This is a genomic window from Pseudomonas sp. BF-B-26 (genome assembly GCF_019956495.1).
Classification (GTDB): Bacteria; Pseudomonadota; Gammaproteobacteria; order Pseudomonadales; family Pseudomonadaceae; genus Aquipseudomonas.
The window spans coordinates 1-41,907 of record NZ_JAHBDP010000098.1 but is presented as its reverse complement, the minus strand read 5'-3'; the positions used below and the strand labels follow the sequence as shown (position 1 = coordinate 41,907).

Sequence of the window (41,907 nt, the reverse complement as noted above, 5' to 3'; positions counted from 1 at the left end):
GGCTTGCTCGCGAAGGCGTTTGATCATTCAACATCAATATCGACTGGCCCGCCGCCTTCGCGAGCAAGCCCGCTCCCACAGGCTCTAGCTCAACTGAAGAATGTCTTAAGTGAACAGCATTAGCTCCCACAGGGGATTTTTGTTGTCTTTTAGATAGCGCAAAGCCCGGCCAAATGCCGGGCTTTTTCTTGTCTGGAAATCGTGCAGATAAAAAAGAGCCTCAAAGCTCTTTGATGGGGAGGAAGAAGAGCCCTCGAGGCTCAAGATGCGCATGAAACAAGTGGTGAGCTTGGTAGGGGTTCATTTCACTCACCACTTACGCAACGGCTTGAGTCAACAAGCGGCTGCGTAGAATCATCGTAGAAAGTTGGGGGTTGGCGCTCAAGTACCGCTAGTCGAATCCCCTGGCCACCCGGCCCGGCGCAAGGCGTTGAGCAGCGTCCCGGCGTCCAGTCCCGGCACTGCATGGCCATTGCCTTCGGCGGTGTCGGAGGCCAGCAAGGCATTGATGATCGCTTCCTCCACCGCTTCGGTGGCGGCCAGGAACAACTCGCTGATGTGGTCGTTGTTGACCATGCTCAGGTTGTCGGTGGTCGGCGCACGCTTGCTCTCGTAAGCAGCCGGCGGCACGTGCTGGTTGCCGGTGGCGAAGGCGATGAAGATGTCTCCGCTGTGGTCTTCATTGCCGCCGCCGGTGCGGGCCAGGCCGAGGCTGGCGCGCTGCGCGAGGCGCGTGCACTGGTGCGGCAGCAACGGCGCATCGGTGGCCAGGCAGACGACAATCGAGCCCATGCCCGGATGCGGCAAGGACGCCTTGAGGAACGGCGAGTCGGCCTTTTCCATGTAACGCCCGACCGGGTAGCCATCGACGCGCAGTTCGTTGCGGATGCCATGGTTGGCCTGGACGATGGCGCCGACGGTCCAGCCGCCCTGAGCACTGTTCAGACGCCGCGAAGCGGTGCCGATTCCGCCCTTGAATTCGTGGCAGATCATGCCGCTGCCGCCGCCGACGGCGCCTTCGATCACCGGACCACCCACCGCCGTGCGCAGGGCTTCGTCCACATGTTCTGGCTTCACATGGAAACCGTTGATGTCGTTGAGCAGACCGTCAAAGGTTTCCAGCACCACTGGCATGTTCCAGTAGAGTCGCCCGTCATCGGGCTGGTTCTGGCGATCCAGCGTCACCAGCGCATCGCGCACCACACCCAGGCTGTGGGTGTTGGTGAAGGCGATCGGGCTGGTCAAAAGGCCTGCTTCGCGAATCCACTCAAGACCGGTCGCATCGCCGTTACCGTTGAGCACATGGACGCCGGCAAAGCATGGTTGCAGGCTGGTGGAACCGGCACGCGGTTCGATCACGGTGACGCCGGTCAGGATGTCGCGGCCGTTCGCCGTGCGTCCTCGCACATTGCTGTGGCCGACCCGGACGCCGGGCACATCGGTGATGGCGTTGAGCGGACCGGGTTGCAGTTGGCCGAACTGGATGTTCAGGTCGCGGGCACGTGGTTTCATCGTTTCTCTCATCTCATGGCAGAAAAAGTGGGCCAGGTTGGGCGCGGAATCTGTGGGAGCGGGCTTGCTCGCGAAAGCGGTGTATCAGGCAAGATGAGGTCGACTGACACTCCGCCTTCGCGAGCAAGTCGGATCGCCGCACCGCCGCTCCCACATTGGATTGCGTTTGGCTGACGGGTATCTGGAGTTACTGGCCGTTTTTGACTTTGCTCCAGATCCGCGTGCGCACGCGCTCGGTGGCGGGCGGCAGAGGCTGAAGGGTGAATAACGTGGCCATGGCTTCGGCGGACGGATACACGGCCGGATTGTTGCGGGTCGCTTCGGCCACCAGCGGCGTCGCGCTGCGGTTGCCGTTGGGGTAGGAGAGGTGATCACTGACCGGCGCGATGACTTCAGGGCGCATCAGGTAGTCGATGAAGGCCAAACCCTGTTCCGGGTGCGGCGCGTCCTTGAGCAATACCAGGGTGTCGAACCACACCGGCGCGCCTTCCTTCGGCAAGCTGTAGGCGATCTTCACGCCGTTGTTCGCCTGCTCGGCAGTGTTCTTGGCTTCCAGCATCGCGCCAGACCAACCCACCGCCACGCAGATGTTGCCGTTGGCCAGGTCGCTGATGAACTTGGACGAGTTGAAGTAGGCAATGTGCGGGCGCAGCTTGAGCAGCAGAGCCTCGGCCTTTTTGTAGTCTTCGGGGTTGGTGCTGTTGGGTGGCAGACCGAGGTAGTGCAGGGCGACCGGCAGCATCTCGGCCGGCGAGTCGAGCATGGCCACGCCACACTGACCGAGCTTGGCCAGGTTCGCTTCGTTGAACACCAGGTCCCAGGAATCCACCGGCGCCTTGTCGCCCAGCGCGGCGCGGACCTTGTCGATGTTGTAGCCGATGCCGTTGGTGCCCCACAGATACGGCACGGCGTACTGGTTGCCCGGATCGTTGTGGGCCAGTTTCGCCAGCAGGTCAGCGTCCATGTTTTTGAAGTCGGGCATCTGAGCGTGGGGTAGAGGTGCAAGGGCGCCGGCCTTGATCAGGGTCGGCAAGCTGAAGTTGCTGGCCACCACCACGTCGTATCCGCTGCGGCTGGTGAGCAATTTGCCCTCCAGCACTTCGGCGCTGTCGAAGGTGTCGTAGACCGGTGCGATCCCGGTGTCACGCTTGAAATCCTGCAGGGTCGTGGGACCTATGTAGTCATACCAGTTGTAGACGTGAACCGTCGGGCCGTCGGCGGCAACCGCCGATAGCGAGACCGACAGACAGGCGCCCAGTCCAAGATTGAAATGCGAGCGGTGACGACTCATGATGCGGCACTCCTGGCCTGCTGCAGGCCGGTGATGATCAGGTGCTTGCAGCGTATCGGTCGGGAGTGGACTCACCCATTCCCATCATGGGTTACTCGAAAGGGGTAGGGCGTGGACGCGTTGTTGAAAGAGTTGCCGGTGCACCAGGGGCTGGCGCGGGTCTTTGGTGCCTTGGGCCAGGACGGGTTCTGGCGTGCGCTGGTCGACACGCTGCGGCTGCTGGTGCCGATGGACAACGCGTTGGTTGCGGTTATGCGGGCCGGGCGGGTGCCGCGCCTGCTGATCGATTTCGACTCAAAGGGCGGTGCTGCCGAGCATGAAGAACTGGCGGACTACAGCGCCGGCATGTACCTGCTCGATCCGTTTTATCAGGCCGCTTGTGCCGGCATCGCCGACGGCTTGCACAGTCTCGAATCGGTGGCCCCCGACCAGTTCCAGCAGAGCGAGTACTACCTGAGCTACTTCCGCAGCGTGGTGGGCGGCGACGAGTTGCAGTTCATGGTCAACGTCGAGGGCGCCGTGCTCGGTTTGTCGTTGGGACGCTCGACGCGATTCACGCTTGAGGAACAGGGCCGCCTGCTTTGCGTGCGCGATTGGGTGCTGGCGGCGATGCGCCGTCACCTGCAATTGATGCCCCCGGAAGGACCGGCCACCGAGGCGGTGGCCGGAGATCTGGCGACCCTGCTGGATCGCTTCGACGCGCGCCTGTCAGTGCGGGAAATCGAAACGGCGCGCCTGATTCTTCAGGGCTTCTCAAGCAAGGCCATCGCCCAGCAGATGGGCATTTCCCCGGAGACGGTGAAGGTGCACCGGCGCAATCTCTATCACAAGCTCAATGTGAATGGGCATGGTGAGTTGTTTGCGTTGGTGTTGCAGCCGCGTTGACTGGGTACATCTGAGAGAGATTGATCGGTTTTCAGGCCCTCTTCGCGAGCAAGCCCGCTCCCACAGGGGATTTGTGAACGACACAGAACCAGTGTGGGAGCGGGCTTGCTCGCGAAGGGGACGACTCGGACTTACTGCCGAAACACCAACGCCTTCAACCCGCATTCAACATCGGCATCGGGAAATTCCGGCGGATTGTCCAGCCGTTGCTCGAACCGCAGGCTCGGGGCTTCGCGGGTGACGCCGTCGATGAGGAAGTCCGCGCCAAACGCCGGATCGTTCATGCACGCCAGCACCGTGCCCTGAGGGCTGAGCAATTCCGGCAGTCGGCGCAGCACGCGCTGGTAGTCCTTGGTCAGCAGAAAACTGCCTTTCTGAAACGACGGCGGGTCGATGATCACCAGGTCGTAAGGGCCCTTGCCGATCACCTTGCCCCAGGATTTGAACAGGTCATGACCGAGGAACGTCACCTTGCTCAGGTCGTGGCCGTTGAGCCGGTGATTGTCGCGACCACGGCTCAGGGCCGGGCTGGACATGTCCAGATTGACCACGTGCGTCGCCCCCCCTTCGATGGCCGCTACCGAGAACCCGCAGGTGTAGGCGAACAGATTCAGCACGCGCTTGCCCTGGGCGTTGGCCCGCACCCAATCGCGGCCGTAACGCATGTCGAGGAACAGGCCGGTGTTCTGTTTGCGGCCCAGGTCCACCCGGTAATGCAGGCCACCCTCGGTGATCGTCATCTCGTCGATCGCGTCCCCCAACAGCCACTCGGTGGTGCTTTGCAGCAGGTAGCGATGTTGCAGCAAGAGCGTATGCGCGCCGGATTGCGTCCACGCCGGCGATTGCATGAGGTCCATCAGCTTGTGTTTCAACGCTTCCAGCTGCGACGCTTCAGGTTCCTTGAACAGCGACACCAGCACCACGCCCTGCAACCAGTCGACGGTCAATTGCTCCAGCCCCGGCCAGCACCGGCCACGGCCGTGGAACAGCCGGCGGGTTTCGGCGGGGGCAGTGGCCAGGGCCGTCAGTAAATGGTCGTGGAGGGTGGAGAGGGCGTCAGCGTTCATCGGGCAGGGCCAGCAATTTGTTGGGGCGGCATTTTAACCACAATTGCAGTGCAAGGACCGCTGCATGGCACCGAGAGTTATCACGTTTAATTTAACTTTACGTGAGGATTTGGCGATCTGTCGGCTTGCATAATCGGCTCCAACGATCAACCGCCGGGAGCCCATCATGTCGCAGTTACCTGCTTCACCCACAGTCAGCAGCCATCCCCGCTGGCTACGGCTGACCCATTGGCTGAACGCCCTTGCGGTGCTGGTCATGGTGACCAGCGGTTGGCGAATCTATAACGCTTCCCCGCTGTACGATTTCAGTTTTCCCAAAACGATCACCTTGGGTGGCTGGCTCGGCGGCGCATTGCAATGGCATTTCGCGGCGATGTGGTTCCTGGCCATCAATGGCCTTGTCTACCTGATCATCAACCTCGTCAGCGGTCGTCTGAAACGGCGCTTTTTCCCGGTTTCGCCTAAAGGTGTCCTGCATGACCTGTGGGCGGCATTGCGGGGCCGATTGGGGCATGCCGATCTGAGTCATTACAACCAGGTGCAACGGGTGGCGTACCTGTTCGTGATGGTCGACATCACGCTGCTGGTGATTTCCGGGCTGGTGTTGTGGAAGTCCGTCCAGTTTCCGCTGTTGCGTGAACTGCTGGGCGGTTACGAAGGCGCGCGGCACGTGCACTTCATCGCGATGTCGCTGTTGGTGGCCTTTGTCGCGGTTCACCTGGTGATGGTCGCACTGGTTCCCAAAACGTTGTGGGCCATGATTGTCGGTCGCAAGGAGGTCGTATGAAAAAGCGCAATCAAGGCTCAGGCCTGGACGAGTCGTCCATCCTGACAGACGCCAGAAAGATTCTCGCCCCGCAGATCGAGGACCGCTCACGACGCTCGTTCCTGTTGCGTGGCCTGACCCTCGGCGGCGTGGCCATGTTGTCCGGCTGCAACCTTACCGACAACGAGAGCGTCGAAACCGCGTTGTCCTCCATGTCCCGCTTCAACGATCGGGTGCAGGGCTGGCTGTTCAATCCCAACGCTCTGGCACCGACTTATCCCGAGTCAATGATCACCCGGCCATTTCCGTTCAATGCCTTTTACGGCATCGACGAGGCGCCGACGGTGGAGGAAGAGAGTTATCGACTGGAAGTGACCGGCATGGTCGCCGACAAGCGCAGCTGGCGGCTCGAAGAACTGCGCGCCATGGCCCAGACCGAGCAGATTACCCGACACATCTGCGTCGAAGGCTGGAGCGCAATAGGGCGGTGGGGCGGCGTGCGGTTCAGCGACTTCCTGAAGCGAGTCGGTGCCGACACGGATGCCAAATATGTCGGCTTCAAATGCGCGGACGACTACTACACCAGCATCGACATGGCCACCGCACTGCATTCGCAAACCTTGTTGACGCTGACCTATGACGGCGCGGTGCTGCCTCGCCAGTACGGCTTCCCGATGAAGCTGCGCATGCCTACCAAGCTGGGCTACAAGAATCCCAAACATATTCAGGCGCTTTTCGTCACCAACACCTATCCGGGTGGCTACTGGGAAGACCAGGGCTACAACTGGTTCGGTGGCAGCTGATGGCGCCTGGCCACTTCACTGCGCAGCGCCCGCTGCGCTCATTCGCAACCTGTGCTTCAAGGAGTTCCATCATGAAAAAGTTAGCGACCACCGTACTGTCCATGTGCCTGGCGTTTGGTGCCGCCAGCGTGTTTGCCGCCGATGCAACAACCACTAACGGCATGAGCAACGACAGCATGAGCAAGGATTCAATGTCCAAAGACGCCATGCAGAAAGACACGATGAAAAAGGACGCCATGTCCAAGGACTCCATGAGTAAGGACGCGATGAAGAAAGACACCATGTCCAAGGACGCCATGAGCAAGGATGGAATGAAGAAGGACGCGATGTCCAAGGACACCATGAAAAAAGACGCGCCGTCGTACTGATCAAAATCCCCTCCTGCAAGGCCGCACCCTGGTTTGCAGGCGCCTATACAGCGCTGTATAGGCGCCTGATTCATCGCCCGGTTGTATCAAAAATGAATTTCCGCGAAGTCCGCTGCTCATACCTGATAGGTAGCGGATTTGAGCCCGCGAAATCATTTTGGCAATCAGGGAGTGGCACAGTCATGAGACCAATATCGGCGGCGGGCGAACATCTCACTGGCGGGTTGATTCTTGTGGTTGAGGACGACCCGTTGATCCTGGAGTTTCTCTGCGAAATTCTTCAGGAGGAAGGGTTTGTGGTTGAACCGCATGTGAGCGCAGACGCTGCATCGGAATATCTGGAATTGCATGCACAACAGGTGGGTTTGTTGCTCACGGACATCACCATGCCAGGCAAACTCAACGGCGCGGACCTGGCCAATCTGTTTGGCGACCGCTGGCCCGAAAAACCGATCATGATCATGTCCGGTTTTGAAACGCCGGAAAGCTCCGGGGTCAGGCATTCGGTGGCATTCATCAAGAAACCGTGGGCGCTCGGGCAGTTGCTGGACTGCGTGGAAGTCGCCTTGAAGTCGAAAAGTACCCTGTAGAACCAAACCACTACAACCTGTGACGATGCGCCTTATGGCGGGCCTATACTTCAAGAGTCGGCACACTCGGTGCGACCTGCAATCGTGTTTGATGTCTGGGTTGGCGCGTCGAGTGATCGTTCACGCAGGCCACGGCCTGCCTTTCGTCGTAGGGAGGAGAAGATCATGGCGCGTAAATACATCGACTGCCGCGAGTTTCCAAGTGATGCCAAATGCTCGGTCGCACTGTCCGCAGACTCTGAAAACGAACTGCTCGAGGCCGCCGCACAGCATGCGGTCAGTGTTCACAAGCACACCGACTCACCGGAACTGCGTGCTCAACTGAAAACGATGTTTCACGACGGCACCCCGCCTGTTGAAGCACCGCGTTCCGCTTAGCAAGGACATCCTCTGCAGGAGTTGCCGAAGGCTCGAGCCGCGTTCGGCAGCTCCTCGCAAATGCTACATTGTTCGGCGAACCCGCCTGGCACTTGCGAGAGGAAGCTCCCCCTTGTCTGCTCAAGAATCTGTCTTCAACACCCCGTATCGCGCTTTTCTGTTTGATATGGACGGCACCGTCCTCAACTCCATCGCCGCTGCCGAACGGATCTGGGCGACCTGGGCCTTGCGCCACGGCGTCGATGTCGATTCATTTCTGCCCACCATCCATGGCGTTCGCGCCATCGACACCATCAATCGTCTGGCCTTGCCCGGGGTGGATGCCGAAGCTGAAGCGGCGTTCATCACCGAGGCGGAAATCGAGGATGTCGAGGGGATCATCGAAGTGCCTGGCGCGGCGAGTTTCCTGAAGTCGCTGCCCGCCAACCAGTGGGCGATCGTCACCTCGGCGCCGAAGGCATTGGCGTTGCGGCGGATGGCGGCGGCGGGTATTCCAGAGCCTTCGGTGATGGTCACTGCCGAAGACGTCAGTGCCGGAAAGCCTGATCCGGCGGGCTATCGACTGGCGGCCAAGCGCTTGGGCGTTGAACCGGCCGATTGCCTGATTTTCGAAGACGCCACCGTAGGCATCCTCGCCGCCGAGGCGGCGGGCGCAGGCTTGATCGTGGTGACCGCGACCCACGACCATCCGCTCCAGACCCCGCACGCTACATTGGCCAGCTACGACTCGGTCGAAGCCCGAACAGACGCCGACGGTCTCATCCGCCTGCAACAAATCTAATGTGGGAGCCTGCTCGCGATAGCGTCAGCACAATCAGCATTGATGTGACTGAAAGATCGCTATCGCGAGCAGGCTCGCTCCCACATTGGGGTTGTGTTGTTTCAGTAAACCCCGGGAATCAACCGCCAACTGCGGGCGCAGTAAGCCTCGTATTCGCTGCCGAACTGCGTCCTTAACAGCGCTTCTTCGGCGTGAATGCGGGCGATTAGCGGGATTAGCGTCAGCGCGGCCAGCAACAGGCCAACGCCGGAGCGAAAAGCCAGTGCCCAGCCCACGGCAGTGATCATCAGCCCCAGATAACTGGGGTTGCGCAAGGTGCGATAAATCCCGTCGGTGACCAGCGTGTGCCCCGGCTGAATCGCCACCAGCCCACTGAAACGCTTGCCCAGCACAAATACCGGCCACAGGCGCAACGTGCCGCCGATGATGAACAGCAACGCCCCGAGCCAGCGCACACCTTCGCCACCAAAGGTCCAGAAATCGATCCGGTCGGTGTAGGCCGGCAGGTACCCGCTCAATAAACCAATCACCCCGAACGCCGGCAGCACCCAACGATTGGCCCGGTCTTCCCGTTCGCCGGAACTCAGGTTGACCTCGGTGAACAAGGACGCGATGGCCATTACCAACGTGGCAAGCACGATGACCACCAGCGGTGCATGAGAGAAAAACGCTGAGAACCCGCCAAGCCCCCACACCGCGAGCCCAAGGTAGGCGAGGGTGGAAACAATGGCGAAAAACGCCAGTTTGGCCGAGATTTTCATAAGCACCTCATGCTGATTCTGTTCAGTTTAGAGGCCCTGCGCCCCTCACGCGTTCAACCCGGCCCTGGCATTACGCCGAATCACCTGCGGCGGCTGTCCGAACGCCCGAAGGAAGGCTTCGCGCATGCGGCGACAGTCGCTGAAACCCGACTCTTCGGCGATCTGATCGAGGGTCAGTCGCCCGCGTTCCAGCATCTGCCGTGCCGTTTCCAGGCGCAGGTTCTCGATGGCTTTGGCCGGTGATTGGCCGGTTTCTGCCCGGAAGGCCCGGCTGAACTGCCGAGGGCTGAGGCGTGCGACGTCTGCCAGTTGCTCCACCGACAACGTCTCGGTGAGGTGTTCTCGCGCATAGCCAAGGACGGTTTGAATACGGTCGGATTTCGCTTCCAGTTCCAGCAGCGCCGAGTGCTGCGACTGGCCGCCCGCGCGGCGGTGGTACATCACCAGTTTCTGCGCCACGGAACGGGCCAGTGCGGCGCCGTAATCCTTTTCCACCATGGCCAGCGCCAGGTCGATGCCGGCGGTCATCCCGGCAGAAGTCCAGATCGAACCGTCGACGACGTAGATGCGGTCTTCTTCGACTTTGATCGACGGAAATCGCGCTTGCAGCTCCCGAGCATAAGCCCAATGGGTGGTGGCGCGCCGTCCGTCGAGCAATCCCGCCTGGGCCAGGACGAACGCCCCGGAGCAAATCGACGCCGTGCGCCGTGCGGTTTTAACGCTGTCGCGCAGGTAAGTCAGCACGCCCTCGGGTGCCTGCTCGAGGATGGCATCGCCACCCACCACAATCACCGTGTCGAACACCCGCTCACCAAAGGCCTCGGTGCCGACGCTCAGCCCACCGGAAGCGCGCAATGTGCGGCCGTCTTCGGACAATACGCTGACGTCATAAAGCGCTTCGCCAGCGCTGAAGTTGGCGTACTCGAACACCGGCATGGCCGCCAGCGCCATGGACTGGAACCCTTCAAATACTACAAACGCCACGGAAGTCATCGAGATGTCCTCAAAAGGTCATGTCCGAAAAACGTACTTTAAACGTCATTTGAGACGAGCGTTAGACCCTTTATAACGGTTCACACCCGGCGAAGTTATCGCCTCACTGCGAAGGAAATCGACATGGCTCTCTCATCCAAAGGTACTGCTCTGATCACTGGCGCTTCTTCGGGCATCGGCGCGGTGTATGCCGACCGTCTCGCCCGGCAAGGTTACGACCTGATTCTGGTCGCCCGCAGCCAGGCGAAACTGAACGCCCTGGCCAACCACCTGAGTAACGAAACCGGTCGCGCCGTGGAAGTGGTCACCGCCGATTTGAAAGACAAGGCCGACGTGCGGCGGGTCGAAGAAATTCTACGCTCTGACGCCAGTATCACCCTGTTGGTCAACAACGCCGGGGTCGGCGCTGTCATGCCGCTGCTCGGCAGCCCGGTGGATGACATGGAAGACATGATCACCCTCAACGTGACCGCGTTGATGCGCCTGGCTTACGCAGTGGCGCCAGGCTTCGTCGCTCGCGGCACCGGGACGGTGATCAATATCTCCTCGATCGTTGCCATCGCCCCGGAAATTCTCAATGGCGTGTATGGCGGGACCAAGGCGTTTGTCCTCGGCCTGAGCCAATCGATGCACCGCGAGCTGGCCGACAAAGGCATTCGGATCCAGGCCGTCTTGCCCGGCGCCACCGCCACCGACTTCTGGAGCGAGGCCGGCAACCCGGTGGAAAACTTGCCGCAAGAGATCGTGATGTCTGCCCAGGACATGGTCGATGCCGCGCTGACGGGTCTGGCGCAAGGCGAAGTGGTGACCATTCCGGGCCTGCACCAAGGCGACCAGTGGGACGCCTACGAAGCCCGGCGCCAGACGCTTTCAGGCCTGTTCGGCAACTCCACGGCCGCACCGCGTTATCGCTGAATCGGTAGCCTCCGGGCAGGGTGAACTAAGCTTGGATAAGGACCGTTCACCCTTGAGGAGCACCCCCATGCTTCACATCAGAACGCCGCTGATTCTGCACCCGGGCCTGTCGACGCCGGCCCGGCGGATCTGGCTCAAGCTGGAAAACCTGCAACCCAGCGGTTCGTTCAAATTGCGCGGCATGGGTCTTTTGTGCAGTCAGGCAAAGGCGCAGGGCAAACGCAAAGTCGTCTGTCCTTCCGGCGGTAATGCCGGGTTCGCCACCGCCGTGGCTGCCGCCAGCCTGGGGTTGAAAGCCTGCATTGTGGTGCCGAACACCACGCCGGAAACCACCCGCGCACGGATCAGGAAAACCGGTGCCGAGGTGATCGTCCATGGCAAGGTCTGGGACGAAGCCAATCTACGGGCCAAAGAACTCGCGCAAGGCGCGGACACCGAATACGTGCCAGCCTTCGATCACCCGGTGCTGTGGGAAGGGCACAGCACGATGGTCGATGAAATCCTCGAAGATTGTCCTCAGGTCGATGCCGTGGTGACGTCGGTAGGGGGTGGTGGTTTGCTGGCGGGCATTCTTACCGGGTTGATTCGCCATGACCGCATGGACTGCCGGATCATTGCTTGCGAAACCCAGGGGGCGGCATCTTTTGCCGCCGCGATCGCTGCCGGGCATCCGGTCAGACTGCCGCGGATCGACACCGTTGCCACTTCGCTTGGCGCTGCTCAGGTAGCCGCTTGGCCGGTGCAGCACATCCTCGATTTCCCGCATGAATGTGTCGTGCTCAGCGACGACGAGGCGATCATGGGTGTGGTGCGTTATGCCAACGACCTGCGTCAGTTGGTCGAACCGGCGTGCGGCGTTTCGTTGGCGATTGGCTACCTGGACCATCCGGCGATTGCCGAGGCCCATGATGTGGTGATTGTGGTGTGCGGCGGCGTGAGCATCAGCGCGCAACTGGTGGCGGGTTGGGCGCGACTATCCACGAGTGCTGAAGCAAGGTAGGGCTGCAAACGCTATCCGGGTGCTGCGAGCCCCACCGCTACTTTTTCAGCCTTTATTGACCTGCAGCTACGCCTTCCTGGACGAGGATTGCTCTGGCCAGGTCTTCGTCGCTGGCGTTGAGGCCGGGATGTTCCTGACGAATCTGCTTTAAGTACGACTCCAGATAAACACCACGAATCGCGCCGCCACTGGCGACGAAGCTGGAGGCGTCATCCCGGGCCGGAATCATGAGTTTGTGGTCCTTGAAGGTCGAGTACAGCGATGCGGAAACCCCGGCTGACGTGGCGACATCGCCCGCATCCACTTTGGCCATAGCGGAGCCGAAGGGTAAACACAGCAAAAGGGAAGAGATGATAATCAGACGGCGCATGACGGTGTCCTCGGAAAGCATGAAGCAAAAAAAGGAAGTACCTCATAGTCTAGGATGCGTGGCGGTCGTCAGGAGTTCCCTATCGATGCGTGATCAGTCCAATGCCTGCCTCTGAAAAAAAACTCAGTCCCTCGCTGCACACACGATGATCTCCACCAATAACGCCGGATCAGCGAGCTTGGCTTCGCCGCAAGCGCGGGCCGGAGCATGGCCTGCCGGTACCCAGGCATCCCACACGGCATTCATCGCCTCGAAGTCCGCCATGTCGGCGAGCCAGATGGTGGTTTGCAGCAGTTGTTGACGGGTCGAACCGGCTTCCTTGAGCAGGGCATCGACCCTCGCGAGAGCATCGCGGGTCTGGTCGGCGACATTGTGGCGCGATTCGCCGACTTGCCCGGCCAGGTACACGGTGTTGCCGTGGATAACGATCTGGCTCATCCGTGGGTTGGTGTGTTTGCGCTCGATTGTTTGCATCAATTGCTCTCCTGTGAAATGGCGCCGCTCAGAAGCGTTGCACTGAAAAACTGTCCAGCCATTGGGGGGCCTTGCCGGCGATGCAGTCGGCGACCAACTGACCGGTTGCCCCGGCCAGCGTCAGGCCCAGGTGCTGGTGACCGAAGGCGTAGATCAGCCGCGGTTCATTCGGTGACGGGCCGATGACCGGTAACGAGTCGGGCAGGGAAGGGCGGAAGCCGAGCCATTTGCGCGCGACCGGTTCTGTCAGGCCCATGACGCGGCGCACGTGTCGTTCCAGATACTCAAAACGCTTGGGATTGGCCGGGTCGTTGATCGAACCGAGCTCCACCGTGCCCGCCACCCTCAGGCGGCCGGCCATGGGCGTCATGTAGAACGCACTTTCCACCGGGCAGCAGGGGCGGTTGAGCAAGGTGTCTTGCAAGTCGAATTCGATGTGATAACCGCGCTCGGTATCCAGCGGAATGTGATCCCCGACCTGGCGTGCCAGCGCCGTCGACCAGGCGCCGCCGCACAGCACAACCCTGTCGGCGCGGTAGGTCTGACCTTCGGCGCTGCGCAGGTGCAGGCCATCGGTCTGGCGTTGCACACCAGTGATCGTTGCCTGACGCAACGCGCCTTCGGTAATCAGCGGCGCGGCCAGCGCTTCAATGAAGGCTCGCGGGTCATCCATGTGGGACGACTCCGGGAACAGAATGCCCGCCACCGTTTTACCCGCGAGGGCTGGCTCCAATTGGTCCACTTCGGCCGAACTCAGTACCTGTTGCGCGATGCCCAGGGATCGGCGCAACTCGATGGCCGCTTGGGCGCCGGCAAAACCTTGTTCGGTGCCGTAGGCATAGAGGCAACCGTTGTGACGCAAATGCTGATCAGCCTGCGGGCAGTCGGCCAGTAACGGCGCGTAACCGCTGTAGGTGTGCTCGAGTATTTTGGTCAGGGCCAGGGTGTTGGCTTCGCAGCGCGAAGCGCGACATTCATTGAGAAACCGCAACAGCCAAGGCATCAAACGGGGCAGACGCGCCCAGTTGATGACGAAGGGCGACTCCGGCGAAAACAACAGCGACGGAATCGCCTTCAGCAGCGATGGCTGCGCAATCGGCATCACACCGTAAGGCGCGAGAGTGCCGGCATTGCCGTAGGACGCCCCCGAGGCAATCGCGTCGCGCTCGAGCAACAACACCTGGTAACCCTGGCGGCGTAGCCAGAGGGCGGTCGCCACCCCGACAACGCCGGCGCCGATAACGGCAATTTCGCAATGAACTGGCTGTGTCATGTCCTCAGATCCGGTTGTGCATATAGAGATGACCCTGGCGCGCCAATTGGCTGATAACCCCCAGGGCTTTGATCAGCTGCTCCCGTGACAGGGCTGCCGAGATGTTGATGCGCACCGCTTGCGGTGAGAGCTCCGGACGCAAGGTGAAGGCGCCTCCGGCGAGCAGCACCACACCGCGGTCCTGGCACAGACGGGCGAAACGCGAGCCGGTCCAGGGTTCCGGCAGGACCAGCCAGGCGTGGGTGCCAGTGGCGCTGTGCTGGAATTCCAGACCTTCAAGGTGAGTGGCGAGCAGCGCCTGGCGGATCCGCAGTTCTTCGCGTTGTTCCGAGACCAGTTGGTCGGCATGACCGTCCTCGATCAACCGGGTGGCGATCAGCGCCGTCAGCGGCGAGGTGCTCCAGCAGTCGATGCGCTGCATGGCGGCGATGTCTTGCACCAGCGGCTGAGGGGCCATGACAAACCCCATGCGCAACCCCGGCGCGATGCATTTGGACAGGGCGGAAATATAAATCGTGCGCTCCGGCATCAGTGCCGCGAAAGCGGGCGGCGATTGATCCAGCAGCGGCCGATACACGTCGTCTTCAATGACCAGCAGGTTGGTTTGCCGAATCACCGCGGCCAGTTCTTCGCGGCGCTCGGCGTCGAGGGTAATGGCGGTCGGGTTATGGATCGACGGCACCAGAAACAACAGCCGTGGCTGATGTTCGGCGCAGGCCAGGCGCAAGGCTTCGGGCGACATGCCGCGAGCGTCGGCATCGACGCCGACCAGGATCAGACCCAACGAGCGGCACAAGGCATTGATGCCTTGATAGGTCACGCTGTCGGCCAGCACCGTATCGCCGCTGTTGGTCAGGCTGCGCAAGGTATTGGCGATGCCATGCTGGGCGCCTTCGACGATCAGCATTTGCGAGGCCTGAGCCTCGACGCCGGTATGACGCAACCATTGCGCGGCGGCCTCACGGGCCCAAAGCGGGCCTTCGGACGGGTGATAGTCCTTCATGTCACCAAAGCGCGGATCGCTGGAAAGTCGCGGCAGCAACTGCGCCAGCACCCGATTGAAACCGTCGGTGGCCGGGCGGTTAACGCTCAGGTCGACGGTCCCCGGATCATTGCTCGGTGCTGACTGGAATTGGGCGGCCGGATGCCGTGGCTGCGCGACTTGCGTGCCACGCCCCGGACGGCTTTCCACCAGACCTTTCTGCTGCAACACGGCCATGGCTTTGGTCACCGTGGTGATGTTCACCCCCAGCGCACTGGCGAACTCGCGATGAGGCGGCAGGCGCTCACCCGGCTTGAGCTTGCCGTTGCCGATCGCCTCAGCCAGTGAATCGGCCAATTGGGCGTACAGGGTTCCCGCTTTGTCGCGCTGCAAAGCCGCGTTGGCTTTCAGTTCGTCCAGCAGTTGTTCGAATTGACTCATGGTGCTTTATCCCTGCTTGTCATGCTTGTAGCAAGACAATAAGCAAATTTGTATTGCTTTTTATCCGATACAAAGCCCATTGACAAGCTAAAAAACCGTGATTAGTGTGTGAGTTGTAATGCTTGTCATGCAACACAATAAGAAAATGGCTGCCATGCTCAGCCCAACGGGTACGCACATGACTAACGAAACGCTCCAGCCGGGTTCGCCCTCGGCGTCCCGGCACCACCGACTGTTCAGCCTGTCCGCGGGCGGCACAGAGTATCCGGTGTGTTGTCCCCCTCGTGCAAAGTCTTCGATGAAATTATCCGGTCGATCGACCCCACCCAATAAAGCGGAGGTCATCCAATGAACCACGCCCACCCAACCGATACAAAACCCGGTCAACAACGCCTCAGCGGGGCCTTGCGCCAGCGCCATATCACCATGATTTCCCTCGGCGGGATCATTGGTGCAGGCTTGTTTGTCGGCAGTAGTGCAACGATTCAGGCGATTGGACCGGCGGCGTTTCTGAGTTATCTCGCTGCCGGCATCGTGGTGATGCTGGTCATGCGCATGCTCGGCGAAATGGCCGTGGCCTTGCCCGGCGTCGGCTCCTTTACCGAATACGCACGCATTGGCCTGGGCAATTGGGTCGGATTCACCAGTGGCTGGTTGTACTGGTATTTCTGGGTGATCGTGGTGGCGGTGGAAGCCGTGGTGGGCGCCAACATTCTCCAGCAATGGATACCATTACCGGCGTGGATCATCGGTTTGAGCCTGTTGGCGATCATGACCGCCATCAATTGCCTGTCGGTGAAGTCCTACGGTGAATTTGAATACTGGTTCGCGTCATTGAAAGTGTTCGCGATCATCGTCTTTATCTTCGTGGTCGGCGCCTACCTCTTCGGTTTCGCCCCGAGCACCAGCGACCTGTTGGGCAACCTGGTGAATGACCGCGGGTTCATGCCTTACGGGGTGAGTGCGATTCTGGCCGGTGTGCCGACGGTGATCTTTGCCGTGGGCGGTGCGGAAATCGCGACCATCGCCGCCGCTGAATCCGACGATCCCTCGAAGAACGTGGCGAACATGACCCGTTCGGTGATTTTCCGGGTCATCACGTTCTATGTCGGCTCGATTTTCCTGATCGTTTGCGTGGTGCCCTGGGGGCAGATTGTTGCCGGTCACTCGCCGTTCGTGGCGGCGCTTGAAGTCATGCACATTCCTGGCGCGGCGATGATCATGCAAGTAGTGGTGCTGGTGGCCGTGCTCTCGGCGCTGAACTCCGGATTGTACGTGTCTTCGCGGATTCTGTTCGGCCTCAGTCAGCGCGGCGATGCACCGGCGAAACTGTCGACCCTCACCGGCCGTAAAGTGCCAAGGGCTGCCGTGCTGCTGAGCAGCGTGATCGGCTATATCGCGATCATGGCGGCGATCATTTCTCCGGAAGGCGTGTTCCTGTTTCTGGTCAACGCCTCCGGTGCGGTGATGCTGTTCGTGTACCTGGCGGTGGCGCTGGCGCAGATCAAGGTTCGCCGTCAGGTAGAAGCCACGGCGCCGGCCCGACTGACCCTGAAAATGTGGCTGTTCCCGTGGCTGTCCTATGCTGTGGTGGCAGTGATTGCGGGTGTTTTGGTCGCCATGGCGTTCCAGGATTCCTTGCGTACGCAGTTCCTCGCCAGCCTCGTCAGTCTCGGCGTGGTTTCCGCTGCGTACCTGGTGCTCAAGCGCCGTCGCCAGCAGGTCAACAAGCCCCACGTCAACGCCATCGACATTCTGGCGGGCTTGTCGACACGGTCATAGAACACAGGGAAATCCAGCCACGGACGGCGATTGAGTTTTAAGGCTTGTACCGGTCAAAACAACAATTTGCCCATAGGTGATCTATGTCCGACTTCAAGTTTGATTCCCAAGGTTTTTCCCGACGCGGTCTCCTCAAGGCCACTGGCTACGGTTCGTTAGCGGCATTGGCGGCAAGCGCAATGGGCCCGATGTCCTTCGCCTTCGCGGCCGGGAAACCGATCAAGACCGTGCGCGAGGGCTACCTGACCGCGGCGTGCCTGGGCGACATGCCCCTGGGGGCGTTGCGCGAAGGCGTACCCGTCGGCACCGATCTGGAATTGCTGAAAATCATCGCCGACCGTCTCGAGCTCAAGCTCGATGTGCTGACCATGGGTTTCCCGGCGGTGGTGGAAGCCGTGAGATCAGGGCGCGCCGATTGGTTCGGTGGCAACTTCGCCTGGAACCCGATGCGCTCCAAAATCCTGCTGTTGACCGACCCAGTGTTTTACACCGGCGCCTACGTGATCATGCGCGACAATGAGCCGTTCGATACCGTCATCACCGTGAACGACGTGAAGGGCCGCACCATCGGCGCCATCACCGGCTATTTCACCATCCCGGACATGAAGAAAATCGACGGCGTGAAGGAGGTCAAACTCTACGACAACACCGACTCCTGCCTGCGCGATGTGCGTGCCGGTCGCCTGGATTTTGCCGTGCTGGATGCCCCGACCATCGACTACATGATCCTTCAGGACCCGAGCCTCAAACTCAAACAGATCCCGATGTCCTACGATGAAAAATTCCCCAGCCTGACCGCCAAGTTCGAGGCGATCTGGGGCGTCCATCCGCAGCACCAGGATCTGTTCGACGGCATCAATCAAGGCCTGCGCTGGCTCAAAGCCACGGACCAGATCAAACCGATCCTCGCCAAATACGGGATCAAGAACCCCGATTACCTCGTGCCTCCGGCCAAGGACCCGCGCATCGGTGTCGACCGGGACGAGCAGGGCAACCTCATCGGGCCGTTCAAGCATCAACCGCGAGATTTCAGTCAGGCCTTTGCCTGAGTCGAGGATATAGCTCATGGCTGAATCAACCCCACTGGTGCGCATCGAAGGGCTCTACAAGTCCTTCGGCAGCCTGGACGTTCTCAAAGGTATCGACCTCAACGTGCAGCAGGGTCAGAAGATCTCGCTCATCGGCCCCAGCGGGTCGGGCAAGACCACCTTGTTGCGCTGCGTCAACTACCTGGAAGAACCGACCAAAGGCGACATTTACATCGATAACGAACTGATCGGCCAGCGTCTGGTGGGCACTCGAAAAGTGCCCATGAGCGACAAGGAACTGGCACGCATGCGTACCGAGATCGGCATGGTGTTCCAGCGCTTCAACTTGTTTCCGCACCTCTCGGTACTGGACAACATCATCCTCGGCCCGCTCAAGGTGCAACAACGCAGCCGCGCCGAAGCGGTGGAACTCGCCGAGGACCTGCTGAACAAGGTGGGGATGTTTGCCAAACGTGACGTGTACCCGGAACAGCTCTCGGGCGGGCAACAGCAACGGATCGCCATCGCCCGGGCGCTGGCGATGCAGCCCAAGCTGATGTTGTTCGACGAGGCCACTTCGGCGCTGGACCCGGAACTGGTGGGTGAAGTGCTGACGGTCATGCGCAAACTGGCGGAGGAGGGCATGACGATGATTATCGTGACCCATGAAATGCACTTCGCCGAAAGCGTCTCCGATCAGGTGATTTTCATGGCCGACGGCAACATTGTCGAACAGGGGCCGCCTCGGCAGATTTTCCGCGAGAGCCAGATCGAACGCACCCGCTCCTTTATCCGCGCTGTGCAGGAGCACTGATCGATGTTCGATTCCATTGCACTGAACAAAGCCATCGAAATGCTCCCGTACTTTTTGAATGTGCTGGGCATCGGTGCACTGACGACTGTCGGTCTGACGGCTGCCGCGTTTGTGGTCGCGACGCTACTGGGGTTTTGCCTGGCGTTGATGCGACTCTCGCGCAGCCGAGTATTGAGCCTGATTGCCAGTGCGTACCTGGAGGTGTTTCGCAACATACCAATCCTCACCCAGCTGTTCATTCTGTACTTCGGGCTGACCTACATTGGCATCACCTTGCCGGCCATCGGTGCGGCGATTATCGGTTTTGGTCTGAACGGTGCGGCGATTCTTTCAGAAGTGTTCCGTTCGAGCATCCGCACCATCGATCGCGGACAAAGTGAAGCGGCATATTCCATCGGCATGACCCGCTCCCTGGCGATGCGCATCATCGTGCTGCCCCAGGCGTTCAAGGTCGCGATTCCGGGGATGGCCAACTTCGCCATCGGCCTGCTCAAAGACACTTCCCTGGCCTCGGCGGCGGCGGTGCCGGAGCTGACCTTCAAGGCGAAAATGCTGGTCAGCGAAACCTACCAGACCAACCTGATTTACTTCCTGTTGGCGACCATCTACCTGGTGTTGAGCCTGGTACTTTCCCACTGGGCGGCGCGTACCGAACGCCGTCTCAAAGTCGTCAAGGAGAACTGATATGGGCTATGGCGAGTTGTGGGAAGCAACCCATGTCGAATTGCTGGCCGCGGCCTGGGCCACACTCCAGTTGGCGTTCGGGGCGCTGGTGATCGGCCTGGTCGTCGGTTTACTGGTGGCGCTGGCACGACTGTCTCGCAGCCGGCCATTGCGCCGTGCGGCGCTGATCTACATCGAGGTGTTTCGCGGTACCCCGGCGCTGGTGCAACTGTTCATCGTCTACTTCAGCCTGACCGAAATCGGCGTGCAGTTCAGCTCGTTTCAAGCGGCGATGATTGGTTTGGGGTTAAATGCCGCGGCCTACCTGTCGGAAATTTACCGCTCGGGTCTGGAGGCGGTACCCAAGGGGCAAGTCGAAGCCGCGAAAGCGATTGGCATGCCCCACCTCAAGGTGTTGCGTTGGGTCGTGTTGCCACAGGCCATTCGCATCGTGCTCGCGCCGATCGGCAACGTTGCAATCTCGCTGTTGAAGGACACCTCGGTGGCCTCGCTGATCGCGGCGCCGGACCTGATGTTGCGGGCTCAGGACTTGAGTTCTGTGTACTTCATGCCCCTGGAAATCTACATCCTGGTGGGTGCGATCTACTTTGCGCTGTGTTATCCGTTGTCACTTGGCGTGCGTTTGCTGGAGCGCAAGACCAGGCATTGATCGGGATCGAGGTTGACCACAAATTTTGCGGCCACCCGAGGCCCAATGTGGGAGCGGGCTTGCTCGCTCCCGCAGGGTTCCTCTTTTACTGATAGATCCTGGACTTAGCCCCAATCCTCTACCGATAACGTTTGCAAACCCTTCCCCCGAGCCTGTGCGACCAGTTCTTCAGTGTCGTCACCGCCGGGCAGGGCGATGATCACGTCGGGGCGGCTGTCGTGCAGCATGAAGTGGTTGCGCAGGCGTTCGGCCAGTTTGCCGTGGCGTTGCCAGTTGGGCGGGTAGCGCACGATGTCGGCGCTGTGTTCACGGGCCCATTCCTCGATGTCGGCGCCCAGGTATTGATTGCCGCCATGGATCAGCACCTGCACCGGGTGCAGGCGCTGGAAGGCGTCGAGCACGCGGCGGCATTGGCGGCTGTCGGCGTAATGGCGGCCGGCACACATCAGGACGCGCATAGCGAGGCCTCCTTGGCCCGATCATCGCCCAACGGCTCACCCGCCCGTTCCAGCAGCGGATAGGCGAGGGCGGCAATGTGGTGGTGTACCCGACGATAGTCACGCAGCACGCGCTGAAAGATGTCGCCGGATTCAGCCCAGGTGTTTCTGTCCTCCTGCAGTTTGCGAAAGTGCTGACGGCTGGCGTCGGCTTCGAGTCGCCGGACGCTCTCCTTGCGGCTGATCAACTGGTGCGCGGTGGCAATGTCTTCGCGCAGGAACACGGTGATCGCCAGGCTCAGGCTTTCCAGCAGCGTCTCGTGCAACGGCGCAATGTTGCGCAACTCGAACACCGAAAAGTGTTCACCGCGGCGCAAGCGGCGCATGGCCAACTGCGTGAGGCTGCTGGAAAGAATGTCCGCGGCGTGTTCCAGGTTGATCACAAACGTGAGGATTTCCTGGGCGCGATCGGCATCGCTGTCGCTGATGCCTTCCTGACCAATGTCCGCCAGATAGGCGCGAATCGCCGCGCTCAACAGGTCCGTGGATTGATCGATGCGCCGCACCTCATCGGCACAGGCCGGCGCCGAGGTATGGAACAGTTGCAGCGTGCGCTCAAGCATGGCCGAGAGCATGTCGGCGATGCGCAGGGCTTCGCGGGCGGCGTTGGACAGGCCGATGTTGGCCACCTCCAGCCCGGCTTCGTCAAGGTAGCGCGGCATGCCCGGATCGACATCCTGCGCCGGCTCCGGCAACAGGCGAGTCAGCAGTCTGGCCATGGGCTCGGTGAAACCGATGAACACCAGCGCCAGCAAAAGGTTGAAGCCGGTGTGCAGGTAAACCACCAGCGCCGCCAGATCGAGATTCAGTGATGCCAGCCACCCGGCCAAGGGCAACACCACCGCCGCGCCCAAGGCCCGCACCAGCAGATTGCCGAGGGGTAGGCGCCGGCCGACGTTCGAGCCGGCATTGATCACCGACGGTAACGCACCGCCAATGTTCACCCCGAGCACCAGCGCGACGATGGTCGTTGCCGAGAGCATTCCGGTGGCGGCCAGGGACACGATCAGCAGCACCACGGCCACGCTCGAATGGCAGAGCCAGGTAAGGATCAGCGCTACCAGCAGCGCAATCAGCAGGTCGCCGTCGAGACTTTGCATGATCAGCTGGAACACGGGCGTGCCTTCCACGTCGGCCAGTGTCGAGCTGAGCATATGCAGGGCCATCAGCATCAGCCCCAGGCCGATCAATGCACAGCCGACACTCTCGAAACGCGAGTCATCCCGCAGCCGGAAGACGGTCAGGCCGGTCAGTAAAACGATGGGTGTAAGGATCGAAATGTCAGCGCTGAGCAACTGCACCACCAGGGTCGAACCGATGTTGGCGCCGAGCATCACCGCCAGCGCCGGGGCCAGGCCCAGGGTGCCGGCGGCGGTGAACGAGGTGGCCATCAGGCTGACGGCGGTGCTGCTTTGCAAGACGCCGGTGATGCCGATGCCCGCGAGCAGGGCCAGCCAGCGGTGGTTAAGGTGCCGGCCCATCCAGTGGCGCAGTGGCGTGCCGAAGCCGCGCAACAGCGCCGAAGAAATCATGTGCGTGCCCCACAGCAACAATGCAATGGCGCCCGCGAGGTTGATCAGTAGAGTTGTTCCCGACATGAGAACTCTCCTTTATTTCGTGTTGCATTGATCGAATTGCTGAACACCAAACCCTGTGGGAGCGGGCTTGCTCGCGAAAGCGGTGGGTCAGTCAGCATCAATGCCGAATGTCATACCGTATTCGCGAGCAAGCCCGCTCCCACATGGATGGCGGTGTTCAATCCATTTGGGCTTGTCTTACGCCATCAAAACCACTGCTTGAACCGGCGGATGTAGATCGTCTTCATGGTCTGCGCCACCACGCAGTAGCTGAGCAAAGTCCCCACCAGCCAAGGGAAGTATTCCCATGGCAACGGCACCAGGCCGACCAGCGTGCCCAGCGGTGAGAACGGGATGTAGATGCCCAGGCAGATCACTACGCCGGTCGCGAGGATCACCGGCAATGCAGCCGTGCTCTGGAAGAACGGAATTTTCTGGGTGCGCAGCATGTGCACCACCAACGTCTGCGACAGCAATCCTTCGATGAACCAGCCAGACTGGAACAGGCTCTGCATTTCCACGCTGTTGGCGGCGAACACGTACCACATCAGGGCAAACGTGGTGATGTCGAAGATCGACGAGGTCGGCCCGATCCACAGCATGAAGCGACCGATGTTCTTCGCATCCCACTTGCGCGGTTTGCGCAGGAACTCCTTGTCCATCTTGTCCCACGGCAACGCCAGCTGAGAGATGTCGTACATGAGGTTTTGCAGCAGCAGGTGGATCGACAGCATCGGCAAAAATGGAATGAACGCACTGGCCACCAGCACCGAGAACACGTTGCCGAAGTTGGAGCTGGCGGTCATGTTCAGGTACTTCATGATATTGCCGAAGGTTTCGCGGCCCTTGAGCACGCCTTCTTCGAGCACCATCAGGCTCTTTTCCAGGAGGATGATGTCCGCCGATTCCTTGGCGATGTCCGTGCCGCTGTCCACCGAGATCCCGACGTCGGCATCGCGCAGCGCCGGGGCGTCGTTGATGCCGTCGCCGAGGAAACCCACGGTGTGACCGTTGCCTTGCAGCGCCTTGAGCACCCGGGATTTTTGCAGCGGTGTCAGCTTGGCGAACACTGTGTGTTCTTCGACCTGCAGCTTGAGGGTGGTGTCGTCCATGCGCTCGATGTCTTGGCCGAGCAGCGGCGTGCCTGGATCGAGGCCGACTTCACGGCAGATCTTGCAAGTGACCACGGCGTTGTCGCCGGTCAGCACCTTGACCGTCACGCCCATGTCGCGCAGTGCGGCGATGGCCGGGCCGGCAGTTTCCTTTGGCGGATCGAGGAAGGTCAGGAAGCCGCGAATCACCAGGTCGCGCTCATCGGCGGTTTTGTACTGGTTTTTGCTTTGGGTTTTCGGGATTTCGCGGGTGGCAACCAGCAGTACCCTGAAACCGTCCTCGTTGTACTCGTTGGCCAGGGCCAGCAAGTCTTTGCGTCGCTGTGCATCCAGCGCGACCACCTGGCCGCTTTCATTGATGTGGCTGGCGATGCTGAGCATTTCCTCGACCGCGCCCTTGCACACCATCAGGTGATCGTCGCGGCTGTCCTTGACGATGATCGACAGGCGCCGACGGACGAAGTCGAACGGCAATTCGTCGACTTTGCTGTAGGCGAACGGCACACGGAACGTTGGATTGGCGTTGGCGAATTGCACCACGGCTTGGTCCATCAGATTCTTCAGACCACTCTGGTGATGGCTGTTGAGCCACGCCAGTTCGAGGATCGAATCGTCGCGCCGGCCGTGGCTGTCGACGTGGTGCTCGAGGATGATCTTGTCCTGGGTCAGGGTGCCAGTCTTGTCGGTGCACAGCACGTCCATCGAACCGAAGTTCTGGATCGCATTGAGGCGCTTGACCACCACTTTTCGCTTGGCCATGGCCATGGCGCCTTTGGCCAGGTTGGCGCTGACGATCATCGGCAGCATTTCCGGGGTCAGGCCAACGGCAACGGCCAGGGCAAACAGGAACGCATCGCCCCAGTCACCCTTGGAGAAGCCGTTGAGCAGGAACACAATCGGTACCATCACCAGCATGAAGCGGATCAGCAACCAACTGACGCTGTTCACTCCACGGTCGAACGCGGTTTGCACCCGCGAGCCGACGATGGCTTTGGCCAGTGAGCCGAAGTAAGTCCGAGCCCCGGTAGCCACCACCACAGCCTTGGCCGTGCCGCTGACCACGTTGGTGCCCATGAAACAAATGTTCGGCAGGTCCAGCAGGTTCGACTGATCTGGCGCGGTGCTGGTGGCGGACTTTTGAGCCACATTGGCCAGGGTGTCGTACTTCTCGACCGGCAAGGCTTCACCGGTCAGCACAGCCTGGCTGATAAACAGGTCGCGGGATTCGATCAGGCGGATGTCGGCCGGGATCATGTCGCCAGCGCTCAACTGAACGATATCGCCGGCCACCAGATCGCGCATCGGCACTTCACGCAACACCGATTTGCCATCCTTGTGCTCGCGGCGCAGCACGGTAGCGGTGGTGCGCACCATCGCCTTGAGGGCTTCGGCGGACTTGGCCGAGCGGTATTCCTGCCAGAACCGCAGCAGGCTGCTGAGGCTGACCATGGTCATGATAATGATGACCTTGGTCAGGTCGGCGTCATCCGCTTCACCGTTGCTGATCGGCAGCCAGTAGTCAGTGAAGAAACTGATGCCGGCCAGGGTCAGCAGCACATAGATGAAGGGATTATTCAGGGCTTTGAGCAGTTGGATGAGGGCGTGAGGCGGCTTGTCGTGGGCCACTTCGTTGTGACCGTTGCGTGCGAGGCGGCCCTGGGCTTCGAGTTCGGTCAGGCCGTCAGTGGTGGCGTTGAGGTTGGTCAGCGTGACGGCCAGGCCGTTCTGCGCTTCCCGGGCGGCGCGCATCGACAGCTTGGCGTTGTCGTTGCTGGCGCCTTGGGCGGTTTTCTTTGCGGTTTTTACAAGGGTCATTACTGTGCTCCTGCCGCCAGCTCGCGGCACGACACACAGGCACCTCAGCTAATTAAAGACGAGCGCACGTATGCCGAGCCGCCAATAAGCGATCGATTCTGATAGTTGCGTTTTTAATAGTTGATGTTCGCTGTCCGTCGATAGAAAAGTGACGGGCAGCGAACCGTCTACAGGCTTCGTCCATAACTAACTCACTATTTAACAGGCAATAAGAAGTTACCGAATTCCTTGATAAGGAAAACGTTAAGGAAAGGCTTTTAAAGTGCCTTCAGCTCAATTGAAAGTGCGCGTCCCGAGGAACAGGCCGAACATCAGGCCGACCTGCTGGAACAGGCGCGCGATGCGCCGACTCGGTGGTTCCTGGCTATCGTCGAGGCTCCAGCGTTGCTGAAGCTGACCCGTCATCGGGCAGACGCGCCAGTTGGCACGCAGTTGCGCCTTGGCAGGGGAGGAAGGGCTGGTAAACAGTGCGCTGGCCTGGGCTGTGGCAGGACGCTCACGGCAGAGCTTGACCCGCATGGTCGAGGCAAACGCGCGTACGCCGGGCATTACGGTGGATTTGAAGTTCATAACATACCTCTGGACCGGACTGACGCCGGCGAGGCAAGTTACGGTGGAGCATCAAGCTCTAGCGCAGCTCACCCGACCGTAAAGTCGAGTCCCGTCATGTTCTGGGTTATGTGCCAGAGCCTGCGAATTCGCAGTCACCCGGCAGCGACTAGATGCTGTGTCCATTGGATTCTTTTGTGAGTTGAAAAAAGGCCTGTGAAACCGGCCCGGGCAATTTACTCAGGCAGGTGGGTGAAGTCAACCTTCAATACTTGATTAAAGTGCAATTGAATGGAAAAGCGTCGGATCCGGTTATTGAAGTTAGAACTTGTTCAGGTAAATGACAGTTAATTGTCATTTTTATGATGCGCGCCGTAGGAGCAAGCTCACTCCCACAGGGAACTAAGTTGATCACAAGTTCTGCGTTCACCGGAGGTCCAATGTGGGAGCGGGCTTGCTCGCGAAGGCGGAATGTCCGTCACCTTGATGTTGCGTGTGCCGACGCCATCGCGAGCTTTGCTCCTACAGCAGCGGGATGCTGTAGCTCACGATCAAGCGATTCTGGTCCTGGTCACGGGACGCCTCGCTGTTGGACTTGCCGTTACGCCATCCGAACCCGACACCTTTAAGCGAACCGGACTGAATCACGTAGTCCAGCGCAATGTCCCGCTCCCATTCCTTCTGGGTATCGCCTGAGGTGGTCTTGATATCGTCGCCGCTGAGGTACATGACCGACGCTTTCAGTCCGGGCACCCCCATGGCGGCAAAGTCATAGGCGTATTGACCGAAGGCTGTGCGTTCCCCCGCGCGGGTGAAGGTTTGAATCAGACGGTCGGTGTACAGGTAAACGCTGGAGCCGCCGGCCCCCTTGTTGGCCAGGCCGCCCTGATTGAGCTGCGTGAAGTTGCTGCCGCTGGAAACGCTTTGATAGCCCGCTGTGAGGCCATGGCCACCCACCGTGTAAATCAGCGCGGCGCTCCAGGTTCGATTGTCGATCTCGCCATCATTGCCTTGGGTGTAGCCGCTGATTTTGTAGCCTGAAGTGCCCGAGCTGTTTTCACCGGATGAATCGGTCTTGAAGTAGCGCAAATCGGTTTTCAGCGATTGACCTTCCGCGATCGCCAGTGTGTGGATCAGGCCGAAAAACTGCTGGGTGTAGTAGTTGTCGAGGTTGGCGTAGTAATACTGGGCGGTCAGGTCCTTGGTGATTTTCCAGTCGCCGCCGGCGAAGTCGAACGCGTTGCTTTCGCGGGTGCCGCCCGTGGCGGCCAACCCCGTTTGATCGCTTGAGCCCCGTCCTGTTGCGTGTTCGATTCGGCCTCCCGTGAGGGTCAAGTCCTTGAACTCGCCTGACGTGATCTGGCCACCTTCGAAGGTCTGCGGCAGCAGACGGCCGTCGTTGGAGACGAGGATTGGAAGTTTGGGCATCTGCGTGCCCAGGCGCAGTTCGGTTTTCGAGACTTTGACCTTGCCAGTCAACCCCAACCGGCTCCATTCATCGACAGCGCGGTTATCACTCTCTGAAGGAATCATCGAGCTGCCGACGTGCCGTCCCTTGCCGCTGTCCAGCGTAATCCCCATCAGGCCCAATGCGTCTACGCCAAAACCAACCGTGCCATCGGTGTAGCCCGACTTGTAATCGAGCATGAAGCCCTGCGCCCACTCTTCGGTTTTCGAAGGCGCGGCGGTGCCGTCGCGGTTGTCGTTATTGAAGTAGAAATTTCTCATCCCAAGAGTGGCTTTGCTGTCACTCAGGAAGTCGGCGTGCGCCTGGGTGCTGAGTGCAATGGCACTCAATGCAAACGTCACCGCCGTTTTCTTCTTGCTCATCTGAATCGCCCCTTTATTTTTGTAGTTTGAATTTGGGAGGGTGGCTCCCGCAGTAGCGGGTGCCGGCAACGTTCGATGCCTGCGGGAGCGTTATTCGCCTGGCTTAAATACCCAACACGTTGGCGCCGATGCACGGGTCAATCCCGCGTTCCAGACGACGCTGGTGCACGATCACAGTGATTTCCATCGAGCCGGTGGTGACTTCGAAGTCGAGGATGTGGCCGCCGTACGCTTGAAACGTGGCGTCACCGGCGACGCCGTGCATATGAATCGAAGGCTGGTCGTTCTTCCAGGCCACCGAGCCGGTGACGCTGGCCATCTCGACACTGTTCAAGGTCTTGGCGTCGAAGTCTTTTTTGTCCTTGTTCCAGAAGCCGAACTTCACGTTACCGAAGCCGATGCCGCTGATGGACGCGCTGGGGATCTTTTCGGCGATGGCCAGTTTGGTCAGTTCCTTGAACGCGTTGTCGCCCATGCGCAGCACCATGAGGTAACCGGTGGGGGTTTTGGTGTAGCGCGGTGTGGCTTCAGTGACACATTGCATAGGGGCTGTCGTCGCGGCGGGAGTGGTTTCGGCAACGGCCAGTTGAGCGCCTGCGGTGTTGATCATCACGGCGGCGGTCACGGCCAGCATCAATTTGCAAAAGCGGTGTTTCGGGTGAAGTTGAACGTGCATGAGACTTCCTCTGTTTTTGTTGTTGTGGGTTACAGCGTTTTTGGAGGCGAGCGTGTCCGGCGCCTATTTTTCGATAGGCGACGGAGTTGTTATTAACGGTGGGTGTTAGTTCGGTGACTTACAGCGCATCACGGCTGCTGACACCGTCAACCAGTCGGGCAATGCCCAGCGGGTTGGCGCTCTTCAGGGCGTCCGGCAGCAAGCTGTCGGGGCAGTTCTGATAACAAACGGGACGCAGGAAACGATCAATCGCCAACGTTCCGACCGATGTTCCGCGAGCATCCGAAGTGGCCGGGTACGGTCCGCCATGAACCATGGCATCGCAGACTTCCACGCCGGTTGGATAACCGTTGAACAGCACGCGCCCGACTTTCTGTTCCAGCAGGGCCAGCACTTCGTTCAAGGTGCTGAGATCCGAATCTTCGACGATCAGCGTGGCGGTCAACTGGCCGCGCAAACCGTGCAGTGCCTGGAGCAATTCGGCGTGATCGGCGACCTCCACCACAATGGTGGTCGGGCCGAAGACCTCTTCCTGAAGCAACTCATCACCATGAATCAGCAGGCTGACATCGGCCTTGAACACTTGCGGCTGCGCCTGATTGCCCTGTTGTGCGGCGCCGGCCAGGTGCGTCATGCCGGGGTGTGCGTGAAGATTGTCCAGACCGTGGCAATAGCTTTTCAGCGCGCCGACATTGAGCATCGTTTGCGCCGATTGCTCCCCCATCAAACCGGCAAAACGTTCGAGGAAGGCAGTGAACTCTGGCGAACGAATGCCCAAAACCAAACCGGGATTGGTGCAGAACTGACCCGCACCCAACACCACGGAAGCGCTCAGCTCGGCAGCGATCTTGTCACCGCGCGCCTTGAGTGCTTCTGGCATCAACAAGACCGGGTTGATGCTGCTCATCTCGGCGAACACCGGAATCGGTTGAGGACGGGCCGCCGCCATGTCACACAAGGCCCGACCGCCACGCAATGACCCGGTGAACCCCACCGCCTGAATCGCCGGATGCTTGACCAATGCTTCACCGACGCTGCCGTAGAGCATGCTGAACACGCCATCAGGCATTCCGGTTTTTCTGGCCGCGCGAGTGATCGCATCGGCGACGTAATCGGCGGTTGCCATGTGACCGCTGTGGGCCTTGAACACCACCGGGCAGCCCGCGGCGAGGGCAGAGGCGGTGTCGCCGCCAGCGGTCGAGAAGGCCAGCGGGAAGTTGCTGGCCCCGAACACGGCGACCGGGCCGAGCCCAGTGCGGTACTGGCGCAGGTCAGGGCGGGGCAACGGTTGACGGTCGGGTAGCGCACGATCGATGCGGGCGCCGTAGAAATCGCCGCGACGCAGCATCGTGGCGAATAGGCGCATCTGCCCGCTGGTGCGTGCCCGCTCACCTTGAATACGGCCGGCGGGCAGGGCAGTTTCCCGGCACACCAGGGCGATGAACGCGTCGTCCAGCGCCTCAAGCTCAGTGGCAATCGCCTCCAAAAACTGAGCGCGTCGGGCGGATGAAAGATTGCGAAAGATCGGGTAAGCCGTGGCCGCCGCTTCTGCGGCCGCATTCACTTCATCCACGGTCGCCTGATGGAAGCGATACGGCAGTGCTTCGCCGGTACTGGCGTCGTGGCTTTGCAAGGTGCTCGAGCCTTTAGCCGAACGAGCGCCAGCGATGTAGTTGTGGCCTGAAACTTCAAACATGGGAACTCCTGAAGGGCTGTTCAAATGAGGGTCAAGTGAGCCGGTAAATGCGTCGGGCGTTGTCATGAAACAGGGCGAGCCGATCCGTCAGGGAGCGGTCGCTGACAATCGTTTTGAAGCCGTCGAAGATCTCGCTCATGCCGTTCACGACGCCGTCGACCGGGTAATTGCTGGCAAACGCACAGCGACTGACATCGACAATCGAAATCGCGTCGTTCACCACCACGCGGTTCGACTCGACGGGCCAGGCCTTGCCGGGGATGCAAATGCCGGAAATCTTCAGGGCCACGTTCGGCTCCCGTGCCAGCAACGCGAGGTTTTCACGCCAGCCCGCCAACCCTGCTTCCGAACGATCCGCCGGCAGCGCCGTGTGATTGACCACGATGGTCACGTCGGGAAAGTCCCTGGCCAGCTCGGCCGCTTCCGCCAGATGCCACCAGGGCGCCTGCAACTCGAAATGCAGACCGTTTTCAGCCAGTTGCGCATAGCCCTCGCGCCAACGAGGGTCACGCATAGAGCCGGGCGCGACGAAATCTTCGCGCCAGGCTTCAAGGCTGGTGACCGCCGGTTTGTGGCGCACGCCGCGTACCAACGGATGATCGCCGTACAGGCGCAAGAGGTCCGATGCGTCTTCACGATCAAGCCAAACCTGCGCCACCATCGCCGCCAACGTCGGTTCATTTTGTGCCAGTGACTCGACAAACCTCACCTCGTCGGCGGGGGTCGCAGGGTCCCATTCACCCTCGATAACGACGGTCTGCACGATGCGATGCTTGCCCGTCAGCCGGCGATAGTCCTCAGGCAGAAAGTTGCGGCAGATCGACGAGTAATCTCCATAACGAAACGGTCGCAACGGACGGTCGTTCAGCCACGGGTAGTAATGCTGTTCGATGTCGAAATAATGCTGATGAGCGTCGACGATGGGTAAGTCCGCATCCTCGCCGCTGGCCAGAAAGCGCGCGCGCCAGTCGATCACGGAGGGGTTATCCATGCTGTTCCTCCAGACGATAAAAGCGTTGTGCATTGCTGGCGAACACCGCTTCCTGCACGGCACGCCCCAGTGGTGCGAGCATCGCGGCCACGCCATCGGCAATCGTGTCGTAGGACGCGCGCAATCCGGCGACCGGGAAATTGCTGGCGAACATGCAACGTTCGGGGCCGAAGATCTCCAGCGCCGTCAGCACCACGATTCGATTGTCGTCGTAGTTCCAGGGCGAGTCTTTCAGCCCGAACTCCGACAGCTTGATGTGCACGTTGGGTTGCAAGGCCAGTGCTTCCAGGCCCTTGCGCCAGCGGGTCATGCCGTGCGGGCTGCGATCCCAGGCGAAACCGGTGTGATTGAGGGCGATCTGGATCTGCGGAAACATCGCCGCCACTTCGGCGGCCTCGACCAAGTGCCACGGCGGCACGCGCAGGTCCCATGACAGATCGTGGTCAGCCAGGCGCGAAAAGCCTTCCAGCCATTTCGGGTCCTGCATGGTGCCCTTGGCGCCGGCAATCGACACGTCAGGCGATGCCGAAGTCACCGGTTTGGAGCGTATGCCTTTCACCAGTGGCCTGGCGGCCTGAGCCGCGAGAATGTCCGCGCTGTCCTCACGGTCGAACCAGGCGTGGGCAACGATGGCATTCGGGAAGCCGTAACGGGCATTCACCTGTTCCAGCCAGCGTGTCTCGGCGACTTGCTCATCGCGAGCACGTTCGGCCTCGACATGCACCGTTCCCACCAACCGTTGTCTTTCGGTCAGGGCGAGAAAGTTTTCCGGCAAGAAATCACGGCACAGGCTGTGATAGTCGCCGAGGAAAAAATCCTCGTGATAGTCGTCCTGCAGCCAGGGATAACGACCGTTGCCCAGGTCCCACAAGTGGTGGTGAGCATCGACAATCGGTAGCGCATCCTCGGCCGCAAGGTTCGGCAAGCCGTTGCGTTCGTGCAGCGTGATCATGACTTCGTCCCTTGCTCAGCGCGACGCGGCGAATTGGGAAGGGCTGAGCACGCCGTCTTCGACGTCTCCTGCGGCGGCCGCTTCGGCCTTGGCCTGAACGCGGCTGCGCAGTTTGGCGATGTTCACCACCACCCGGGTATGCGCCGCCGTGGCCACCAGTTCGACGTCATCGCGCACTTCGACGTTGAAGGTGATGCTGCGACCCTCGATCCGGGTCACCGTGGCGACGATGCTGACCGACATGCCCAGCAACGTGGCCCCGACGTGGCGGATGTCGACGGCCGCACCGACGGTGTTTTCGCCCTCATCGAGGAAGGTGAGCAGGTAATCAAGGCAGGTCTGTTCGATGTCATCCACCAACCGGGGCGTGGCGTAGATGCGCAAGTCCTCGCCCAGAAACGAGATGGTGCGTTGCTTGTCGATGACCAGTCGGCGTTCGGTGGCGGTGCCGGCTTCGAGTGTGGAGAAATTCATGAGAAACCTCGTATTGGAGTGCTGACAGTCAAAAAGTGATTCAGGCGTTGGGCAGGAAACCGATGGAAATCCAGGGCACGGCGATCAGCACGCCCAGGGCGACAACGAGTGCGCCGAGATACGGCCAGACCCGACGCATGGCGCCGCTGGGGTCGACCTTGGCGATGGCGCAGGCGGCGTAGAAACCCACGCCAAACGGTGGCGCGAACAAACCCAGGCCCATGGCGAAGATCGCGACCATGGCGTAATGCACGTCGTTGATGCCCATGGCCTTGGCAATCGGAAACAGCAGCGGTCCGAACAGCACGATGGCCGGGATGCCTTCCAGAAAACTGCCCAGGAGGATGAACGCCACGGCGGAGATGATCAGGAAGCCCATCGCGCCACCCGGCACCGTCGACATCACCTGCGCCAACTGGTGGGAGAAGCCTGACTGGGTCAATGCCCAGGCCATGGCGGTGGCGCTGCCGATGATGATCAGGATCGCGCCGGACAGCGAGGCGGTGCTGACCAGGATCGGATACAGCCGGCGCCAGTCAAAGCAGCGGTAGCACAGCAAGCCGACGACAAAGGTGTAGGCCACGCCGATGGCGGCGACTTCGGTGGCGGTCGCGACCCCTTCAACCACCGCGGTGCGGATCACGAAGGGCAGGGCCAGCGCCGGTAATGCCACCAGCAGCGAGTGGCCGATTTCCTTGCCCGAGGCGCGTTTACCGGTGGAGGCCTCGCCTTTGCGGTTTTTCCACCAGATCACCGCCGCCATGGCGATGGCACCCACCACCGCCGGCATGAAACCACCGGTGAACAGGGCGGAAATCGACACACCGGTCACCGAGCCGATGGTGATCAATACCAGGCTCGGCGGAATGGTTTCCGACATCGCCCCGGACGCGTTGAGCATCGCCACCAGTTCGTTTTCATCCTCACCGCGTTTCTTCATTTCCGGAAACAGCGCCGGCGCGATGGCCGCCATGTCGGCAGCCTTGGAGCCGGAAATGCCGGAGATCAGGTAGATGGCCCCGATCAACACATATGACAGGCCGCCACGGACATGGCCGATCAACGAGCAGAGGAAGCGGATCATCGCGCGGGCCATGCCCATGGCCTCGATCAGCGCCCCCAAAAACACAAACAACGGAATGGCCAGCAAGATCAGGCTCGCCATGCCTTCGTCCATCCGGCCGACCACCAGGGTCAAGGGCGTGCCGGTCATGGTCGACAGATAAGCCACCGTGGCCAGGCCGAACGCCACCATGATCGGCACCCCGATCACGATCATCGCCATCACGCCGATCATGAAGAAAATGATCAGGTTCCAGTTACCCATCAGCAACATCCAGCCTTCAGCCACCCACAACAACGCGGCCAGGGAAGCCAGCATCGCCACCGACACGGAGAAGTCGATCAACCGGGCGCTGGTCAGCAGACGCGCGACACAGGTCATCAGCATCAGGCTCAGACCGACCGCGATGGCAGACACGCGAAAGGCGTTGGGGATTTCAAGGGCGGCGGTGGTGATGATCCACTCGTCGCTGACGTATTCCCAGGCCGGGGTGAACAGTAACCCAATGAACGCGATGACAATCACCGCCCCCAAGGTGTCGACAAAGGCGCGTTTTTCCAGCGGCAGCCGCCCGATGAACGAGGTCAGCCGCATGTGCTCGCCTCGACGCATCGCCACCACTGAACCGAGCATCGCCAGCCAGAGAAACAGCAGCGAGGCCAGTTCGTCGCCCCAGACGATGGGTTGATTGAGTACGTAGCGCGAGAACACATTGCAAAACAGCAGCGTGACTTCGACAACCACCAGCAACGCCGCGCTGCCCTCGGTCAGCCAGCGCAGCCCGGTGTCCAAGGCGTGACCGAGACGAAACGTGGTGGGGCGCGTGCTGAGTCCTTCAGCGGGAGAAACATCCGTCATTGGTATTTCGTTTTTCATGACCTTGTCTCCGGCTTAGGACAGTTGACCCGCGTACTGCTCCAATAAGCTCCAGGCTTCATTGCCGTACTTTTCTTTCCATTGGGTGTAGAAGCCTTTGGACTGCAACTCAGTGCGGAACAATGAACGGTCGACTTTGTTGAAGGTGATGCCATGGGCGGTCAGGGACGGCTCCAGGCTGGAGTTGAGATCGATCACCTGTTGACGCTGAACCAGCGCGGCGGCGTTGATTTGCCGGGAAACGATTTCCTGCACATCCGCCGGCAGTTTGGGGAAGGTCTTGCCCGAGGCGACGATCCAGAAACCGCCCCAGATGTGGTCGGTCATGGAGCAGTATTTCTGCACTTCATAGAAGCGTGCGGCTTCGACCACCACCAGTGGGTTTTCCTGGCCGTCGACCACTTTGGTCTGCAATGCCGAGTAGGTCTCGTTGATGCTGATGCCGGTAGGGGAGGCGCCCAGGGCGCTGAACATGGAGGTCCACAACGGGCTGACCAGCACCCGCAGTTTGAAACCGGCCAGGTCTTGCGGCGTGTAGATCGGCCGCGTCGAACTGGTGATCTGGCGGAAGCCGTTGTTCCAGACTTTCTCCATCGGGATCAGGCCGACCTTCTCGGTCTTGGCGCGTACGTATTCGCCCAGCTTGCCGTCCAGCGCGGCCCAGACACTGTCGTAGTCCTTGAACGCGAACGGCATGCTTTCGATCGACATGGCCGGCACCAGTGTGGAGAGAATCGCGCCTGGCAATGGAATGAAGTCGATGGCTCCGGCGCGCACCTGGGAGAGCATGTCGGTATCGCCGCCCATGGCGCCGTTGGCGTACACCTGCAGGTCCACGGCGCCGTTGGTTTCGGCCTTGATGGCGAGTGAAGCCGCCTTCATCTGGATGTTCAGTGGATGGGTGTCGGGCAGGCTGCTGGTGTAGCGCAACACGATGGGTTTGGTCGCGGCGAAGACGCTGGAGGGCAGCAGGTTGGCGGCGAATGCGCCACCGACGGTGACGCCGGCAGATACCAGGAATGATCGACGGCTGACAGCTTCGGTCAAGATACGGCTCATGATGTTCACCTTATTGTTTTTGTAGTTGTTCTAAAAAACAGCGAATTGACACTGTTCCCTGTGGGAGCGGCGGTGCGACGATTCGACTTGCTCGCGAAAGCGGTGTGTCAGGCAACATAGTTTTTGTCTGTGCCACCGCCTTCGCGAGCAAGCCCGCTCCCACAGTTTTTTTGCGTTATGCCAGTGCCACCACGGCCTGGGTTCGAATCAGTTCGTCGATTTCATCTTCCGCGTAGCCGCTTTCTTTCAGCACTTCGCGGGTGTGTTCACCGAGCAGCGGGGCATGCCGGCTGGCCGGCGGTGCGGCGTTGTCCATGTCGGAGAAGTGAATCGGCAGGCCCATGCCGCGAACCCGGCCTTCGGTCGGGTGTTGAGTCTCGACGATCATGCCGCGTGCTTCGGTTTGCGGATGAGCCAGTGCCGCGGCGATATCGAGTACCGGCCCGGCAGGCAGGCCGAGGCTGTCGAACAGCACCATCCATTCATCCGTGGTGCGCGCGACCAGGACTTCGTTGAGGATTTCCACCAGGGCCAGGCGGTGCTCCATGCGCAACGCATTGCTGGCGAATCGTGGGTCGGCTTTGAGTTGTGGCACGGCGAGCGCCTCGACCAGCCGTTCGTAGTTGGCCTGGTTGGCGGCGCCAATGTTGATCCAGCCGTCTGCGGTGCGGAACACCTGATACGGCGCGCTGGTGGAGTTGGCCGAACCCATCTTCGGCAGGATGGTGCCATCGGCGAAATACGCCGCCGCCGGCCAGTACATCTGTTGCAGACCGGCTTCGAACAGCGAGGTATCGACCATCTGGCCGAGGCCGGTTTTCTGTTTGGCAGCGTAAGCGGCGCAGATGCCGAGGGCGGCGAGGATGCCGGAGTTGATGTCAGCCACTGGCGAACCGGCCTTGACCGGCTCGCGCCCGGCTTCACCGGTCATGCTCATCATGCCGCTCATGCCCTGGGCAATCAGGTCGAAACCGCCTTTCTCGCCGAACGGCCCGCTGCGGCCGTAGCCGGAGATCGCGCAGTAGATCAGCCCTGGATTGAGGGTTTTCAGCGTTTCATAGCCCAGGCCGAATTTCTCCATGGTGCCGGCACGGAAGTTTTCCGTGACCACATCGGCGTTCATCAACAGGCGGCGCAACACGTCGCGCCCGCCCTCGGTTTTCAGGTTCAGGCCAATGCCGCGCTTGTTGCGGTTCACCACCATGAACGAAGCCGATTCACCGCTGGCCATGATCGGCGAGAAGCGGCGCGAATCATCACCGCCCGGGACTTTCTCGACCTTCACCACGTCGGCGCCCATGTCGGCCAGCATCATTCCGCACACCGGGCCGGACATGATGTGAGCCAGTTCTACCACGCGCATTCCTGTCAGCGGTCCCATGTTATTTCCCCTTGAATTGTGGTTTGGCTTTCTCGATGAAAGCGTTCAGACCGATCTGAAAATCTTCGGTGTCGTAGCAGAAGTAACTCGCGTCAATCTGCTCGACGCTGGGGGCAACGCCGGCCTCAAGCTGGCGTGCGGCCTGGCGATGCCAGCGGGCGACGAGGGGCGCTCCGTTGACGATGCGCCTGGCGGTGGCGAGGGTTTCGGACTCGACCTCGGCATCGGGTACGACGCGGGTCACGAGGTTTTTTACGTAGGCGTCATGGGCGTCGAGAATGCGGCCTTCAAGAAGAATCTCCAGGGTGGTCGAGCGTCCGGCCAGCGCCACCAGACCGGCCATTTCGTCATAGGACATGACCAGCCCCAGCTTGCCGACCGGTGCGCCGAAACGACTGGAGGTGCCGCAGATACGCAGGTCGCAGAGTGCGGCGATTTCCAGGCCGCCGCCGACACACACGCCATGGATCATCGCGATCACCGGGTGCGGGCAGTCCACGACGGCACGCATGGCCGCCGAGGTGATCTCGGCATAGACCCGGGCCTGTGCGGCGTTGGCGCGTACGGTCGGAAACTCGCTGACATCGGCGCCGGCGGCGAAGGCTTGCTCGCCGGCACCGCGCAACACGACGCAGCGCACGCTGGCGTCGGCGGACAACTCGGTCATGACATCACCCAGGTCCTGCCACATGGATAAGGTCAGGGCGTTCATTTTCCCCGGGTGGCTGAGGGTGACGGTGGCAAGGCTGTCTTGTCGGTCGATAAGGACGGTGGGCTTCATGATTGTTCCGCTGGCGGCGAATCACGTTCGACGCTGCGGCTGCCTCCTGATTTATTGTTGTTGGATAGCGGCGGTTTACAAAGACTGCGCAAGCATCGACAGGTAGTCCGCGGACGATGCTTCGCGGGGGTTGGTCTTGTGGCTGTGATCATGCAAGGCGCCTTCGACGATGCCGGCGAACAGGCTTTCATCGACGCCGATTTCGCTCAGGCGGGTCGGCAGGCCCAGGCGGCGGGTCATGTCTTCGATGGCTGTGCCGATATTGGCGCCGGCCTCAAGGCCCATGGCATGGCGCAGGCGTTCGAGCTTGCGTTCGTCGCGAACGGTCGGGGCGTTGGCGTTGAAGTCCACGACCGCTGGCAGAAAGATGGCGTTCAAAGTGCCGTGGTGCAGCTTCGGATTGATACCGCCCAAGGCGTGGGACAGGCTGTGCACGCAGCCCAATCCCTTCTGAAAGGCGAGTGCGCCTTGCATCGACGCGCTCATCATGTTCATTCGCGCTTCGCGATCACCGGGTTCGGCGGTGGCGCGCTCGATGTGTTCCCAGGCACGCCACAGGCCGTCGAGGGCGATGCCATCTGCCGCGGGGTTGAAGGCCGGCGCCATGAACGTCTCGATGCAATGAGCGATCGCGTCCATGCCGGTGGCGGCGGTCAGCATCGGTGGCAGGCCCAGGGTCAGTTCCGGGTCGCAGATGGCCACGCGAGGCACCACATAAGGTGAGATTACGCCCACCTTGCGACCATCGTCGAGGATCAGGATGGCGCCTCGGCCGACTTCGCTGCCAGTGCCCGCCGTGGTGGGAACGGCGATCAGCGGCGCGGTGGCAGAGGTGATGCGATCCAGCCCGCCTTCGATCACCGCAAAGCTGTGCAGGGGGCCGTCGTGCGTGGCGCAGACAGCGACGCCTTTGGCCAGATCGATAGAAGAACCACCGCCGACCGCGATGATGCCGTTGCACTCGTCGAGGTGGTATTGCGCCACGGCTTCACGTACCGCGTGTTCGTTGGGGTTGGACGGGGTGGCGTCGAAAATTGAAGGAGGAAGGCTGGCGCCGAGGGCCGCGATGACCTTGTCGACGATGCCGGCATTGCGCACGCCGATGTCGGTGACAATCAGTGGCCGGGTAATGCCCGCGCGCTCGGCTTCGGCGGCCAGATGCTGCAGGCTGTCGTAGCCGAACTGGATCTTGGTGACGTAATTGATGAGGGACATGATTCACCACAAGTTATACAGGATTGTTATTGTTGCAATCGGTCTGCGGCAGGAAGGCTTTCGCTATCTGGTCAAACCCATTGCATTGCCTGGTTGTGGGGTGGACTATAGGGCCGTCGTGGCGAGCCTCGATACTGACAACTTTCGATACCTCTATAACTTTTAGTTAACCCTGATGACGCCCTCACTCAATTCGATCATGTCCCGCCTGCACATCAAGCAGCTGCGCTTGTTGATAGCCCTTGATGAACACGGCTCCTTGCTGGGCGCGGCCAAACAGGTCGCGCTGACCCAGCCCGGCGCCAGTAAAGCCCTGCAAGAAATTGAAACCACCTTCGGCACTTCGCTGTTCACCCGTACTAACCGTGGGCTTGAGCCGAACGATGCCGGACGCTCGGTCATCCGTTACGCCCGCTTGATCCAGACCGACCTCGCCCATCTGCGCGAGGAGATCATCGGCATCATGAGCGGCGAGGGCGGACGTGTGTCCGTCGGCACCATCATGGGCGCCGTCCCGCTGCTGACCACCGCGATCAGCCGGGTGATTGCCGACCACCCGAAGCTGTCCATCGAGATCGTCGAGGACACCAGCGCCGCACTGCTCAGCCAGCTGGACGCCGGGCGCCTGGATCTCGCGATCTGCCGCACGACCATCAGCACCACGCCCTACTTGTATGAGAGCGCCACCTTCGTCGAAGAAACCCTGGCGGTGATCGCCAGCACCCAGCATCCGTTCGCCTATGCCCGGCAGCTTTCGCTGAAAGACCTCGTGGATTACCGCTGGGTGGTCTATCGCGCCAACATGCCGATGCGTTTGCTGCTGGAGCGCGAGTTTCACGAGGCTGACCTGCGTTTCCCGGTGCACCTGCTGGAAACCACATCGGCGTTTGCCACCTTGTCGCTGCTTCAGGAAAACCCGACCCTCGTCGCGTTGGTGTCGACCGACGTGGCGAAGTTCTGCTCCGGCTACGGTTTCACCACCACGCTGCCGCTGCCCATCACCTCGCGCAGCGAACCGTATGAACTGGTTTCGCGCAAAGGCGTGCCGGACTCGCCGGCGGCCAGGCTGCTGCGAGAGGCGTTGTTGAACCCCGTTTGAGCTCGGGGCCGGTTGAAACAGGCGCTTGCGATAGTGCCCGGCTTTGGAGGCGCGCATTCGTGCGTTTCAGGCAAATTTGATTTGCGACAGGCGCGGTGTTTGAAACGGGCCCGCGCCGGGATACTTCGCGGGATTTTGCCTGCCCAATAATTGGCCCACGGATGGCCGTTGCGAGGTTAGAACAATGAATGTGTCCAACCGACTTGCGCTCTTGATGACCACTGCTGTGCTGCTCACCGCGTGTGGCGAGTCGTCCAAATTGCCGCCTCAGGCCAGCGTCGGTCCGTCCCCGCAATTGCCTGAACCCACCACCTCGTTGATCCCCACGTTAAAAGTGTCCAAAGCGATCGGCTGGGCCGGTAATGACATGCCCAAGGCGCCTGCCGGTTTCAAAGTGACCGCGCTGGCCGAAAACCTCGATCACCCGCGCTGGGTGTACACGCTGCCCAACGGCGATGTCCTGGTTGCCGAGAGCAACCACCCGCCGATGCCGGAAGGCGCGACTGACGGTGGCACCGGGCCGATCGCCTGGGCAAAACGCACCGTCATGGGTGTTGTGATGGGCCGTATCGGCGCTGATGCACCCAGCGCCAATCGCATTACCTTGTTGCGCGATGCCGACGGTGATGGCCACGCGGAGGTGCGGAAGGTCTTCATGACTGGCCTCGCCTCGCCATTTGGCATGGCGTTGGTGGGCAATGAATTGTTTATTGCCAATGCCGATGCACTGGTCAAGGTGCCGTACAACGCGGGTCAGACCGAGGTGAATGCGACGCCGGTGAAAGTGACCGATCTGCCCGCAGGCATTAATCACCACTGGACCAAGAATGTCATCGCCAACCCTGAAGGGACCAAGCTGTACGTCACGGTGGGTTCCAACAGTAACGTCGGCGAGAACGGCCTCGACGCGGAAGAAGGGCGCGCGGCGATTTGGGAGGTAGACGTTAAAAGCGGCAGCAAACGTCTGTTTGCCAGCGGCCTGCGCAACCCCAACGGACTGGCCTGGAAGCCCGGTTCGAGCCAATTGTGGACGGTGGTCAACGAGCGCGACGAAATCGGCAGCGACCTGGTGCCGGATTACCTGACGTCGGTGCAGGACGGTGCGTTCTACGGCTGGCCGTGGAGCTATTACGGCGCCCATGTCGACACCCGTGTCGAGCCGCCGCGTCCGGACCGGGTGGCCAAGGCCATCGCGCCGGATTATGCGTTGGGCACGCACGTTGCACCGTTAGGCCTGACGTTTTCTGATGCCCGAGGCATGCCGGCCAACTTCGCCAATGGGGTTTTTGTCGGTGAACATGGCTCGTGGAACCGTAATCCGCAGGCGGGCTACAAGGTGGTGTTCATTCCCTTCAGCGATGGCAAACCTTCGGGGCTGCCGGTGGACTTCCTGACTGATTTCCTCAACGCCGACGGCGAAGCCCAAGGGCGCCCGGTGGGCGTCACGCTTGATCAGGGCGGAGCGTTGTTGGTGGCTGACGATGTCGGGAACAAGGTCTGGCGCATCGCATTCGCCAAGCCCTAGAAACGCGCGACGGCTAACTCCGCAAGTTTGTGGTGGGCACACCCCCTGTGGGAGCGGGCTTGCTCGCGAAAGCGGTGGCGCAGTCAAAAAACACTGTCGCCTGACACACCGCCTTCGCGAGCAAGCCCGCTC

At 60.8% G+C, this 41,907-nt stretch carries 40 protein-coding genes; 16 read left to right on the top strand and 24 right to left on the bottom strand.

Annotated elements, in window-relative coordinates:
- Positions 1-381 precede the first annotated feature (381 nt).
- Positions 382-1,512: a P1 family peptidase gene (locus KGB03_RS22520; RefSeq protein ID WP_192410682.1), complete on the bottom strand. Its 1,131-nt coding sequence runs from the start codon at positions 1,510-1,512 to the stop codon at positions 382-384.
- Between the two features lie 187 nt (positions 1,513-1,699).
- On the bottom strand, positions 1,700-2,803 hold the full coding sequence (locus KGB03_RS22515; RefSeq protein ID WP_111448807.1) for a polyamine ABC transporter substrate-binding protein: 1,104 nt from the start codon (positions 2,801-2,803) through the stop codon (positions 1,700-1,702).
- A gap of 111 nt (positions 2,804-2,914) precedes the next feature.
- Here KGB03_RS22515 and KGB03_RS22510 point away from each other — a divergent pair, with 111 nt between their 5' ends.
- Positions 2,915-3,688 carry a helix-turn-helix transcriptional regulator gene (locus tag KGB03_RS22510; protein WP_223529042.1) on the top strand — a complete coding sequence of 258 codons (774 nt, stop codon included), beginning with the start codon at positions 2,915-2,917 and terminating at the stop codon, positions 3,686-3,688.
- A 131-nt stretch (positions 3,689-3,819) separates the two neighbouring features.
- Here KGB03_RS22510 and KGB03_RS22505 read toward each other — a convergent pair whose 3' ends face one another.
- Positions 3,820-4,755 (bottom strand): class I SAM-dependent methyltransferase, encoded by a 936-nt coding sequence (locus KGB03_RS22505; protein ID WP_223529039.1) that lies wholly within the window; start codon positions 4,753-4,755, stop codon positions 3,820-3,822.
- A gap of 166 nt (positions 4,756-4,921) precedes the next feature.
- Between KGB03_RS22505 and KGB03_RS22500 the strand changes: the two genes are divergently transcribed.
- The 6 genes from KGB03_RS22500 (at position 4,922) to KGB03_RS22475 (ending at position 8,441) form a co-directional block, all read left to right on the top strand.
- Positions 4,922-5,542, top strand: a complete 621-nt coding sequence (locus KGB03_RS22500; protein ID WP_223529036.1) for a cytochrome b/b6 domain-containing protein — start codon at positions 4,922-4,924, stop codon at positions 5,540-5,542.
- A complete protein-coding gene (locus KGB03_RS22495) occupies positions 5,539-6,324 on the top strand; it encodes a molybdopterin-dependent oxidoreductase (protein ID WP_223529032.1) in 786 nt (261 codons plus the stop codon). Before KGB03_RS22500 ends, KGB03_RS22495 begins: the two co-directional genes overlap by 4 nt.
- Positions 6,325-6,395: 71 nt before the next feature.
- Entirely contained in the window at positions 6,396-6,692 is a 297-nt protein-coding gene (locus KGB03_RS22490) for a pentapeptide MXKDX repeat protein (RefSeq protein WP_111448802.1), read from the top strand.
- 182 nt (positions 6,693-6,874) lie between these two features.
- The gene (locus KGB03_RS22485) at positions 6,875-7,282 is read left to right on the top strand and encodes a response regulator (RefSeq protein ID WP_223529029.1); all 408 of its coding nucleotides are present in this window, start codon (positions 6,875-6,877) and stop codon (positions 7,280-7,282) included.
- 165 nt (positions 7,283-7,447) lie between these two features.
- Positions 7,448-7,660 (top strand): DUF1059 domain-containing protein, encoded by a 213-nt coding sequence (locus KGB03_RS22480; protein ID WP_192410688.1) that lies wholly within the window; start codon positions 7,448-7,450, stop codon positions 7,658-7,660.
- A 112-nt stretch (positions 7,661-7,772) separates the two neighbouring features.
- Positions 7,773-8,441, top strand: coding sequence for an HAD-IA family hydrolase (locus KGB03_RS22475; protein WP_223529027.1), 669 nt, complete (start codon positions 7,773-7,775; stop codon positions 8,439-8,441).
- A gap of 101 nt (positions 8,442-8,542) precedes the next feature.
- Here KGB03_RS22475 and KGB03_RS22470 read toward each other — a convergent pair whose 3' ends face one another.
- The gene (locus tag KGB03_RS22470; RefSeq protein WP_223529024.1) at positions 8,543-9,202 is read right to left on the bottom strand and encodes a methyltransferase family protein; all 660 of its coding nucleotides are present in this window, start codon (positions 9,200-9,202) and stop codon (positions 8,543-8,545) included.
- A gap of 45 nt (positions 9,203-9,247) precedes the next feature.
- The gene (locus tag KGB03_RS22465; RefSeq protein WP_218536178.1) at positions 9,248-10,195 is read right to left on the bottom strand and encodes a GlxA family transcriptional regulator; all 948 of its coding nucleotides are present in this window, start codon (positions 10,193-10,195) and stop codon (positions 9,248-9,250) included.
- 123 nt (positions 10,196-10,318) lie between these two features.
- Between KGB03_RS22465 and KGB03_RS22460 the strand changes: the two genes are divergently transcribed.
- Complete coding sequence (locus tag KGB03_RS22460; RefSeq protein ID WP_223529021.1) at positions 10,319-11,110, top strand: SDR family NAD(P)-dependent oxidoreductase; 792 nt, start codon at positions 10,319-10,321, stop codon at positions 11,108-11,110.
- A gap of 67 nt (positions 11,111-11,177) precedes the next feature.
- Positions 11,178-12,110: a pyridoxal-phosphate dependent enzyme gene (locus KGB03_RS22455; RefSeq protein ID WP_192410693.1), complete on the top strand. Its 933-nt coding sequence runs from the start codon at positions 11,178-11,180 to the stop codon at positions 12,108-12,110.
- A 52-nt stretch (positions 12,111-12,162) separates the two neighbouring features.
- On the opposite strand, the gene KGB03_RS22450 is transcribed toward KGB03_RS22455, so the two are convergent.
- From KGB03_RS22450 to KGB03_RS22435, 4 genes are all read right to left on the bottom strand, one after another.
- Entirely contained in the window at positions 12,163-12,480 is a 318-nt protein-coding gene (locus KGB03_RS22450) for a DUF2388 domain-containing protein (protein WP_111449117.1), read from the bottom strand.
- A gap of 123 nt (positions 12,481-12,603) precedes the next feature.
- Positions 12,604-12,954 carry a RidA family protein gene (locus KGB03_RS22445; RefSeq protein ID WP_111448796.1) on the bottom strand — a complete coding sequence of 117 codons (351 nt, stop codon included), beginning with the start codon at positions 12,952-12,954 and terminating at the stop codon, positions 12,604-12,606.
- A gap of 28 nt (positions 12,955-12,982) precedes the next feature.
- Positions 12,983-14,227: an NAD(P)/FAD-dependent oxidoreductase gene (locus tag KGB03_RS22440; RefSeq protein WP_223529018.1), complete on the bottom strand. Its 1,245-nt coding sequence runs from the start codon at positions 14,225-14,227 to the stop codon at positions 12,983-12,985.
- A gap of 4 nt (positions 14,228-14,231) precedes the next feature.
- Complete coding sequence (locus KGB03_RS22435) at positions 14,232-15,650, bottom strand: PLP-dependent aminotransferase family protein (RefSeq protein WP_123366441.1); 1,419 nt, start codon at positions 15,648-15,650, stop codon at positions 14,232-14,234.
- A gap of 348 nt (positions 15,651-15,998) precedes the next feature.
- Here KGB03_RS22435 and KGB03_RS22430 point away from each other — a divergent pair, with 348 nt between their 5' ends.
- The 5 genes from KGB03_RS22430 (at position 15,999) to KGB03_RS22410 (ending at position 20,607) form a co-directional block, all read left to right on the top strand.
- Positions 15,999-17,432: an amino acid permease gene (locus KGB03_RS22430; RefSeq protein WP_223529015.1), complete on the top strand. Its 1,434-nt coding sequence runs from the start codon at positions 15,999-16,001 to the stop codon at positions 17,430-17,432.
- Between the two features lie 83 nt (positions 17,433-17,515).
- Positions 17,516-18,481, top strand: a complete 966-nt coding sequence (locus tag KGB03_RS22425; RefSeq protein WP_223529013.1) for a transporter substrate-binding domain-containing protein — start codon at positions 17,516-17,518, stop codon at positions 18,479-18,481.
- Between the two features lie 16 nt (positions 18,482-18,497).
- Positions 18,498-19,274, top strand: a complete 777-nt coding sequence (locus tag KGB03_RS22420; RefSeq protein ID WP_111448791.1) for an amino acid ABC transporter ATP-binding protein — start codon at positions 18,498-18,500, stop codon at positions 19,272-19,274.
- A 3-nt stretch (positions 19,275-19,277) separates the two neighbouring features.
- Positions 19,278-19,958 carry an amino acid ABC transporter permease gene (locus tag KGB03_RS22415; RefSeq protein ID WP_111448790.1) on the top strand — a complete coding sequence of 227 codons (681 nt, stop codon included), beginning with the start codon at positions 19,278-19,280 and terminating at the stop codon, positions 19,956-19,958.
- A gap of 1 nt (position 19,959) precedes the next feature.
- Positions 19,960-20,607, top strand: a complete 648-nt coding sequence (locus KGB03_RS22410) for an amino acid ABC transporter permease (protein ID WP_109632169.1) — start codon at positions 19,960-19,962, stop codon at positions 20,605-20,607.
- Between the two features lie 104 nt (positions 20,608-20,711).
- Here KGB03_RS22410 and KGB03_RS22405 read toward each other — a convergent pair whose 3' ends face one another.
- The 15 genes from KGB03_RS22405 to KGB03_RS22335 all read right to left on the bottom strand — a co-directional run bounded on the left by KGB03_RS22405 (position 20,712) and on the right by KGB03_RS22335 (position 39,151).
- Positions 20,712-21,065, bottom strand: coding sequence for a DUF2493 domain-containing protein (locus tag KGB03_RS22405; protein WP_223529011.1), 354 nt, complete (start codon positions 21,063-21,065; stop codon positions 20,712-20,714).
- Complete coding sequence (locus KGB03_RS22400) at positions 21,053-22,702, bottom strand: Na/Pi cotransporter family protein (protein ID WP_223529009.1); 1,650 nt, start codon at positions 22,700-22,702, stop codon at positions 21,053-21,055. Before KGB03_RS22400 ends, KGB03_RS22405 begins: the two co-directional genes overlap by 13 nt.
- A 185-nt stretch (positions 22,703-22,887) precedes the next feature.
- A complete protein-coding gene (mgtA, locus tag KGB03_RS22395; protein WP_223529007.1) occupies positions 22,888-25,608 on the bottom strand; it encodes a magnesium-translocating P-type ATPase in 2,721 nt (906 codons plus the stop codon).
- A 273-nt stretch (positions 25,609-25,881) separates the two neighbouring features.
- Positions 25,882-26,178 carry a hypothetical protein gene (locus tag KGB03_RS22390; RefSeq protein ID WP_223529005.1) on the bottom strand — a complete coding sequence of 99 codons (297 nt, stop codon included), beginning with the start codon at positions 26,176-26,178 and terminating at the stop codon, positions 25,882-25,884.
- A 501-nt stretch (positions 26,179-26,679) separates the two neighbouring features.
- Positions 26,680-27,987 carry an OprD family porin gene (locus KGB03_RS22385; RefSeq protein WP_223529004.1) on the bottom strand — a complete coding sequence of 436 codons (1,308 nt, stop codon included), beginning with the start codon at positions 27,985-27,987 and terminating at the stop codon, positions 26,680-26,682.
- A gap of 103 nt (positions 27,988-28,090) precedes the next feature.
- The gene (locus KGB03_RS22380; protein WP_192410695.1) at positions 28,091-28,663 is read right to left on the bottom strand and encodes a PPC domain-containing DNA-binding protein; all 573 of its coding nucleotides are present in this window, start codon (positions 28,661-28,663) and stop codon (positions 28,091-28,093) included.
- 118 nt (positions 28,664-28,781) lie between these two features.
- Positions 28,782-30,359, bottom strand: a complete 1,578-nt coding sequence (locus KGB03_RS22375) for an aldehyde dehydrogenase (NADP(+)) (RefSeq protein ID WP_223529002.1) — start codon at positions 30,357-30,359, stop codon at positions 28,782-28,784.
- A gap of 31 nt (positions 30,360-30,390) precedes the next feature.
- Positions 30,391-31,350, bottom strand: a complete 960-nt coding sequence (locus KGB03_RS22370) for an amidohydrolase family protein (protein ID WP_223529000.1) — start codon at positions 31,348-31,350, stop codon at positions 30,391-30,393.
- Positions 31,343-32,302, bottom strand: coding sequence for an amidohydrolase family protein (locus tag KGB03_RS22365; RefSeq protein ID WP_223528998.1), 960 nt, complete (start codon positions 32,300-32,302; stop codon positions 31,343-31,345). The genes KGB03_RS22370 and KGB03_RS22365 overlap by 8 nt, the downstream gene beginning before the upstream one ends.
- A 15-nt stretch (positions 32,303-32,317) precedes the next feature.
- Positions 32,318-32,776 carry a thioesterase family protein gene (locus tag KGB03_RS22360; RefSeq protein WP_218536193.1) on the bottom strand — a complete coding sequence of 153 codons (459 nt, stop codon included), beginning with the start codon at positions 32,774-32,776 and terminating at the stop codon, positions 32,318-32,320.
- Positions 32,777-32,816: 40 nt separating this feature from the next.
- Positions 32,817-34,715, bottom strand: a complete 1,899-nt coding sequence (locus tag KGB03_RS22355; RefSeq protein ID WP_223528994.1) for a TRAP transporter large permease subunit — start codon at positions 34,713-34,715, stop codon at positions 32,817-32,819.
- A gap of 15 nt (positions 34,716-34,730) precedes the next feature.
- Entirely contained in the window at positions 34,731-35,774 is a 1,044-nt protein-coding gene (locus tag KGB03_RS22350; protein ID WP_111448781.1) for a TRAP transporter substrate-binding protein, read from the bottom strand.
- Between the two features lie 175 nt (positions 35,775-35,949).
- The gene (locus KGB03_RS22345) at positions 35,950-37,155 is read right to left on the bottom strand and encodes a CaiB/BaiF CoA transferase family protein (protein WP_218536198.1); all 1,206 of its coding nucleotides are present in this window, start codon (positions 37,153-37,155) and stop codon (positions 35,950-35,952) included.
- A gap of 1 nt (position 37,156) precedes the next feature.
- Complete coding sequence (locus KGB03_RS22340) at positions 37,157-37,936, bottom strand: enoyl-CoA hydratase-related protein (protein ID WP_218536201.1); 780 nt, start codon at positions 37,934-37,936, stop codon at positions 37,157-37,159.
- 75 nt (positions 37,937-38,011) lie between these two features.
- On the bottom strand, positions 38,012-39,151 hold the full coding sequence (locus KGB03_RS22335) for an iron-containing alcohol dehydrogenase (RefSeq protein ID WP_223528992.1): 1,140 nt from the start codon (positions 39,149-39,151) through the stop codon (positions 38,012-38,014).
- A 175-nt stretch (positions 39,152-39,326) separates the two neighbouring features.
- Between KGB03_RS22335 and KGB03_RS22330 the strand changes: the two genes are divergently transcribed.
- Entirely contained in the window at positions 39,327-40,250 is a 924-nt protein-coding gene (locus tag KGB03_RS22330; protein ID WP_111448777.1) for a LysR family transcriptional regulator, read from the top strand.
- A 184-nt stretch (positions 40,251-40,434) separates the two neighbouring features.
- On the top strand, positions 40,435-41,775 hold the full coding sequence (locus KGB03_RS22325) for a PQQ-dependent sugar dehydrogenase (protein WP_223528989.1): 1,341 nt from the start codon (positions 40,435-40,437) through the stop codon (positions 41,773-41,775).
- The last annotated feature ends 132 nt before the right edge of the window (positions 41,776-41,907 follow it).

Coding starts and splice junctions, on each gene's coding strand:
- KGB03_RS22515 (WP_111448807.1), bottom strand. CDS start 2,803: ATGAGTCGTCACCGCTCGCATTTCAATCTTGGACTGGGCGCCTGTCTG.
- KGB03_RS22470 (WP_223529024.1), bottom strand. CDS start 9,202: ATGAAAATCTCGGCCAAACTGGCGTTTTTCGCCATTGTTTCCACCCTC.
- KGB03_RS22410 (WP_109632169.1), top strand. CDS start 19,960: ATGGGCTATGGCGAGTTGTGGGAAGCAACCCATGTCGAATTGCTGGCC.
- KGB03_RS22355 (WP_223528994.1), bottom strand. CDS start 34,715: ATGAAAAACGAAATACCAATGACGGATGTTTCTCCCGCTGAAGGACTC.
- KGB03_RS22400 (WP_223529009.1), bottom strand. CDS start 22,702: ATGTCGGGAACAACTCTACTGATCAACCTCGCGGGCGCCATTGCATTG.
- KGB03_RS22495 (WP_223529032.1), top strand. CDS start 5,539: ATGAAAAAGCGCAATCAAGGCTCAGGCCTGGACGAGTCGTCCATCCTG.
- KGB03_RS22405 (WP_223529011.1), bottom strand. CDS start 21,065: ATGCGCGTCCTGATGTGTGCCGGCCGCCATTACGCCGACAGCCGCCAA.
- KGB03_RS22415 (WP_111448790.1), top strand. CDS start 19,278: ATGTTCGATTCCATTGCACTGAACAAAGCCATCGAAATGCTCCCGTAC.
- KGB03_RS22480 (WP_192410688.1), top strand. CDS start 7,448: ATGGCGCGTAAATACATCGACTGCCGCGAGTTTCCAAGTGATGCCAAA.
- KGB03_RS22365 (WP_223528998.1), bottom strand. CDS start 32,302: ATGATCACGCTGCACGAACGCAACGGCTTGCCGAACCTTGCGGCCGAG.
- KGB03_RS22425 (WP_223529013.1), top strand. CDS start 17,516: ATGTCCGACTTCAAGTTTGATTCCCAAGGTTTTTCCCGACGCGGTCTC.
- KGB03_RS22340 (WP_218536201.1), bottom strand. CDS start 37,936: ATGAAGCCCACCGTCCTTATCGACCGACAAGACAGCCTTGCCACCGTC.
- KGB03_RS22465 (WP_218536178.1), bottom strand. CDS start 10,195: ATGACTTCCGTGGCGTTTGTAGTATTTGAAGGGTTCCAGTCCATGGCG.
- KGB03_RS22430 (WP_223529015.1), top strand. CDS start 15,999: ATGAACCACGCCCACCCAACCGATACAAAACCCGGTCAACAACGCCTC.
- KGB03_RS22485 (WP_223529029.1), top strand. CDS start 6,875: ATGAGACCAATATCGGCGGCGGGCGAACATCTCACTGGCGGGTTGATT.
- KGB03_RS22500 (WP_223529036.1), top strand. CDS start 4,922: ATGTCGCAGTTACCTGCTTCACCCACAGTCAGCAGCCATCCCCGCTGG.
- KGB03_RS22380 (WP_192410695.1), bottom strand. CDS start 28,663: ATGCACGTTCAACTTCACCCGAAACACCGCTTTTGCAAATTGATGCTG.
- KGB03_RS22505 (WP_223529039.1), bottom strand. CDS start 4,755: ATGAACGCTGACGCCCTCTCCACCCTCCACGACCATTTACTGACGGCC.
- mgtA (WP_223529007.1), bottom strand. CDS start 25,608: ATGACCCTTGTAAAAACCGCAAAGAAAACCGCCCAAGGCGCCAGCAAC.
- KGB03_RS22350 (WP_111448781.1), bottom strand. CDS start 35,774: ATGAGCCGTATCTTGACCGAAGCTGTCAGCCGTCGATCATTCCTGGTA.
- KGB03_RS22450 (WP_111449117.1), bottom strand. CDS start 12,480: ATGCGCCGTCTGATTATCATCTCTTCCCTTTTGCTGTGTTTACCCTTC.
- KGB03_RS22440 (WP_223529018.1), bottom strand. CDS start 14,227: ATGACACAGCCAGTTCATTGCGAAATTGCCGTTATCGGCGCCGGCGTT.
- KGB03_RS22330 (WP_111448777.1), top strand. CDS start 39,327: ATGACGCCCTCACTCAATTCGATCATGTCCCGCCTGCACATCAAGCAG.
- KGB03_RS22490 (WP_111448802.1), top strand. CDS start 6,396: ATGAAAAAGTTAGCGACCACCGTACTGTCCATGTGCCTGGCGTTTGGT.
- KGB03_RS22455 (WP_192410693.1), top strand. CDS start 11,178: ATGCTTCACATCAGAACGCCGCTGATTCTGCACCCGGGCCTGTCGACG.
- KGB03_RS22460 (WP_223529021.1), top strand. CDS start 10,319: ATGGCTCTCTCATCCAAAGGTACTGCTCTGATCACTGGCGCTTCTTCG.
- KGB03_RS22420 (WP_111448791.1), top strand. CDS start 18,498: ATGGCTGAATCAACCCCACTGGTGCGCATCGAAGGGCTCTACAAGTCC.
- KGB03_RS22375 (WP_223529002.1), bottom strand. CDS start 30,359: ATGTTTGAAGTTTCAGGCCACAACTACATCGCTGGCGCTCGTTCGGCT.
- KGB03_RS22435 (WP_123366441.1), bottom strand. CDS start 15,650: ATGAGTCAATTCGAACAACTGCTGGACGAACTGAAAGCCAACGCGGCT.
- KGB03_RS22335 (WP_223528992.1), bottom strand. CDS start 39,151: ATGTCCCTCATCAATTACGTCACCAAGATCCAGTTCGGCTACGACAGC.
- KGB03_RS22390 (WP_223529005.1), bottom strand. CDS start 26,178: ATGAACTTCAAATCCACCGTAATGCCCGGCGTACGCGCGTTTGCCTCG.
- KGB03_RS22445 (WP_111448796.1), bottom strand. CDS start 12,954: ATGCAAACAATCGAGCGCAAACACACCAACCCACGGATGAGCCAGATC.
- KGB03_RS22360 (WP_218536193.1), bottom strand. CDS start 32,776: ATGAATTTCTCCACACTCGAAGCCGGCACCGCCACCGAACGCCGACTG.
- KGB03_RS22370 (WP_223529000.1), bottom strand. CDS start 31,350: ATGGATAACCCCTCCGTGATCGACTGGCGCGCGCGCTTTCTGGCCAGC.
- KGB03_RS22325 (WP_223528989.1), top strand. CDS start 40,435: ATGAATGTGTCCAACCGACTTGCGCTCTTGATGACCACTGCTGTGCTG.
- KGB03_RS22345 (WP_218536198.1), bottom strand. CDS start 37,155: ATGGGACCGCTGACAGGAATGCGCGTGGTAGAACTGGCTCACATCATG.
- KGB03_RS22385 (WP_223529004.1), bottom strand. CDS start 27,987: ATGAGCAAGAAGAAAACGGCGGTGACGTTTGCATTGAGTGCCATTGCA.
- KGB03_RS22520 (WP_192410682.1), bottom strand. CDS start 1,512: ATGAAACCACGTGCCCGCGACCTGAACATCCAGTTCGGCCAACTGCAA.